The organism is Streptomyces sp. NPDC053541 (assembly GCF_044544705.1).
Lineage (GTDB): Bacteria > Actinomycetota > Actinomycetes > Streptomycetales > Streptomycetaceae > Streptomyces.
Genome location: NZ_JBITXM010000006.1, coordinates 7,470 through 61,997 on the forward strand (window position 1 = coordinate 7,470; position 54,528 = coordinate 61,997).

General features: G+C 73.5%; 54 protein-coding genes, 1 pseudogene and 1 riboswitch (1 of these 56 cut by a window edge). Of the genes and pseudogenes, 24 read left to right on the forward strand and 31 right to left on the reverse strand.

Annotation, left to right across the window (positions count from 1 at the left end; all coding sequences use genetic code 11):
- Positions 1 to 302 precede the first annotated feature (302 nt).
- The 3 genes from ACIGW2_RS16470 to ACIGW2_RS16480 form a co-directional block, all read right to left on the reverse strand.
- On the reverse strand, positions 303 to 542 hold the full coding sequence (locus tag ACIGW2_RS16470) for a chaplin (RefSeq protein ID WP_391655338.1): 240 nt from the start codon (positions 540 to 542) through the stop codon (positions 303 to 305).
- 130 nt (positions 543 to 672) lie between these two features.
- Positions 673 to 1,326 carry a response regulator gene (locus tag ACIGW2_RS16475; RefSeq protein WP_391655337.1) on the reverse strand — a complete coding sequence of 218 codons (654 nt, stop codon included), beginning with the start codon at positions 1,324 to 1,326 and terminating at the stop codon, positions 673 to 675.
- A complete protein-coding gene (locus ACIGW2_RS16480; protein WP_391655336.1) occupies positions 1,319 to 2,467 on the reverse strand; it encodes a GAF domain-containing sensor histidine kinase in 1,149 nt (382 codons plus the stop codon). The genes ACIGW2_RS16475 and ACIGW2_RS16480 overlap by 8 nt, the downstream gene beginning before the upstream one ends.
- Positions 2,468 to 2,873: 406 nt before the next feature.
- Here ACIGW2_RS16480 and ACIGW2_RS16485 point away from each other — a divergent pair, with 406 nt between their 5' ends.
- Complete coding sequence (locus tag ACIGW2_RS16485) at positions 2,874 to 3,638, forward strand: transglycosylase SLT domain-containing protein (protein WP_391655335.1); 765 nt, start codon at positions 2,874 to 2,876, stop codon at positions 3,636 to 3,638.
- A gap of 78 nt (positions 3,639 to 3,716) precedes the next feature.
- Here the strand turns inward: ACIGW2_RS16485 and ACIGW2_RS16490 are convergent, their stop codons facing one another.
- Positions 3,717 to 6,275, reverse strand: a complete 2,559-nt coding sequence (locus ACIGW2_RS16490; protein ID WP_399844164.1) for an FHA domain-containing protein — start codon at positions 6,273 to 6,275, stop codon at positions 3,717 to 3,719.
- A gap of 222 nt (positions 6,276 to 6,497) precedes the next feature.
- On the opposite strand from ACIGW2_RS16490, the gene serB reads away from it, so the two are divergent.
- Positions 6,498 to 7,730, forward strand: a complete 1,233-nt coding sequence (gene serB, locus ACIGW2_RS16495) for a phosphoserine phosphatase SerB (protein WP_361590219.1) — start codon at positions 6,498 to 6,500, stop codon at positions 7,728 to 7,730.
- 123 nt (positions 7,731 to 7,853) lie between these two features.
- Here serB and ACIGW2_RS16500 read toward each other — a convergent pair whose 3' ends face one another.
- The 4 genes from ACIGW2_RS16500 to ACIGW2_RS16515 all read right to left on the reverse strand — a co-directional run bounded on the left by ACIGW2_RS16500 (position 7,854) and on the right by ACIGW2_RS16515 (position 10,254).
- Entirely contained in the window at positions 7,854 to 8,375 is a 522-nt protein-coding gene (locus ACIGW2_RS16500) for a histidine phosphatase family protein (protein ID WP_356062850.1), read from the reverse strand.
- A gap of 35 nt (positions 8,376 to 8,410) precedes the next feature.
- A complete protein-coding gene (locus tag ACIGW2_RS16505; protein WP_391655333.1) occupies positions 8,411 to 8,614 on the reverse strand; it encodes a hypothetical protein in 204 nt (67 codons plus the stop codon).
- 204 nt (positions 8,615 to 8,818) lie between these two features.
- Entirely contained in the window at positions 8,819 to 8,935 is a 117-nt protein-coding gene (locus ACIGW2_RS16510; RefSeq protein WP_356062845.1) for an SGM_5486 family transporter-associated protein, read from the reverse strand.
- 17 nt (positions 8,936 to 8,952) lie between these two features.
- On the reverse strand, positions 8,953 to 10,254 hold the full coding sequence (locus ACIGW2_RS16515) for a CynX/NimT family MFS transporter (RefSeq protein WP_399844167.1): 1,302 nt from the start codon (positions 10,252 to 10,254) through the stop codon (positions 8,953 to 8,955).
- A 101-nt stretch (positions 10,255 to 10,355) separates the two neighbouring features.
- On the opposite strand from ACIGW2_RS16515, the gene ACIGW2_RS16520 reads away from it, so the two are divergent.
- The gene (locus tag ACIGW2_RS16520; RefSeq protein ID WP_361590210.1) at positions 10,356 to 11,045 is read left to right on the forward strand and encodes a FadR/GntR family transcriptional regulator; all 690 of its coding nucleotides are present in this window, start codon (positions 10,356 to 10,358) and stop codon (positions 11,043 to 11,045) included.
- Here ACIGW2_RS16520 and ACIGW2_RS16525 read toward each other — a convergent pair.
- From ACIGW2_RS16525 to fabG, 3 genes are all read right to left on the reverse strand, one after another.
- Positions 11,014 to 11,412 carry a hypothetical protein gene (locus ACIGW2_RS16525; protein ID WP_399844169.1) on the reverse strand — a complete coding sequence of 133 codons (399 nt, stop codon included), beginning with the start codon at positions 11,410 to 11,412 and terminating at the stop codon, positions 11,014 to 11,016. The two genes, ACIGW2_RS16520 and ACIGW2_RS16525, sit on opposite strands and share 32 nt — an antisense overlap.
- A 193-nt stretch (positions 11,413 to 11,605) precedes the next feature.
- Entirely contained in the window at positions 11,606 to 12,379 is a 774-nt protein-coding gene (fabI, locus tag ACIGW2_RS16530) for an enoyl-ACP reductase FabI (RefSeq protein WP_356062833.1), read from the reverse strand.
- A 5-nt stretch (positions 12,380 to 12,384) separates the two neighbouring features.
- Positions 12,385 to 13,101: a 3-oxoacyl-[acyl-carrier-protein] reductase gene (gene fabG, locus ACIGW2_RS16535; RefSeq protein ID WP_356062830.1), complete on the reverse strand. Its 717-nt coding sequence runs from the start codon at positions 13,099 to 13,101 to the stop codon at positions 12,385 to 12,387.
- A gap of 186 nt (positions 13,102 to 13,287) precedes the next feature.
- Here fabG and ACIGW2_RS16540 point away from each other — a divergent pair, with 186 nt between their 5' ends.
- The 3 genes from ACIGW2_RS16540 (at position 13,288) to tyrS (ending at position 17,623) form a co-directional block, all read left to right on the forward strand.
- Entirely contained in the window at positions 13,288 to 14,820 is a 1,533-nt protein-coding gene (locus tag ACIGW2_RS16540) for a TldD/PmbA family protein (protein WP_399844172.1), read from the forward strand.
- An 82-nt stretch (positions 14,821 to 14,902) separates the two neighbouring features.
- Positions 14,903 to 16,294 carry a metallopeptidase TldD-related protein gene (locus tag ACIGW2_RS16545; protein WP_391655330.1) on the forward strand — a complete coding sequence of 464 codons (1,392 nt, stop codon included), beginning with the start codon at positions 14,903 to 14,905 and terminating at the stop codon, positions 16,292 to 16,294.
- Between the two features lie 63 nt (positions 16,295 to 16,357).
- Positions 16,358 to 17,623: a tyrosine--tRNA ligase gene (gene tyrS / locus ACIGW2_RS16550; protein WP_356062822.1), complete on the forward strand. Its 1,266-nt coding sequence runs from the start codon at positions 16,358 to 16,360 to the stop codon at positions 17,621 to 17,623.
- 142 nt (positions 17,624 to 17,765) lie between these two features.
- Here tyrS and ACIGW2_RS16555 read toward each other — a convergent pair whose 3' ends face one another.
- On the reverse strand, positions 17,766 to 18,041 hold the full coding sequence (locus ACIGW2_RS16555; RefSeq protein ID WP_265865999.1) for a GlsB/YeaQ/YmgE family stress response membrane protein: 276 nt from the start codon (positions 18,039 to 18,041) through the stop codon (positions 17,766 to 17,768).
- A 170-nt stretch (positions 18,042 to 18,211) separates the two neighbouring features.
- Here ACIGW2_RS16555 and ACIGW2_RS16560 point away from each other — a divergent pair, with 170 nt between their 5' ends.
- Both ACIGW2_RS16560 and ACIGW2_RS16565 read left to right on the forward strand, forming a co-directional pair.
- Complete coding sequence (locus ACIGW2_RS16560) at positions 18,212 to 18,601, forward strand: DUF3099 domain-containing protein (RefSeq protein WP_391655329.1); 390 nt, start codon at positions 18,212 to 18,214, stop codon at positions 18,599 to 18,601.
- Positions 18,602 to 18,762: 161 nt separating this feature from the next.
- Positions 18,763 to 19,035, forward strand: a complete 273-nt coding sequence (locus tag ACIGW2_RS16565; protein ID WP_391655328.1) for a hypothetical protein — start codon at positions 18,763 to 18,765, stop codon at positions 19,033 to 19,035.
- On the opposite strand, the gene moaA is transcribed toward ACIGW2_RS16565, so the two are convergent.
- From moaA to ACIGW2_RS16580, 3 genes are all read right to left on the reverse strand, one after another.
- On the reverse strand, positions 19,018 to 20,007 hold the full coding sequence (gene moaA, locus ACIGW2_RS16570) for a GTP 3',8-cyclase MoaA (protein ID WP_399844175.1): 990 nt from the start codon (positions 20,005 to 20,007) through the stop codon (positions 19,018 to 19,020). The genes ACIGW2_RS16565 and moaA overlap by 18 nt on opposite strands.
- A 151-nt stretch (positions 20,008 to 20,158) precedes the next feature.
- Entirely contained in the window at positions 20,159 to 21,796 is a 1,638-nt protein-coding gene (locus ACIGW2_RS16575; protein WP_391655327.1) for a cation acetate symporter, read from the reverse strand.
- Positions 21,793 to 22,188 carry a DUF485 domain-containing protein gene (locus ACIGW2_RS16580; protein ID WP_356062807.1) on the reverse strand — a complete coding sequence of 132 codons (396 nt, stop codon included), beginning with the start codon at positions 22,186 to 22,188 and terminating at the stop codon, positions 21,793 to 21,795. Before ACIGW2_RS16580 ends, ACIGW2_RS16575 begins: the two co-directional genes overlap by 4 nt.
- Before the next feature lie 270 nt (positions 22,189 to 22,458).
- Here ACIGW2_RS16580 and ACIGW2_RS16585 point away from each other — a divergent pair, with 270 nt between their 5' ends.
- Entirely contained in the window at positions 22,459 to 23,997 is a 1,539-nt protein-coding gene (locus ACIGW2_RS16585) for a S8 family peptidase (protein WP_399844178.1), read from the forward strand.
- A 68-nt stretch (positions 23,998 to 24,065) separates the two neighbouring features.
- Positions 24,066 to 25,367, forward strand: a complete 1,302-nt coding sequence (locus ACIGW2_RS16590; RefSeq protein WP_391655325.1) for a CoA transferase — start codon at positions 24,066 to 24,068, stop codon at positions 25,365 to 25,367.
- Here the strand turns inward: ACIGW2_RS16590 and ACIGW2_RS16595 are convergent.
- From ACIGW2_RS16595 to ACIGW2_RS16620, 6 genes and pseudogenes are all read right to left on the reverse strand, one after another.
- A complete protein-coding gene (locus tag ACIGW2_RS16595) occupies positions 25,357 to 26,400 on the reverse strand; it encodes a zinc-dependent alcohol dehydrogenase family protein (RefSeq protein WP_361590175.1) in 1,044 nt (347 codons plus the stop codon). The two genes, ACIGW2_RS16590 and ACIGW2_RS16595, sit on opposite strands and share 11 nt — an antisense overlap.
- An 87-nt stretch (positions 26,401 to 26,487) precedes the next feature.
- Positions 26,488 to 27,219, reverse strand: a complete 732-nt coding sequence (locus tag ACIGW2_RS16600; RefSeq protein WP_361590172.1) for a VIT family protein — start codon at positions 27,217 to 27,219, stop codon at positions 26,488 to 26,490.
- 24 nt (positions 27,220 to 27,243) lie between these two features.
- On the reverse strand, positions 27,244 to 28,467 hold the full coding sequence (locus ACIGW2_RS16605) for an amidohydrolase family protein (protein WP_399844181.1): 1,224 nt from the start codon (positions 28,465 to 28,467) through the stop codon (positions 27,244 to 27,246).
- Positions 28,467 to 29,746: pseudogene (locus ACIGW2_RS16610) on the reverse strand (amidohydrolase family protein). Before ACIGW2_RS16610 ends, ACIGW2_RS16605 begins: the two are co-directional and overlap by 1 nt.
- Positions 29,747 to 29,763: 17 nt before the next feature.
- Entirely contained in the window at positions 29,764 to 30,648 is an 885-nt protein-coding gene (locus ACIGW2_RS16615; RefSeq protein ID WP_399844183.1) for an SDR family NAD(P)-dependent oxidoreductase, read from the reverse strand.
- Entirely contained in the window at positions 30,648 to 31,448 is an 801-nt protein-coding gene (locus ACIGW2_RS16620; protein WP_391655320.1) for an acetoacetate decarboxylase family protein, read from the reverse strand. Before ACIGW2_RS16620 ends, ACIGW2_RS16615 begins: the two co-directional genes overlap by 1 nt.
- Before the next feature lie 112 nt (positions 31,449 to 31,560).
- Here ACIGW2_RS16620 and ACIGW2_RS16625 point away from each other — a divergent pair, with 112 nt between their 5' ends.
- The 6 genes from ACIGW2_RS16625 to ACIGW2_RS16650 all read left to right on the forward strand — a co-directional run bounded on the left by ACIGW2_RS16625 (position 31,561) and on the right by ACIGW2_RS16650 (position 37,247).
- Positions 31,561 to 32,199, forward strand: a complete 639-nt coding sequence (locus ACIGW2_RS16625) for a TetR/AcrR family transcriptional regulator (RefSeq protein ID WP_391655319.1) — start codon at positions 31,561 to 31,563, stop codon at positions 32,197 to 32,199.
- 155 nt (positions 32,200 to 32,354) lie between these two features.
- Positions 32,355 to 33,329 (forward strand): DEDDh family exonuclease, encoded by a 975-nt coding sequence (locus ACIGW2_RS16630; protein ID WP_391655318.1) that lies wholly within the window; start codon positions 32,355 to 32,357, stop codon positions 33,327 to 33,329.
- Between the two features lie 109 nt (positions 33,330 to 33,438).
- Positions 33,439 to 33,672 carry a hypothetical protein gene (locus ACIGW2_RS16635; protein ID WP_078489738.1) on the forward strand — a complete coding sequence of 78 codons (234 nt, stop codon included), beginning with the start codon at positions 33,439 to 33,441 and terminating at the stop codon, positions 33,670 to 33,672.
- Between the two features lie 129 nt (positions 33,673 to 33,801).
- Positions 33,802 to 34,635 (forward strand): SURF1 family protein, encoded by an 834-nt coding sequence (locus ACIGW2_RS16640; protein WP_391655317.1) that lies wholly within the window; start codon positions 33,802 to 33,804, stop codon positions 34,633 to 34,635.
- Positions 34,636 to 34,696: 61 nt separating this feature from the next.
- Positions 34,697 to 36,487 carry a glycoside hydrolase family 15 protein gene (locus ACIGW2_RS16645; RefSeq protein ID WP_399844187.1) on the forward strand — a complete coding sequence of 597 codons (1,791 nt, stop codon included), beginning with the start codon at positions 34,697 to 34,699 and terminating at the stop codon, positions 36,485 to 36,487.
- A gap of 4 nt (positions 36,488 to 36,491) precedes the next feature.
- Complete coding sequence (locus ACIGW2_RS16650) at positions 36,492 to 37,247, forward strand: SDR family oxidoreductase (RefSeq protein ID WP_361590148.1); 756 nt, start codon at positions 36,492 to 36,494, stop codon at positions 37,245 to 37,247.
- Between the two features lie 31 nt (positions 37,248 to 37,278).
- On the opposite strand, the gene amaP is transcribed toward ACIGW2_RS16650, so the two are convergent.
- The 5 genes from amaP to ACIGW2_RS16675 all read right to left on the reverse strand — a co-directional run bounded on the left by amaP (position 37,279) and on the right by ACIGW2_RS16675 (position 39,620).
- Positions 37,279 to 37,866 (reverse strand): alkaline shock response membrane anchor protein AmaP, encoded by a 588-nt coding sequence (gene amaP, locus ACIGW2_RS16655; RefSeq protein WP_361590146.1) that lies wholly within the window; start codon positions 37,864 to 37,866, stop codon positions 37,279 to 37,281.
- A gap of 4 nt (positions 37,867 to 37,870) precedes the next feature.
- Positions 37,871 to 38,518 (reverse strand): DUF6286 domain-containing protein, encoded by a 648-nt coding sequence (locus ACIGW2_RS16660; RefSeq protein WP_391655315.1) that lies wholly within the window; start codon positions 38,516 to 38,518, stop codon positions 37,871 to 37,873.
- Positions 38,515 to 38,820, reverse strand: a complete 306-nt coding sequence (locus tag ACIGW2_RS16665; RefSeq protein WP_361590253.1) for a hypothetical protein — start codon at positions 38,818 to 38,820, stop codon at positions 38,515 to 38,517. The genes ACIGW2_RS16660 and ACIGW2_RS16665 overlap by 4 nt, the downstream gene beginning before the upstream one ends.
- 122 nt (positions 38,821 to 38,942) lie before the next feature.
- Positions 38,943 to 39,134 carry a hypothetical protein gene (locus tag ACIGW2_RS16670; RefSeq protein ID WP_356062756.1) on the reverse strand — a complete coding sequence of 64 codons (192 nt, stop codon included), beginning with the start codon at positions 39,132 to 39,134 and terminating at the stop codon, positions 38,943 to 38,945.
- A 30-nt stretch (positions 39,135 to 39,164) separates the two neighbouring features.
- Positions 39,165 to 39,620: an Asp23/Gls24 family envelope stress response protein gene (locus ACIGW2_RS16675; protein ID WP_361590140.1), complete on the reverse strand. Its 456-nt coding sequence runs from the start codon at positions 39,618 to 39,620 to the stop codon at positions 39,165 to 39,167.
- Positions 39,621 to 39,712: 92 nt separating this feature from the next.
- On the opposite strand from ACIGW2_RS16675, the gene ACIGW2_RS16680 reads away from it, so the two are divergent.
- Positions 39,713 to 40,345, forward strand: a complete 633-nt coding sequence (locus ACIGW2_RS16680; protein ID WP_399844191.1) for a hypothetical protein — start codon at positions 39,713 to 39,715, stop codon at positions 40,343 to 40,345.
- A 9-nt stretch (positions 40,346 to 40,354) separates the two neighbouring features.
- Here the strand turns inward: ACIGW2_RS16680 and ACIGW2_RS16685 are convergent, their stop codons facing one another.
- The 3 genes from ACIGW2_RS16685 to ACIGW2_RS16695 all read right to left on the reverse strand — a co-directional run bounded on the left by ACIGW2_RS16685 (position 40,355) and on the right by ACIGW2_RS16695 (position 43,456).
- The gene (locus ACIGW2_RS16685; RefSeq protein WP_391655313.1) at positions 40,355 to 41,164 is read right to left on the reverse strand and encodes an enoyl-CoA hydratase/isomerase family protein; all 810 of its coding nucleotides are present in this window, start codon (positions 41,162 to 41,164) and stop codon (positions 40,355 to 40,357) included.
- A 130-nt stretch (positions 41,165 to 41,294) separates the two neighbouring features.
- The gene (locus ACIGW2_RS16690) at positions 41,295 to 41,516 is read right to left on the reverse strand and encodes a helix-turn-helix domain-containing protein (RefSeq protein ID WP_006123601.1); all 222 of its coding nucleotides are present in this window, start codon (positions 41,514 to 41,516) and stop codon (positions 41,295 to 41,297) included.
- 341 nt (positions 41,517 to 41,857) lie between these two features.
- Positions 41,858 to 43,456 carry an ABC-F family ATP-binding cassette domain-containing protein gene (locus ACIGW2_RS16695; RefSeq protein ID WP_391655312.1) on the reverse strand — a complete coding sequence of 533 codons (1,599 nt, stop codon included), beginning with the start codon at positions 43,454 to 43,456 and terminating at the stop codon, positions 41,858 to 41,860.
- 232 nt (positions 43,457 to 43,688) lie between these two features.
- On the opposite strand from ACIGW2_RS16695, the gene ACIGW2_RS16700 reads away from it, so the two are divergent.
- Both ACIGW2_RS16700 and ACIGW2_RS16705 read left to right on the forward strand, forming a co-directional pair.
- The gene (locus ACIGW2_RS16700; RefSeq protein ID WP_399844194.1) at positions 43,689 to 44,579 is read left to right on the forward strand and encodes a neutral zinc metallopeptidase; all 891 of its coding nucleotides are present in this window, start codon (positions 43,689 to 43,691) and stop codon (positions 44,577 to 44,579) included.
- A 115-nt stretch (positions 44,580 to 44,694) separates the two neighbouring features.
- Positions 44,695 to 45,099 carry a VOC family protein gene (locus ACIGW2_RS16705; protein WP_391655310.1) on the forward strand — a complete coding sequence of 135 codons (405 nt, stop codon included), beginning with the start codon at positions 44,695 to 44,697 and terminating at the stop codon, positions 45,097 to 45,099.
- A gap of 32 nt (positions 45,100 to 45,131) precedes the next feature.
- Here ACIGW2_RS16705 and ACIGW2_RS16710 read toward each other — a convergent pair whose 3' ends face one another.
- Together ACIGW2_RS16710 and ACIGW2_RS16715 are read right to left on the reverse strand one after the other, a co-directional pair.
- Complete coding sequence (locus ACIGW2_RS16710; protein ID WP_399844196.1) at positions 45,132 to 46,523, reverse strand: hypothetical protein; 1,392 nt, start codon at positions 46,521 to 46,523, stop codon at positions 45,132 to 45,134.
- 99 nt (positions 46,524 to 46,622) lie between these two features.
- Complete coding sequence (locus tag ACIGW2_RS16715) at positions 46,623 to 47,750, reverse strand: alpha/beta hydrolase (protein WP_391655308.1); 1,128 nt, start codon at positions 47,748 to 47,750, stop codon at positions 46,623 to 46,625.
- Between the two features lie 372 nt (positions 47,751 to 48,122).
- On the opposite strand from ACIGW2_RS16715, the gene ACIGW2_RS16720 reads away from it, so the two are divergent.
- The 5 genes from ACIGW2_RS16720 to ACIGW2_RS16740 form a co-directional block, all read left to right on the forward strand.
- The gene (locus tag ACIGW2_RS16720) at positions 48,123 to 49,400 is read left to right on the forward strand and encodes an inorganic phosphate transporter (RefSeq protein WP_361588526.1); all 1,278 of its coding nucleotides are present in this window, start codon (positions 48,123 to 48,125) and stop codon (positions 49,398 to 49,400) included.
- A 28-nt stretch (positions 49,401 to 49,428) separates the two neighbouring features.
- Positions 49,429 to 49,650, forward strand: a complete 222-nt coding sequence (locus tag ACIGW2_RS16725) for a hypothetical protein (RefSeq protein WP_356062731.1) — start codon at positions 49,429 to 49,431, stop codon at positions 49,648 to 49,650.
- Positions 49,651 to 49,808: 158 nt separating this feature from the next.
- Positions 49,809 to 49,882: riboswitch (cobalamin riboswitch) on the forward strand.
- A gap of 54 nt (positions 49,883 to 49,936) precedes the next feature.
- Positions 49,937 to 50,914 (forward strand): cobalamin biosynthesis protein, encoded by a 978-nt coding sequence (locus ACIGW2_RS16730; protein ID WP_399844199.1) that lies wholly within the window; start codon positions 49,937 to 49,939, stop codon positions 50,912 to 50,914.
- Positions 50,911 to 52,458: a cobyric acid synthase gene (locus ACIGW2_RS16735; RefSeq protein WP_399844201.1), complete on the forward strand. Its 1,548-nt coding sequence runs from the start codon at positions 50,911 to 50,913 to the stop codon at positions 52,456 to 52,458. The genes ACIGW2_RS16730 and ACIGW2_RS16735 overlap by 4 nt, the downstream gene beginning before the upstream one ends.
- Before the next feature lie 50 nt (positions 52,459 to 52,508).
- Positions 52,509 to 54,528, forward strand: the 5' portion of a protein-coding gene (locus ACIGW2_RS16740; RefSeq protein WP_399844203.1) for a putative cobaltochelatase. 32 nt of this gene lie beyond the right edge of the window; the window shows 2,020 of its 2,052 coding nt (coding positions 1-2,020); it begins with the start codon at positions 52,509 to 52,511; its stop codon lies beyond the right edge, outside the window.

Below are 54,528 nucleotides of genomic sequence, written 5' to 3' on the forward strand. Positions count from 1 at the left end.
GGTGGCGCGGCGGGCACAGGTCGCCGCGTACAACGCGTACGTCGAAGAACGGGAACGGAACCGCGGCTTCTAGCCCCCCGGCGGCCCCGGGCGGACGGGCCGCACGCGCCCGGGCCACGACCCGGCGGCCCCGGGCGGACGGGCCGCACGCGCCCGGGCCACGACCCGGCGGCGGAGTCCGCCGCAGCGAACCGACGCCCGCGAGGCGCCCCGGCGCCGAGCGGTGCGAGGGGACGCGGGAAGAGGGGTGGAACGGGGCCGGCCCCCGGGGGATCGTCCGGGGGCCGGGGCTGGGGCGCGCGTCAGAGGTTGGCGGCGCTGTTGCCGAAGGCCGGGTTGAGCAGGCCGATCACGTTGATCGTGTTGCCCGAGACGTTCACGGGGACGTGGACCGGGACCTGCACCACGTTGCCGGAGGCGACGCCCGGGGAGTGGACGGCCTTGCCCTGGGCGCCCGCGTCCGCGGAGGCGACACCGGCACCGGCGGCGACGAGGCCACCGGCGACCATGGTGAGGGCAGCGGCCTTCTTGAGCTTGTTCACGAGAGGTTCCTCCTGGTCATCGCCGCGACCGGTCCGCCGCGGCACGCCATGAAGAACGCCCGCACCCCCGCCGGGTTGCGCCATGTGGGGGACATGCACCCGACTGTATGAAGAGGGGAACGGGCGTGCCCTAGGCAGTCAGCCCGTGGCGGACGGCCCAGAGGGCGGCCTGGGTGCGGTCGGCGAGGTCCAGTTTCATGAGGATGTTGGAGACGTGCGTCTTGACCGTCTTCTCGGAGAGGACGAGCGCACGGGCGATCTCCCGGTTGGAGCGTCCGTCGGCGATGAGGCCGAGCACCTCCCGCTCCCGTTCGGTCAGGGTGGAGCCGCGGCCCGTGCCTGCGGCCTGGCCGGACTGCTCGTCCTGGCTGAGGAGCGCGTCGGCGACCTCGGGCTGGAGGAGGACGTGCCCGGCGTGGACGGAGCGGATGGCGCAGGCCAGCGCGTCGGGGTCGATGTCCTTGTAGACGTATCCGCTCGCGCCGGCGCGCAGCGCGGGCACCACCGTGCGCTGCTCGGTGAAGCTGGTGACGATCAGGACCCTGGCGGGGTTCGCCAGCTCGCGCAGCTTGCGCAGGGCCTCGATGCCGTCGGTGCCGGGCATCTTCACGTCCATGAGGACGACGTCGGGGCGCAGCTCCTCGGCGCGGGCGACGCCCTCGGCGCCGTCCGCGGCCTCGCCGACGACCTCTATGTCCTCCTGGACCTCCAGGAAGGTGCGCAGGCCGCGGCGGACGACCTGGTGGTCGTCGACCAGGAGCACGCGGATGACCTTCTCAGCCACCGGGGACCTCCATCTCGATCGTGGTGCCCCGCCCGGGCGCCGATGTCACGGTGAGGGTGCCGCCGACGCCCGCGGCCCGGTCGCGCATGGAGACCAGGCCGAGGTGGCGGCCGGCGCTGCGGACGGTCGAGGGCTCGAAGCCCTTGCCGTCGTCGGTGACGGCGAGCCGGACGCCGCCGGCGCCGCTGCGGGTGAGGGCGACGGTGACGAGGCCGGCTCCGGAGTGCCGCAGCGCGTTGTGCAGGGCTTCCTGGGCGACCCGGAGCAGGGCCTCCTCCTGTGCGGCGGGCAGGGCCCGGACGCCGGCGGCGTCGAAGGTGACGCGGGCGGTGTGGGCGCGGTCGAGGACCTGGATCTGGGTGCGCAGGGTGTGGACGAGGCCGTCCTCGTCGAGGGCTGCGGGGCGCAGCTCGACGACGGCTGCGCGCAGCTCGTCGGCGGCCTCGGCGGCGAGCGCGGCGACCTGCTGGAGCTCGCCCTTGGCGCGGGCGGGGTCGCGGTCGACGAGCGCGGCGGCGGCCTGGGCGGTGAGCCGCAGGGAGAAGAGCTTCTGGCTGACGGCGTCGTGCAGCTCGTGGGCGAGCCGGGAGCGCTCCTCGGCGATGGTGAGCTCGCGGCTGCGCTCGTACAGGCGGGCGTTGGTGAGGGCGATGGCGGCGTGCTGGGCGAGGAGGGTGAGGAGCTCCTCGTCCTCGGCGGTGAAGCCGCAGGAGCCGTCGGGCTTGGGGCAGCGCTTGTTGGCGAGGAAGAGGGCGGCGAGGGTCTCGTCGCCGTCGCGGACGGGGAGGCCGATGAAGTCGGACATCTCGGGGTGGGCCTCGGGCCAGCCCTCGAAGCGGGGGTCCTTGCGGACGTCGGCGAGGCGCTCGGTCTCGGCGGTGTGGAGCATCGAGGCGAGGATGCCGTGCTGGCGGGGCAGCGGGCCGATGGCGCGCCACTGGGCGTCGCTGACGCCGTCGACGACGAACTGGGCGAATCCGCCGTGGTCGTCCGGGACGCCGAGGGCGGCGTACTCGGCGTCGAGGAGCTCGCGCGCGGAGACGACGATCGTCTTGAGGACGTCGCGCACCTCCATCTGGCGGTTCATGGCCAGGAGGGCGCTGCTCACGGCGGCGAGGCCGGAGCCGGGACGGTGACTCATGCGCCCCACCGTACCGGTGGGGCGTGACGGTGCGTATCCGTCCGGGGACGGCGCAGGTCCGGGACCCGAGGCCTAGGACCGGGGTCGGGAGGGGGCTCACGGTGTGCATTGCTGGCGCAACGCTTGGTGAGTTCGTTACGTGGTCGATGTGAGCCCGCGCATAGGACCCAGGTCACTTACGAATGTCCCTAGTGGACGGATAAAGGCGAGATGAGCGCGGGCGGAACTGGTCGCAAACCGGACCTGAGGGCATCTGGTGAGGGGCCTGATCCACTACCCGGGGTCGTAGGTCACACCTTTGCCAGCGGATTTTGCGCCCGCTAAGAATTGCGTCCGTCGCCGCCGAGCATGGCGCAGCGCCGCCCCGGCCTGAGCGACCCCCAGCGATTCGAAGAGGTAGTCCTGCATGTCTGCGAACACCCCTGGCCACAGTCGTGGTCTGAAGAAGACCCACAAGGCCGCGATCGCCGGCGTCGCCACCCTCAGCGCCGCGGCGCTCGGCCTCTCCCTCGTCCAGGGCCACGGCGGCTCGACCGAGACCGAGCCCCAGGCCCTCGCGCACACCCAGCAGGTCGCGTGGTCCTACGACGCCAACAGCCCGCAGGCCAAGGCGCTGGCCGCCAGCCTGGACGAGCAGACCTCCGCGTTCACCCTCAAGGCGAAGCAGGAGGCCGACCTCAAGGCCAAGGCCGCCGCCCAGGCCGCCGCCGCCAAGGCGAAGGCCCAGGCCGCCGCGAAGGCCAAGGCCAAGGCCGCTGCCGCCGCCAAGGCGAAGGCGGAGGCCGCCGCGAAGAAGCGCGCCGCCGCCAAGGCCGCCGCGAGCCGTGCCGCCGCCCGCAAGCCCGTCTTCGCGAACAACCTCGACGGCTGGATCCGCGAGGCGCTGTTCATCATGGACAAGCACAACATCCCGGGCACGTACCACGGCATCTACAAGAACGTGATGCGCGAGTCCAGCGGCAACCCGTACGCGATCAACAACTGGGACATCAACGCCATCAACGGCGTGCCGTCCAAGGGCCTGCTCCAGGTCATCTACCCGACCTTCAAGGCCTACCACGTGCCCGGCACCAAGTTCGACCAGTACGACCCGGTCGCCAACATCGTCGCCGCCTGCAACTACGCGGCCGACCGCTACGGCACCATCGACAACGTCAACAGCGCCTACTGATCATGAGCGCCTCCTGATCATGCCGAAGGGCGGCACCCCCACGGGTGCCGCCCTCGGGCGCGCTGCGGACCGGGTGCGCTACTTGCGCATGACCTCCGGCTCGTGGCGGCGCAGCAGCCGTGCGACCAGGACGCCGAGCACCGAGGTCATGAAGAGCAGCACGGCGACGTTGAAGAACCACTGGCCGGCGCTGTGGTCCCACAGCGGGTCCAGGTCGGTCGGGTTCTTCGGGTCCCACGGCGCCATCAGGTGCGCGAGGTCCAGGGTGGTGCCGGCGCCGGCGATGGCCCAGCGGGACGGCATGAGCCAGGCGAACTGCTCCAGGCCGGGCGAGCCGTAGACCTTGAACAGGATGCCGGTGAAGACCACCTGCACGATGGCGAACATGACGAGCAGCGGCATGGTCTTCTCGGCGGTCTTCACCAGTGCGGAGATGACCAGGCCCACCATCATCGAGGTGAGGCCGAGCGCGATGACCACCAGGCAGAGCTCGACGGCCGGCGGCATGATCAGGCCCTCGGCGGGCAGGTCGCGGATCGCGAAGCCGATGGCGCAGAGGATGACGCCCTGGAAGGCGGTGATGACGCCGAGGACGATCACCTTGGACATCAGGTACGCCGAGCGGGACAGGCCGGTGGCGCGCTCCCGTTCGTAGATGACCCGTTCCTTGATCAGCTCGCGGACCGAGTTCGCGGCGCCGGAGAAGCACATGCCGACCGCGAGGATCAGCATGATGATGCCGGCGTCGCCGTTGAAGCGGGACGGCGGCTTCGGCGGTGCGAGGCCGAAGTCGGCGGGGATGACGACGGAGACCGAGCCGATGACGGCCGGGAGGATCACCATGAGGGCCAGGAAGCCCTTGTCGGAGACGATCACCGAGACGTAGCGGCGGATCAGGGTCCACAGCTGGGAGCCCCAGCCCTGCGGCTTGGGCGGCTTCGTCATCGCCTGCTGGGCCTGCTGCGGCATCTGCACCGGCTGGGCGGCGACGGCGTCGATCTCCGCCGCGTACAGCTGGTAGTGCTGCGAGCCCTTCCAGCGGCCCGCCCAGTCGTAGTCGCGGTAGTTCTCGAAGGCGGAGAAGACGTCGGCCCAGGTGGAGTAGCCGAAGAAGTTCAGGGCCTCGTCCGGCGGGCCGAAGTAGGCCACCGAGCCGCCGGGCGCCATCACGAGCAGCTTGTCGCACAGGGCCAGCTCGGCGACCGAGTGGGTGACGACGAGGACCGTGCGCCCGTCGTCGGCGAGGCCGCGCAGCAGCTGCATGACGTCGCGGTCCATGCCCGGGTCGAGGCCGGAGGTCGGCTCGTCCAGGAAGATCAGCGAGGGCTTGGTCAGCAGCTCCAGGGCGACGGAGACGCGCTTGCGCTGGCCGCCGGAGAGCGAGGTGACCTTCTTCTCGCGGTGGATGTCGAGCTTGAGCTCGCGCAGCACCTCGTCGATCCGGGCCTCGCGCTCGGCCTCGGCGGTGTCGCCGGGGAAGCGCAGCTTGGCGGCGTACTTGAGCGCCTTCTGGACGGTCAGCTCCTTGTGCAGGATGTCGTCCTGCGGGACCAGACCGATGCGCTGGCGCAGCTCGGCGAACTGCTTGTAGAGGCTGCGGTTGTCGTAGAGGACGTCGCCCTGGTCGGCGGGCCGGTAGCCGGTGAGCGCCTTGAGGAGGGTCGACTTGCCGGAGCCGGAGGGGCCGATGACGCCGATCAGCGACTTCTCGGGGACGCCGAAGGTGACGTCCTTGAGGATCTGCTTGCCGCCGTCGACGGTGACCGTGAGGTGGCGGGCCGAGAAGGAGACGTCGCCGGTGTCGACGAACTCCTCGAGCTGGTTGCCGACGATCCGGAACGTCGAGTGGCCGACGCCGACGACGTCGTTGGGGCCGATGAGGACGGAGCCGCCCTTGGCGATCGGCTGGCCGTTGACGTAGGTGCCGTTGTGCGAGCCGAGGTCGCGGATCTCGAAGCGCCCGTCGGGCGTCGCGTGGAAGGTGGCGTGCTGCCGGGAGACCTGGAGGTCGGAGACGACCAGGTCGTTCTCCAGCGCACGGCCGATGCTCATCACGCGGCCGAGGTTGAGCTGGTGGAACGTGGTGGGGCTGCGGTCGCCGTGGACCGGCGCGGCACCCTGCTGGTAGCCGGCCTGCGGGTGCTGCGGCTGCTGGTGCGGGACCTGCGGCGCGGCCGGGCCCGGCTGCTGCTGCGGCCAGCCCTGCTGCGGCGGCTGGTGCTGCTGGTGCTGCTGCGGCGGGGCCTGGTGCGTGACCTCCTGGTGCACGCCCTGGTGGGCCGGCTGCTGCACCTGTGGCGCCTGCTGGTGCGGCAGCTGCTGGGCCGGCGCGCCGGTGGCCGCCAGGTTCAGCCGCGGGCCGTCGGTGGCGTTGCCGAGGTGGACGGCCGAGCCGGGGCCGATCTCCACCTGGTGGATCCGCTGGCCCTGCACGAAGGTGCCGTTGGTCGAGCCGTGGTCCTCGATGACCCAACTCCGGCCGCCCCAGCTGATGGTGGCGTGCCGCCACGAGACCCTGGCGTCGTCGATCACCAGGTCGCCCTGGGGATCGCGGCCCAGGGTGTACGACCTGGACGGATCGAGGGTCCAGGTCCTTCCGTTCAATTCCAGTACGAGTTCTGGCACTCCATGCCCCACTACTTGTCCCCCGATGCACCCCCGTCTTCGGGAGCCCAGGGATGGTGAACATCCGGGGGAACTATTTCAGGCCCCGGCCCGTATCCGAAAGTCGGGCCGCGTGAAGAGCTTGCGCAGCCCCGCACGCGGAGGGTCCGCGCGGCAAGTCCGGGGCCACCCGGGTGTCCGGCAGGCGGGACGGGGGGTCTGGTGGCACCGGGTGCCCGATACGGTGGAAGCACCATGAGCGCATCGCAGACCTCAGACGTTCCCGCCTCGGACGTTCCCACTCTTCTCGTCAAGATCTTCGGGAAGGACCGTCCGGGGATCACCGCCGGACTCTTCGACACCCTCGCCGCCTATGCGGTCGACGTCGTGGACATCGAGCAGGTCGTCTCCCGCGGCCGCCTCGTCCTGTGCGCGCTGGTCACCGAGCCGACCGTCGCCACGGCGGGCGAGCTGCGGGCGACCGTGCACAGCTGGGCCGAGTCCCTCAAGCTCCAGGCCGAGATCATCTCGGGCACCGGTGACAACCGCCCGCGCGGCGAGGGCCGCTCGCACGTCACCGTCCTCGGACACCCGCTGACCGCCGAGCAGACCGCGGCCATAGCGGCCAGGATCGCGGAGACCGGCGGCAACATCGACCGGATCTTCCGGCTGGCGAAGTATCCGGTGACGGCGGTCGAGTTCGCCGTCTCGGGTTGTGAGACGGAGCCGCTGCGGACGGCCCTGGCGACCGAGGCGCACTCGGTCGGCGTGGACGTGGCCGTGGTCTCGGCCGGGCTGCACCGGCGGGCGCAGCGGCTCGTGGTGATGGACGTCGACTCGACGCTCATCCAGGACGAGGTCATCGAGCTGTTCGCGGCGCACGCGGGCTGCGAGGAGCAGGTCGCCGAGGTGACGGCGGCCGCGATGCGCGGTGAGCTGGACTTCGAGCAGTCGCTGCACGCCCGGGTGGCGCTGCTGGCCGGTCTGGACGCGTCGGTGGTGGACAAGGTGCGCGCCGAGGTGCGGCTGACACCGGGTGCCCGGACCCTGATCCGGACGCTGAAGCGGCTCGGCTACCAGGTGGGCGTGGTGTCGGGCGGCTTCACGCAGGTCACGGACGATCTGAAGGAGCGGCTCGGTCTGGACTTCGCCCAGGCGAACACGCTGGAGATCGTGGACGGGAAGCTGACCGGCCGGGTCACCGGGGAGATCGTCGACCGGGCGGGCAAGGCGCGGCTGCTGCGCCGCTTCGCCACGGAGGCCGGGGTGCCGCTGGCGCAGACGGTGGCGATCGGCGACGGGGCGAACGACCTGGACATGCTGAACGCGGCCGGGCTCGGCGTGGCGTTCAACGCGAAGCCGGTGGTGCGCCGGGCCGCGGACACCGCGGTGAACGTGCCGTTCCTGGACACGGTGCTCTATCTGCTGGGCATCACGCGCGAGGAGGTCGAGGCGGCGGACGGCGGCGTGGAGGACCTGCCGCACTGATCCCCCCCTCCCCCGTGTGCGGGCGCGCTCCGTGCGCGCCGTGGCGGGCTCTTGGTACGGAGAGGGGCCCGGGCGTCTCAGGACGGCCGGGCCCCTTCGCGTATCCGCGCGGGCGGGCGGGGCTCAGTCGTGCGGGGACCAGAACTCGACGAGGGTGCCGGCCATGCCGTGCTCGACGGACTTCCAGGTGCCCTGGAAGCTGACGACGGCGAAGGCGGCGGTCGGGAAGCCGCTGCGGTTCATCCGGGTCAGCGCGTCGCCCTCGGACGCCCCGGAGAGGGCGTCGGCGAGGGCGTGCATTCCGGGGTTGTGGCCGATGAGCAGCAGGTTGTCGACGGTTTCGGGGGTCTCGTTGACCACGGCGAGGAGCTCGCCGAGGGAGGCCTCGTACAACCGCTCCTCGTAGACCGTCTTCGGGCGCTCGGGGAGCTCGTGGACGGCGAGCTTCCAGGTCTCCCGGGTGCGCACGGCGGTCGAGCAGAGGGCGAGGTCGAAGCGGATGCCGGTGTCGGCGAGCCGGCGTCCCGCGACGGGGGCGTCGGTGCGGCCGCGTTCGGCGAGCGGGCGCTCGTGGTCGGAGGTCTGGGGCCAGTCCGCCTTGGCGTGTCGGAGCAGGACGATCCTGCGGGGTGTGTCGACGCTCATGCTGGACAGCTTCGCACGAAACGGGCCGGGTTGACTCAGAGAGGGAGCGTTTGCCGGAGCTGGTCGAGGACGTGTCCGAAGCCCGCGGCGCCGCCGGCCTCCGGGGCCGGGCCGGGGCCCGCTATGAGCAGCAGGAGGGCGACGAACGCGGCCACCGGCAGGGCGAGTGCCCACCAGGGCAGCCGGGTGTCGACGCCGGTCCGCCGGGTCGGGACGCCGGTGTGCGTGCGCGCCGTCATGGCCGCCTCCGTGGGGTGGGGTGCTCGCTGTCTTTCGCGTTGACACCACCGTACGGAGCGGGCGGGGCCGGGCCCATCAGGTGATCCACCCACTTGACCCTGACACCTGCCCCCTAGGGGACGGGGGGTTGTCCCCACCCCGGGTCCGGAGAACGGGCCCCGGAGAGGCCGGGCACCGGAGAGGCCGGGGCCCGGCGGCCCGGGTCAGGGCGAGGCGAAGGTGGCGATGACGGCGATGACCGCCGTGATGCCGAGCATGGCGCCGAGGATGACGAGGAGCGCCTTCTGGCCGTTGGGGGGATTCGGTTCGAGTACGGGCATGTCCTCAGTCTCGCATCTCAGCATTCGTCCTCGACCGTGCGGTCCCGTCCGGCGAGGACGCCCACGATCATCTGCGGGATCATCAGGCCGCCCATGAGGGCGACGGGCAGCCCCCAGCCGCCGCTGTGCTGGTAGAGGACGCCGACGAGGAGCGGGCCGGGGATGGAGATGAGGTAGCCGACGCTCTGGGCGAAGGCGGAGAGCTTCACGACGCCGGCGCCGGTCCGCGAGCGCATGCCGATCATGGTGAGGGCGAGCGGGAAGGAGCAGTTGGAGATGCCGAGGAGGACCGCCCAGACCCAGGCGCCGCCGGCCGGCGCCAGGTAGAGGCCGGTGTAGCCGCTGAGGCCGCACAGGCCGAGGGCGACGACGATGGGGCCCTGGTGGCGCAGCCGGGAGGCGAGCCCGGGGATGACGAAGGCGAGCGGTACGCCCATGACCATGGTGACGGCGAGGAGCACGCCCGCGGTGGAGGCGGGGACGCCGGCGTCGCGGAAGATCTGCGGCATCCAGCCCATGGTGATGTAGGCGCCGGTGGCCTGGAGGCCGAAGAAGCAGGCGAGGGCCCAGGCGGTGCGGCTGCGGGCGACGCGCGGCGCGGCCGGGGCGGGGGCGGCCGGCTGCCCCGTACCGCCGGAGCCGGCGGCGCCCGGGTCGGCGGAGCGGTCGCGGATGAGCGGGATCCAGGGCAGGACGGCGAGGGCGGCGAGGACGGCCCAGATGCCGAGGCCGAGGCGCCAGCTGCCGCCGAGGGCGTCGGTGAGCGGCACGGTCGCGGCGGCGGCCACGGAGGTGCCGAGGGCGAGGGCCATCGAGTAGAGGCCGGTCATGCTGCCGATGCGGTCCGGGAAGTACCGCTTGACCAGGACCGGCATGAGGATGTTGCTGAGCGCGATGCCCATGAGGGCGAGGGCGCTGGCGGCGAGGAAGGCGGGCGTGGAGCCCGCGAGGGAGCGCAGCACGAGGCCGGCGGCGATCGCGGCCATGCCGGCGCAGACCACGGCGGCGGGGCCGAAGCGGCGGGCGAGCCGGGGGGCGGCGATGCCGAAGACGGCGAAGCACAGCGGGGGCACGGAGGTGAGGACGCCGGCCACGCTGCCGCTCATGTGGAGGCCGGCGCTGACCTCTTCGAGGAGGGCGCCGAGGCTGGTGATGGCCGGGCGCAGGTTGAGCGCGGAGAGGACGAGCCCGACGGCGACGAGCGCACCGATCCACCGGGCGGAGCCGGGGGATGCGGGAGAATCGGGGGCGCCGGCGCTGCTGCGCGCCGGCGGCTGCTTCCTGGTGGCGGGGTCGAGGGTCTGCGGCTCGTCTGACATGAAGCCCATCATAGAATCATGGGATGATTCATTGTCCAGTTTTGGACAATGAAGCGCCGAACCCCGCGGACCGCGGGACGAACCGGACGGAAGGTGTGGCCATGGCCCTCGGGCATCCGCGGCGCAGCGGGCTCTCCGACCAGGTGATCACCCAGCTCAGGAACCAGATCACCTCGGGCGAGTGGCCGGTCGGCACCCGCATCCCGACCGAGCCCGAGCTGGTCGAGCAGCTCGGGGTGGCCCGCAACACCGTCCGCGAGGCGGTCCGCGCGCTCGCCCACAACGGGCTGCTCGACATCCGGCAGGGCTCCGGCACCTACGTGGTCGCGACCAGCGAGCTGGCCGGGGTGATGCACCGCAGGTTCGCCGGCTCCGACCCGCGGGACGTGGCCGAGCTGCGCGCCACCCTGGAGTCCTCGGCCGCCCGGCTGGCCGCGCAGCGCCGCACCGACCGGGACCTGGGGCAGCTGGACGCGCTGCTCGCGCGCCGTGAGGCGGCCTGGGCGACGGGCGACGCGGAGGAGTTCGTGACCGCCGACGCGGCCTTCCACCACGCGGTCGTGGTGGCCTCGCACAACGAGGTGCTGACCGGGCTCTACTCGGACCTCGGGCACGTGCTGCGTTCCTGGCTGCGCGAGGACGTGGGCCCGGAGCTGCGCCCGGAGAACCACATGGACCACGCGCGCCTGGTGGCGGCGATCCGCGACGGCGACGCCGAGCGGGCGGCCACCGAGGCGGCCGGCTACCCCTTCATGTGCCTCAGGAGCCCCGAGCCGCCGGCTCGTGGGTGACCCAGGCCGCCCGGACCTCCTTCCAGCAGCGCCCGGTGACCCTGACGTAGTCGGCGGGGCCGACGTCGACGGGCGCGGTGTCGGTGTCGACGTCCCACCAGCGCGCGCACTCCACGTGGAGGCGGACCCGGTCGGTGCGGGGATAGGGGTTCTGGCAGTGGACGGTGACGGCCGAGCCCTCGACGAGGGTGCGGCAGGAGGCCCCGAAGTCCTCCGGGTCCGCGGCGGCCGGGGCGGTGCGGGCGATGCCGTCCTCTGCGGGGGCGGGAGCGGCGCGGACCTCGGCGGCGACGGCGAGGCCGGCCAGGCCCGCGAGGAGTGCGGCGGCCGGAACGAGCGCGGGCGCCCGCAGGAGCGGCGTGCGCATGTCCGTACCTCCTCCCCATCAGTAGCCGGAATGTCACGCTCCGACCAGTCTGGGGGGATTCTCCGGACTTTTCGACTCGGGGCGGAGGCCCCCCCCCGGAAACGGCGGGGGCCGGGGGTCCGCCGCTCGGGCGGGCCCCCGGCCCCTGCGCATCGACCGAGGTCAGGCGCCCACGGATCGGGCGCCGACGGGGTCAGGCGCCGATCGCGTGCAGACCGCCGTCCACGTGGACGATCTCGCCGGTGGTCTTCGGGAACCAGTCGGAGAGCAGCGCGACGATGCCGCGGCCGGCCGGCTCCGGGTCGCTGAGGTCCCAGGCCAGCGGGGAGCGGGTGTCCCAGACGCTCGCCAGCTCGGAGAAGCCCGGGATGGACTTGGCGGCCATCGAACCGAGCGGGCCGGCCGAGACCAGGTTGCAGCGGATGTTCTGCTTGCCCAGGTCACGGGCCATGTAGCGGCTGGTGGCCTCCAGGGCGGCCTTGGCCGGGCCCATCCAGTCGTACTGCGGCCAGGCGAACTGCGCGTCGAAGGTGAGGCCGACGACCGAGCCGCCCTCGCTCATCAGCGGCAGCAGCGCCATCGTCAGGGACTTCAGCGAGAAGGCCGAGACGTGCATGGCGGTCGCGACCGACTCGAACGGCGTGTTCAGGAAGTTGCCGCCGAGCGCGTCCTGGGGCGCGAAGCCGATGGAGTGCACGACGCCGTCCAGGCGGTCGCCCAGCTGCTCGCGGACCTGGCCCTCCAGGCGCGCGAGGTGCTCGTCGTTGGAGACGTCGAGCTCCAGGACCTTGACGTCCGGGTTGGGCAGCTTCTTGGCGATGCGCTCGGTCAGCGTCGGCCGCGGCCAGGCGGTGAGGATGATCTCCGCGCCCTGCTCCTGGGCCAGCTTCGCGGCGTGGAAGGCGATGGAGGACTCCATCAGCACACCGGTGATGAGGATCTTCTTGCCCTCGAGGATTCCAGCCATGGTGTTCAGTGACCCATTCCCAGTCCGCCGTCAACCGGGATGACGGCTCCAGTGATGTACGAGGCGTCGTCCGAGGCGAGGAACTTCACCGTGGCGGCGATCTCCTCGGGCTGGGCGTAACGGCCCAGCGGGACCTGGGAGACGATGCCGGCGCGCTGCTCGTCGGTGAGCACCGCGGTCATGTCGGTGTCGACGAAACCGGGCGCGACGACGTTGAAGGTGATGTTGCGCGAGCCGAGCTCCCGGGCCAGGGACCGCGCGAAACCGACCAGTCCGGCCTTGGAGGCGGCGTAGTTCGCCTGCCCCGCCGAGCCCAGCAGGCCGACGACGGAGGAGATCAGCACGACGCGGCCCTTCTTGGCGCGCAGCATGCCGCGGTTGGCGCGCTTCACGACCCGGAAGGTGCCGGTGAGGTTGGTGTCGAGGACGGACGTGAAGTCCTCCTCGGACATGCGCATGAGGAGCTGGTCCTTGGTCACGCCGGCGTTGGCCACGAGGACCTCGACCGGACCGTGCTTCTCCTCGATCTCCTTGTAGGCCTGCTCCACCTGCTCGGCGTCGGTGATGTCGCACTTGACGGCGAGGAAGCCCTGCTTCTCCAGCTCCGCGGGATCTCCCGAGCGGAACGTGATCGCGACCTTGTCGCCGGCCTCGGCGAACGCGCGGGCGATGGCGAGGCCGATGCCCCGGTTGCCTCCGGTGACGAGAACCGAGCGGCTCAACGGATCACCCTTTCGATAGCGGTCTGGTATGCCGAAAACCTATCGGTCCCTTCCGCGATACGGAGAATCGGGCCCTGACAGTGGCGTCCTGGCGTCACTGTCGGGTCCCTACAGAAAGCCCTGGGCATCACGGCCGAAAGCACGACATGATCGGGGGCGACCGGTCTCACACGACAGGAGACAGCTGTGCAATCTGGGACCCATTCCCTCGACGAAGCCTTCACCCAGCTTCCGTTGCGGGCGCTGGCCGACGCGGCGCTCGCGCGGGCCAGGGCGCTCGGCGCCGAGCACGCAGACTTCCGCCTGGAGCGGGTGCGCAGCGCCGCGTGGCGGCTGCGGGACGCCAAGCCCTCGGGCTCGTCGGACACCACGGACCTCGGCTACGCGGTGCGGGTGGTGCACGGCGGGGCGTGGGGGTTCGCGTCCGGGGTGGACCTGACCATGGACGGGGCCGCGCGGGTCGCCTCGCAGGCGGTGGCGATGGCCAAGCTGTCCGCGAAGGTGATCGCGGCGGCCGGGTCGGACGAGCGCGTGGAGCTGGCGGACGAGCCGGTGCACGCGGACAAGGTGTGGATCTCCTCGTACGAGATCGACCCCTTCACCATCTCCGCCGAGGAGAAGAGCGGGCTGCTCGCCGAGTGGAGCGGGCGGCTGCTGCGCGCGGACGGCGTGGCGCACGTGGACGCCTCGCTGCTCACCGTCTTCGAGAACAAGTTCTACGCGGACACGGCGGGCACCGTCACCACCCAGCAGCGGGTCCGGCTGCACCCGCAGCTGACGGCGGTCGCCGTGGACGCGTCGACCGGCGAGTTCGACTCGATGCGGACCCTCGCGCCGCCGGTCGGCCGGGGCTGGGAGTACCTGACGGGCACCGGCTGGGACTGGGACAAGGAGCTCGACGAGATCCCGGAGCTGCTCGCCGAGAAGATGCGCGCGCCGAGCGTCGAGGCCGGGCGCTACGACCTGGTCGTCGACCCGTCCAACCTGTGGCTCACCATCCACGAGTCGATCGGCCACGCCACCGAGCTGGACCGGGCGCTCGGCTACGAGGCGGCCTACGCGGGCACCTCCTTCGCCACCTTCGACCAGCTCGGCAAGCTGGCGTACGGCTCCTCGGTCATGAACGTGACGGGTGACCGCACCGCCGAGCACGGCCTGGCGACCGTCGGCTACGACGACGAGGGCGTCGAGGCGCAGAGCTGGGACCTGGTGAAGGACGGCACGCTCGTCGGCTACCAGCTGGACCGCCGGATCGCGAAGCTGACCGGTCTCGGGCGCTCCAACGGCTGCGCCTTCGCCGACTCCCCCGCGCACGTGCCGGTGCAGCGGATGGCGAACGTGTCGCTGCAGCCGGACCCGGGCGGGCTGTCCACGGAGGACCTGATCGGCGGGGTGGAGCGCGGCATCTACGTGGTCGGCGACCGCTCCTGGTCGATCGACATGCAGCGCTACAACTTCCAGTTCACCGGGCAGCGCTTCTTCCGCATCGAGAACGGGCGGCTCGCGGGCCAGCTGCGGGACGTCGCCTACCAGGCGACGACGACCGACTTCTGGGGCTCCATGGAGCAGGTCGGCGGCCCGCAGACGTACGTCCTCGGCGGCGCGTTCAACTGCGGCAAGGCCCAGCCGGGCCAGGTCGCCGCGGTCTCGCACGGCTGCCCGTCCGCCCTGTTCCGGGGCGTCAACATTCTGAACACGACGCAGGAGGCCGGTCGATGATCGCGCGCCACGACCTTTGCCGGGGGTCCGGGGGTCGTACCCCGGGTCAGCACAGTCTGAACACGACGCAGGAGGCCGGTCGATGAGCCGCGTCAGCAAGCCGTACGAGATCGTCGAGAAGGCGCTTGAGCTGTCCCGTGCCGACGGGTGCGTGGTGATCGCCGACGAGGAGTCCTCGGCCAATCTGCGCTGGGCCGGCAACGCGCTCACCACCAACGGCGTCACCCGGGGCCGCACCCTCACCGTGATCGCGACCGTGGACGGCGCCCAGGGCACCGCCTCCGGCGTGGTGTCCCGCTCGGCGGTGACCGCGGACGAGCTGGAGCCGCTGGTGCGGGCCGCCGAGGAGGCGGCGCGGACGGCGGGGCCCGCCGAGGACGCCCAGCCGCTGGTCGAGGGCGTGCCCGCGTCGCCGGACTTCACCGACGCCCCGGCGGAGACCTCCTCCGCGGTCTTCGACGCCTTCGCGCCGGCGCTCGGCGAGGCCTTCGCACGCGCGCGTGCGGGCGGCCGGGAGCTGTACGGCTTCGCCCACCACCAGCTGACCTCCAGTTACCTGGGCACCTCGACCGGGCTGCGGCTGCGCCACGACCAGCCGAACGGCACCCTGGAGCTCAACGCCAAGTCCCCGGACCGGAGCCGGTCGGCCTGGGCCGGACGCTCGACCCGGGACTTCAAGGACGTCGACCCGGCCGCGCTCGACGCCGACCTCGCGGTCCGGCTGGGCTGGGCCGAGCGCCGGATCGACCTGCCGGCCGGGCGGTACGAGACGCTGCTGCCGCCGACCGCGGTGGCCGACCTGATGATCTACCAGCTCTGGTCGTCGGCGGCCCGGGACGCGGCGGAGGGCCGCACGGTCTTCTCCCGGCCCGGCGGCGGCACCCGGATCGGCGAGACCCTGTCGCCGCTGCCGCTGACCCTGCGCAGCGACCCGGCCGCCCCGGGCCTGGAGTGCGCGCCGTTCCTGATCGCGCACAGCTCCGGCGACGACTCCTCGGTCTTCGACAACGGCCTGCCGGTCGGGCCGGTCGACTGGGTACGGGACGGGAAGCTGGCCCACCTGGTCACCACCCGGCACACGGCGGGGCTGACCGGGCTGCCGATGGCCCCGGCCGCCGGGAACCTGATCCTCGACGGCGGCGGCGAGAAGACGCTCGACGAGATGGTCGCGGAGACCGAACGCGGGCTGCTGCTGACCTGCCTCTGGTACATCCGCGAGGTCGACCCGGCGACGCTGCTGCTCACCGGCCTCACCCGGGACGGCGTCTACCTCGTGGAGAACGGCGAGGTGGTCGGCGAGGTGAACAACTTCCGGTTCAACGAGTCGCCGGTCGACCTGCTGTCCCGGGCCACCGAGGCGGGCCGCACCGAGCAGACGCTGCCGCGCGAGTGGAGCGACTGGTTCACCCGGGCCGCGATGCCCGCCCTGCGGGTGCCGGACTTCAACATGAGCTCGGTCAGCAAGGGCGTCTGACCAGTCCGGTCACGCCCTAGACTGGCCGGAAGCACTCATCCACCATCCGAGGAGACGGACGACGTGACGGACATCGTCGACGAGCTGAAGTGGCGCGGGCTCTTCGCCCAGTCCACCGACGAGGAGGCCCTGCGCAAGGCCCTCGCGGACGGTCCCGTCACGTTCTATTGCGGTTTCGACCCGACCGCCGCCAGCCTCCACGTCGGCCACCTGGTCCAGGTCCTCACCGTCCGCCGGCTCCAGCAGGCCGGACACCGGCCGCTGGCGCTGGTCGGCGGGGCCACCGGGCAGATCGGCGACCCGCGGCCGACCGCCGAGCGCACCCTGAACGACCCGGAGACGGTCGCGAACTGGGTGAACCGGCTGCGTTCGCAGATCGAGCCGTTCCTGTCCTTCGAGGGCGAGAACGCCGCGGTCATGGTGAACAACCTGGACTGGACCGCCGGGATGTCGGCGATCGAGTTCCTGCGGGACATCGGCAAGCACTTCCGGGTCAACAAGATGCTGACCAAGGACTCCGTGGCCCGGCGCCTGGAGTCCGAGCAGGGCATCAGCTACACCGAGTTCAGCTACCAGCTGCTCCAGGGCATGGACTTCCTGGAGCTGTACCGGCGCTACGGCTGCACGCTGCAGCAGGGCGGCTCCGACCAGTGGGGCAACCTGGTGGCCGGGCTGGACCTGATCCACAAGCTGGAGCCGGAGGCGCAGGTCCACGCGCTGGCGACGCCGCTGATGGTGAAGGCCGACGGCACCAAGTTCGGCAAGACCGAGAGCGGTGCGGTGTGGCTGGACCCGGAGATGACCACGCCGTACGCGTTCTACCAGTTCTGGCTGAACGTCGACGACCGTGACATCTCCACGTACATGCGGATCCTCTCCTTCCGGTCCCGCGAGGAGCTGGAGGAGATGGAGAAGCAGACGGCGGAGCGTCCGCAGGCGCGGGCCGCGCAGCGGGCGCTGGCCGAGGAGCTCACCACCCTCGTGCACGGCGCCGACCAGTGCCGGGCCGTGATCGAGGCGTCGAAGGCGCTCTTCGGCCAGGGCGAGCTCGGCGAGCTGGACGAGGCCACGCTCGCCGCGGCCCTGTCCGAGCTGCCGCACGCGCGCGTGACGGAGCTCGGGCCGGTCGTCGACCTGTTCGCCGAGGTCGGTCTGGTGGCCAGCAAGTCGGCCGCGCGTCGCACGGTGAAGGAGGGCGGCGCCTACGTGAACAACGTGAAGGTGACCGCCGAGGACGCCGTGGTGGCGCCGGAGGAGCTGCTGCACGGCCGCTGGCTGGTGCTGCGCCGGGGCAAGAAGAACCTGGCGGCGATCGAGTTCGGCGCCTAGGCCCTGCCCTGCGGGCAGACGACGCCACTTTCCGGACAGGGCCTAGCCCCTCGTAGGCAGGTCGCTCGTACGAGAACGACCGGAGGCCCGGTACGGCGCGCTGTGCGCCGTACCGGGCCTCCGTCGTGTCCTGCGGCGGTGCTCAGGCCCGCTGTCTGCCGCCCTTGATCGAGGCCCACAGCATGTCGCCCACGCCGACCACGGCGACGGCGCCGATCAGCTGGAGGAGGTGACGGGTCCAGTCGATGCCCCGGGTGTCGTTGACCCCGATCCAGGTCGCCACCGCGTTGCCGAGCACACTGCCCAGAATGCCGAACACGGTCGTCAGCCAGAGCGGGATCTGCTGCTTGCCCGGCAGGATCGCCTTGGCGATCAGTCCCAGGACGAAGCCCACAATGATCGCCCACAACCAACTCATCGTCGCCTCCTCGTACAGCGGGTGTGCCCAGTCTTCGCCCCTCGGCCATACGGCGCATGTCGGGCACGGCCATCCGTGCCCCGGTCTCCTCGGCGCGGGAGGCCGGGCGTACGGTGGAAGGAGGACCGGACCGGGGAGGGTCCGGCACGGTGTGCGGGTGGTGGAACGTGATGCGGAAGCATGGCGGTGGCGAGGTCTTCCGGATCACCGGGGCCCGTCAGGGCCTCGCGGAGGACGTCCGCGGACGGCAGCGCAGATACGTGATCTCGATGTCGGTCCGCACGCTCTCGGTGATCGCCGCGGCCTCGCTGTGGAACGTGGAGCGGTACGTGGCGGTGGTGGCGCTGGTGCTCGGCGCCGTGCTCCCGTACATCGCGGTGGTGATCGCCAACGCCGGCCGGGAGAGCACTCCGTCCCTCCCGTCCACCTTCGTCCCGCCACCGGTGCGTCCGGCGCTCACCGCGCGGCCCGCGGCCGAGGACGGCGGGGACGCCGAAACGGAAGCGGGGACGGAAGCGCGGGGGTGGCGGACCCACCGCCCGAGCGATCACACAGCGTGAGCCGGAAGCTCAGGAAAAGCTCAGATCAATCGTGAAGTTCCGGTGCACCGCACCCCATGGCCCGTGACATACTGCCTACGCGCTCCGCATCCCCCGTCGGAGCGACGGACCGATGCCGGGCAGCTCCCCCCGTGGCTGCTCGGCATCGCCCTTGCTGGACAATGACGTTCGTGATCAATGGTCCAGTGAGCGAAGACAAGCCGATCTGTTCCGCCAAGGGCTGCCGGGCCGATGCCGTCTGGGTGCTCGCCTGGAACAACCCCAAGCTGCACACGCCGGAGCGGCGCAAGACCTGGCTCGCCTGCGAGGAGCACCGCGAGCACCTGTCGCAGTTCCTCGGCGTACGGGGCTTCCTCAAGGACGTGGTACCGCTCGCCGAGTGGGAACCGCCGTCGGGGGAGCCGCCGTCCGGGGGATCAGCCGCCGATCGCTGACATCGGGCGCTCGGGCTGCAGGAAGCTCGGGTCGTCCAGGCCCGAGCCGGCCTTCTTGCCCCACATGGCCTTCTTCCAGATCGCGGCGATCTCCGCGTCGGGCGCGTCCGAGCGGAGCGCCGCCCGCAGGTCGGTCTCCTCGGTGGCGAACAGACAGGTGCGGACCTGCCCGTCGGCGGTGAGGCGGGTGCGGTCGCAGGCCCGGCAGAAGGGGCGGGTGACGGAGGCGATGACGCCGACGGTGTGCGGGCCGCCGTCGACCACCCAGCGCTCGGCGGGGGCGGAGCCGCGCTCGGCGGCGCCCTCGGGGGTGAGGGTGAAGCGGGTGCGCAGCGACTCCAGGATGTCGCCGGCGGTGATCATGCCCTCGCGCTTCCAGCCGTGCTGGGCGTCGAGCGGCATCTGCTCGATGAAGCGGAGCTCGTAGCCCTGCTCGACGGCCCAGGCGAGCAGCTCGGGGGCCTCGTCGTCGTTGAGCCCGGGCATCAGGACCGCGTTGATCTTGACCGGGGTGAGGCCGGCGTCGCGGGCGGCGGCCATGCCGTCGAGGACGTCGTGGTGGCGGTCGCGGCGGGTGAGGGCCTTGAAGACCTCGGGGCGCAGGGTGTCGAGGGAGACGTTGACCCGGTCCAGGCCGGCGGCCTTCAGGGCGGCGGCGGTGCGCTTGAGTCCGATGCCGTTGGTGGTCAGGGACATCTTGGGGCGGGGTTCGAGGGCGGCGCAGCGCTCGACGATCCCGACGAGGCCGGGGCGGAGCAGCGGCTCGCCGCCGGTGAAGCGCACCTCGGTGACGCCGAGGTCGGTGACGGCGATCCGGATCAGGCGGACGATCTCGTCGTCGGTGAGCAGGTCGGGCTTGGCCAGCCACTGCAGGCCCTCTTCGGGCATGCAGTAGGTGCAGCGCAGATTGCACCGGTCGGTGAGGGAGACCCGCAGGTCGGTGGCCACGCGGCCGTAGGTGTCGATGAGCACTGGGCCCCCTCCCTCGCAGACGGTTCGCTTCGTGTTCGAGCCTACGCGACGCCTCGGACACGGGGCACGGGCCGATTGGAACGAGGACGGCACCGGCCGCGTCGTAGAACTCTACGACGCGGCCGGCGGGTCGTCGCGGAACGTGTGCGGATCAGTGCGCTCCGACGCCGGTGAGGGACTTGACCTCCAGTTCGGCGTACTTGCCCGCGTCCGGCTTCTCCTTGGAGAGGACCGAGCCGAGCCAGCCGAGCAGGAAGCCGAGCGGGATGGAGACCAGGCCGGGGTTCTCCAGCGGGAACCAGTAGAAGTCGACGCCCTTGAACATGGAGGTCGGCTTGCCGGAGACGACCGGCGAGAAGAGCACCAGGACGACCGCGGAGACCAGTCCGCCGTAGATCGACCAGAGCGCTCCGGTGGTGGTGAAGCGCTTCCAGAAGAGGCTGTAGAGGATGGTCGGCAGGTTGGCGGAGGCGGCGACCGCGAAGGCGAGGGCGACCAGGCCGGCGACGTTGAGGTCGCGGGCGAGGGCGCCGAGCGCGATCGACACGATGCCGATGAGGACGGTGGCCCAGCGGGCGGCCCGCACCTCCTCGCGCTCGGTGGCCTGGCCGCGCCGGATCACGTTCGCGTAGATGTCGTGCGCGAAGGACGAGGACGAGGCGAGGGTGAGGCCGGCGACCACGGCGAGGATGGTCGCGAAGGCGACGGCGGAGATGACGGCGAGCAGGACCGCGCCGCCGGTCGAGTCGGCGCCGCCGCCGATCTCCAGGGCGGCGAGCGGGGCCGCGGTGTTGCCGGCCTTGTTGGAGGCGACGATGTCGCTGTTCTTCAGCAGGGCGGCGGCGCCGAAGCCGAGCACGATGGTCATCAGGTAGAAGGCGCCGATGATGCCGATGGCCCAGTTGACCGACTTCCGGGCGGCCTTGGCGGTGGGCACCGTGTAGAAGCGGATGAGGATGTGCGGCAGGCCGGCGGTGCCGAGGACCAGCGCGATGCCGAGCGAGAGGAAGTCCAGCTTCGAGGTGGCGGTGACGCCGTACTTGAGGCCGGGCTGGAGGAAGGCGTCGCCCTTGCCGCTGTTGGTGGCGGCGGCGCCGAGCAGCTCGGAGACGTTGAAGTGGAACTTCCACAGGATGAGGAAGGTGATCAGGAGCGTGCCGGCGATGAGCAGCACGGCCTTGACCATCTGCACCCAGGTGGTGCCCTTCATGCCGCCGATGGTGACGTAGACGATCATCAGCACGCCGACCAGGGCGACGATGGCGATCTTGCCGCCGTCGCTGGTGATGCCGAGCAGCAGCGAGACGAGGACGCCGGCGCCGGCCATCTGGGCGAGCAGGTAGAAGATCGAGACGACGATCGTGGACGTGCCGGCGGCGGTGCGGACGGGCCGCTGGCGCATCCGGTAGGCGAGGACGTCGCCCATGGTGAAGCGGCCGGAGTTGCGCAGCGGTTCGGCGACCAGGAGCAGGGCGACCAGCCAGGCGACGAGGAAGCCGATGGAGTAGAGGAAGCCGTCGTAGCCGAAGAGGGCGATGGCGCCGGCGATGCCGAGGAAGGACGCTGCGGACATGTAGTCGCCGGAGATCGCCAGGCCGTTCTGGAAGCCGGTGAACTGGCGTCCGCCGGCGTAGAAGTCGGCGGCGGAGCGGGTCTGCCGGCCGGCCCAGACGGTGATGACGAGGGTGGCGACGACGAAGGCCGCGAAGAGGGAGATGATCAGCGGCCGGTGCTCGCTGGTCGCGTTGCCCGCGGCGAGCAGGGCGGGGCTGGCCAGGGGGGTGGTCATGCGTCGGCCTCCGTACGGTTCGGGCTGCCGGACTCCATGCGTTCCTTGATGGCCTCGGCCTGCGGGTCGAGGCGGCCCGCCGCGTGCCGCGAGTAGAGCCAGGCGATGAGGAAGGTGGTGGCGAACTGGCCGAGTCCGAGGACCAGGGCCACGTTGACGTTGCCGAAGAGCTTGGTGCCCATGAAGCCGCCCGCGTAGTTGGAGAGCAGCACGTACAGCAGGTACCAGGCGATGAAGGCGATCGTCAGGGGGAAGGCGAAGGAGCGGTAGGTGCGGCGCAGTTCGCCGAACTCGGCGCTCTGCTGCACCTCGACGAACTCCTCCGTCGTGGGGGCCGCGGGGGCGGCCGGGTCCGTGCCGCTCCTCTGCGGCGGCGGTGCGTCGGTAGCCACGGAATCTCCTCGTGACGCGGGTGCGGTGGGCAGGGACAAGGGGGCCTCGCTGGGGTGGGGGGACGGGGCTCCGGCCGGAGCTCCTCCCCTGCTCAACGGCACGGAGCGCGCGCCGACGCGGTTCACGGGAGTGGATTTCTCTTCCACGATCTTCATCAAGTCCTCTCAACTCATTGATGAGCGGGGAAGATCGGCGATAGCTTCACTCGTCATGCACCTGCCCGTGCGCAATCGGCGCCCGGCAGTACATACGGATGATGTGGAGAACCCATGGCTCATCTGGGATCGCGGCGCGGCCGAGTACTCGCTCTGCCGGCCGGTCTCGCGCTCACGGCCTCGCTCGGCTTCCTGCCCTCCGGCGCCGCCTCGGCCGCGGAGCTCACCGACGCCCCGGCGGCGGCCGTGGCCACGGACGGGCCGAAGCTGTCGTACGTCGTCAACATCGGCGAGGGCCGCTGGACGGCCGCGTCGGTGAAGAAGGCGATAGCCGCCGCGGGCGGCGAGGTGGTCGTGTCGTACGACCGGATAGGCGTGATCGTCGTCCACTCCGCGAACCCGGAGTTCGCCCGCACGATCCGCGAGGTGCCCGGTGTGGTCTCGGCGGGCGCGACCCGTACGGCCCCGCTGAAGGCCGCGACGGACGACTCGGTGGGCGAGGGCGCTCAGGAGCTGACCCCGGCCGAGATCAAGGCCGCGGCGGCCGCCGCCACGGGCGACCAGGACCCGATGGAGCCGCTGCAGTGGGACCTGCCGGCCATCAAGGCCGACAAGGCGCACGCGAAGACCCTCGGCAGCCGGGACGTCACCGTCGGCATCATCGACACCGGTGTGGACGACACCCACCCGGACCTGGCGCCCAACTTCGACGCGGCCGCCTCGGCGAACTGCGTGACCGGCAAGGCCGACACGACGCCCGGCTCGTGGCGTCCGGCCAAGGGCGAGAGCGACCACGGCACGCACGTGGCCGGCACCATCGGCGCCGCGAAGAACGGCATCGGCGTGACCGGTGTCGCGCCCGGCGTGAAGCTGGCCGGCATCAAGGTGTCCACCCCGGACGGCTACTTCTACACGGAGGCCGTGGTCTGCGGCTTCATGTGGGCGGCCGAGCACGGCATCGACATCACGAACAACAGCTACTACACCGACCCGTGGATGTTCGCCTGCAAGAACGACGAGGACCAGAAGGCCCTCATCGAGGCGGTCACCCGGGCGACCCGCTACGCGGAGAAGAAGGGCACCGTCAACGTGGCGGCGGCCGGCAACTCCAAGTTCGACCTGGCGGCCGACTCGATCCTGGACACCTCCAGCCCGAACGACAGCACCGCGGGCAACCGGACGATCGACCCGAAGGAGTGCTTCGACTACCCGGCCATGCTGCCGGGCGTGGTGACGGTCTCCGCGACCGGCGCCAAGGACCTGAAGGCCTCCTACTCCAACTACGGCCTGGGCGTCATCGACGTCGCGGCGCCGGGCGGCGACAAGACCGAGTGGCAGACCCCGGACGCCCCGGCGGTCAACGGACGCATCCTGTCCACCACGGTCGACGGCGGCTACAACTACAAGGCGGGCACGTCCATGGCCTCGCCGCACGTGGCCGGCGTCCTCGCGCTGCTGAAGTCCACGCACCCGAAGGCGAGCCCGGCCGCCCTGAAGGCGCTGCTGGCCGCGCAGGCCGACGAGCGCGCCTGCACGAACCCGTACGACATCGACGGCAACGGCACCGTCGACGCGGTGTGCGAGGGCGACACGGAGAAGAACGGCTTCTACGGGGCCGGCCTGGTGGACGCGCTGGACGCGGTCCGCAAGTAACCTCTCCCGGGAACTCCCGTGGAACCGCCCGTGGCACTCAGTGCCACGGGCGGTTCTAGTGTGTCCCCATGGACACCACGGTGCGTACGGGTACGGAGTTGTTGTGGGCCGAGCTGGGCGGCGATCCCGCGCTGCTCGACCGGGTCGCGTACGGCGGGCCCTCCGGGCTGCTGCCGGCCCGCCTGCCGGTGATGGACCTGGCCCGGGCCACGGTCGCCGTCGCCGGGCTCGCGGCGGTGGAGCGGGCCGGGCTGCCGGGCCCGGTGCGGGTGGACGACGGGGCGGTGGCGACCGCCTTCGTGAGCGAGCGGCACCTGCGCGTGGACGGGCGGGCGCCGGTCTCCTTCGCGCCGCTGTCCCGGTTCTGGCGGGCGGCCGACGGCTGGGTCCGCACCCACGCCAACTACCCGCACCACAAGGCCGCGTTGCTCGGCGCGCTGGGCGCGGCCGACTCCGTGGAGGCGGTGGCCGAGGCGATCGGCGGGCGCAGGGCCGTGGACGTGGAGTCGGCGGTGTACGCGGCCGGGGGCCTGGCCGTCGCGCTGCGCACGCCCGGGGAATGGGCCGCCCACGAGCAGGGCCGGGCGGTCGCCGCCCGGCCGCTGCTGACCCGGGAGCGGCTCGACGAGGCCCCGCCGCGCCGCCGCGGCGACCGGCGGCTGCGGGTCCTGGACCTGACCCGGGTGATCGCCGGGCCGGTGGCCACCCGGACCCTGGCGCTGCTCGGCGCGGACGTGCTGCGGATCGACCCGCCGGGCAACCCGGAGCTGCCCGACCAGCACGCCGACACGAACGTGGGGAAGCGGACGGCGGCCCTGGACCTGGACGGCCCGGCGGACCGGCGGGCCCTCGGCGAGCTCCTCGACGCGGCCGACGTGCTGGTGACCGGCTACCGTCCCGGCGCCCTGGACCGCTTCGCGCTCGACCGGCCCGGCCTGGTGGTGGCCCGGCTCTCGGCCTGGGGCGACTACGGCCCCTGGGGCGGCCGGCGCGGCTTCGACAGCCTGGTGCAGGTGGCCACCGGCATCGCGGCCGTGGAGGGTTCGCCGGAGCAGCCCGGGGCGCTGCCGGCGCAGGCCCTGGACCACGGCACCGGCTACCTCCTCGCGGCGGCCGTGCTGCGGGCGCTGACCGAGCAGGACCGGGACGGCGGGACCCGGCTGGTGCGGGTGGCCCTCGCGCAGACCGGCCACTGGCTGAGCCACGCGCTCCCCCGCTACGAGCCGGAACGCTGGCTCACGGAGTCGGCCGGGCCGCTGGGGCGGCTGCGGCACGCGCTGTCGCCGGTGGCGTACGAGGGCGGCCCGGCGGGCTGGTCGCGGCCGCCGGGCCTGCCGGGCGGGGACGAGCCCCGCTGGCTCACGGCTTGACGAGGACCTTCAGGGCGGTGCGCTCGTCCATGGCCCGGTAGCCGTCGGGCACGCCCGCGAGGTCCACGGTCAGGTCGAAGACCGGGGACGGGTCGATCGTGCCGTCGAGGACGTCGGGGAGCAGCTCGGGGATGTAGGCGCGGACCGGGGCGACGCCGCCGCGCAGGGCGATGTTCCGGTCGAACATGACGGACAGGTCGAGGCCGGTGCCGGAGCCGTGCGGGACGCCGACGTAGCCGATGGAGCCGCCGTCGCGGGTGATGTTCACGGCGGTGCGCATGGACTGCTCGGTGCCGACGGCCTCGATGACGGCGTGGGCGCCCTGGCCGCCGGTGAGTTCGCGGACGGCGGCCTCGGCGGCCTCGCCGCGCTCGGCGACGACGTCGGTGGCGCCGAAGGAGCGGGCGATGTCGGTGCGGGCGGTGTGCCGGCCGAGGGCGATGATCCGCTCGGCGCCGAGCCGCCGGGCGGCGAGGACGCCGCACAGGCCGACGGCTCCGTCGCCGACCACGGCGACGGTGGAGCCGGGCTTCACGCCGGCGCCGAGGGCGGCGTGGTGGCCGGTGCCGAGGACGTCGGAGAGCGCGAGGAGCGCGGTGAGCAGGTGGTCGTCGGCGGCGGCCGCGGCGGGCAGCTTGACGAGGGTGCCGTCGGCGTACGGCACGCGGACGGCCTCGCCCTGGCCGCCGTCGGAGCCGACGGAGCCCCAGAAGCCGCCGTTGGGACAGGAGGTGTGGAGGCCCTCGGCGCAGTACTCGCAGGTGCCGTCGGACCAGACGAAGGGGGCGACGACGAGGTCGCCGCGGGCGAAGCCGCGGACCTCGGGGCCGGTCTCCTCGACCAGGCCGAGGAACTCGTGGCCGATGCGCTGGCCGGGCTGCCGGGCGGCCTCGCCGCGGTAGGCCCACAGGTCGCTGCCGCAGATGCAGGCGCGGAGCACCCGCACGACGACGTCGCCGGGCTCCTTGACCACGGGGTCGGGCACGTCCTCCACGCGCATGTCGAAGGGGGCGTGAATGGTGGTGGCGCGCATGGTTCCTCGTCCGGGTCAGCTGGTCGTACGACGTTCACCGTACCTCGCGCGCGGGCTTCCGGCGGTCCGGGCGGTCCGCGCGCCGGCTCAGACCCCGGCCGCGCCGAGGAGCGAGCCCGCGCCGTAGGTGACCGCCATGGCCAGGGCGCCGCCGGCGACGTTGCGGAGCACGGCGCGGGGCACCGGGGCCGCGCCGAGGCGGGCCGAGGCCCAGCCGGTGAGGGCGAGGGCGGCGAGCACCGAGACCACGGTGATCCAGAGCCGGTGCGCGGACGGCGGCAGCACGATCGCGAGGAGCGGCAGCAGGGCGCCGGCCGTGAAGGCGAGGAAGCTGGCGCCGGCCGCGTGCCAGGGGTTGGTGAGCTCGTCGGGGTCGATGCCCAGCTCCACGCGCGCGTGGGCGCGCAGCGCGTCGCGCTCGGTGAGCTGGACGGCGGCCTCCCGGGCCACCTCGGGGCTCAGGCCGCGGCGGGCCAGCAGCCCGGTGAGCTCGGCGAGTTCGGCCTCGGGCTGCTCGCGCAGCTCGCGGCGCTCCTGGGCGAGGGCGGCCTTCTCGGAGTCGCGCTGGGTGGAGACGGAGACGTACTCCCCCGCGGCCATCGACATGGAGCCGGCGAGCAGTCCGGCGAGGCCCGCGGTGAGCAGGGTGGCCCGCTCGTCGGTGGCGCCGGCGACGCCGACGACGAGGCCGGCGGTGGAGACGACTCCGTCGTTGGCCCCGAGCACGGCGGCCCGGAGCCAGTTGAGCCGGGAGCCGAGGCCGCCGCCGTGGGCCTCGTCGTGGGCGGGGGTGGGGGTGGGCGCGGGTGCGTCGGTCACCCCTGGAGGGTCGCACCCGGCGCGTCACCAGACGCGGACCGACCCGCCTTTCGCGAAGGCGGGGCTGGTCGCGCCCTCGGGGACCTTCTCCAGGGGTTCGGCGATCTCCGCGACGGTCGGTCCGTGCACCGCCGCGAGCCGGTCGAGCAAGGCCAGGTCGAAGCCGTAGACACGGGCGGCGTTGCCGCCGACCATGGCGGCGACCTCGTCCCGGGGCAGCCCCGCGTAGGCGATCCGCAGGCCCTCCCGGGAGTAGGGGGTGGTGCCCTCGTCGTGCGGGTAGTCGGCGCCCCACATGATCTTGGCGAGGCCGATCCGCTCGCGCAGCGGCACCTCGTGGGGGCGCATGAAGCTGGCGCCGACGAAGCAGTTGTCCCGCCACACCTCGCGCGGTCCCTTGCCCATGGCGGCGGCGAGCCCGGCGCCGAACCGGGACTCGGCGGTGAGGGCCTCGGCCGAGGCCGCGACCAGGCGCCGGTGGTAGTAGTCCAGCATGTCGAGCACGCCCGGGATCCAGCCGGAGCCCTGCTCGGTGAGGACCAGTTTGAGGCCGGGGTGGCGCCGGAAGGCGCCGCCGAAGACCAGGTGCCACAGGGCCCGGTGGGAGAACCAGGTGGTCTCCACCATGAACACGGCCCGCGCGGCCGGTTCGTCGCCGAGCGGCGGCGAGGCCGAGCCGCCGTGGTGGTTGACCGGGACGTCGAGCTCCGCGCAGACCGCCCAGATCGGGTCGTACGCCTCGGAGTACAGCTCCGGGACGGGCGAGCCGGGCGGCACGCCGGGCAGCAGGATGCCGCCGGTGAGCCCGGCCGCGCGGGCCCTGCGGATCTCGGCGACGGCCGCGTCCACGTCGTTGAGCAGGATCTGCGCCACTCCGGCCCGCCGCCCGGGGGCTTCGGCGCAGAAGTCGGCGAGCCAGCGGTTGTGCGCCCGGAGGCCGGCCCAGCGGTGCTCGTACTCGGCGCGGGTGGGCGGCTGGGCCATCAGCGAGGCCTGGGGGAAGAACGGCGGGATGGTGTTGGGGAAGACGACCTCGGCGACGATGCCGTCGGCCTCCAGTTCGGTCAGCCTGCGCCGCGAGTTCCAGTTGCGGTCGGCGGTGTCGGCGAGCAGGTCCTCGTACGGGTTGACGTACGAGGCCGCCCAGGCGTCGAAGTCCTCGTGGTACCGCTTCTCCAGGTACGGCTTGTAGTCGAGCAGGTCGGCGCCGGCGTGGCAGTCGGCGGAGATGACGGTGTACCTGTCCATCAGCGCGCTCCGATGACCGGGAAGTCGTGCTCGGTGAGCCAGTGCCGGCCGACCTCGCGGGAGCGGGCCCAGGAGGCCTCGACGGCGGACTGGTCGGGGTCCTGGCCGAGTTCGGCCGGGGTGGGGCCGATCCGGCGGGCGACCGGGGCCAGCTTCCCGATGTCGAAGCCGAAGACCTCGGCGGCGGCCAGGCCGAGCATCCGGCGGGTCTCGGCGACCGGGATGTCGTGGAAGGTGTCGCGCAGCCAGCCGCGGGTGCGCGGCCAGGTGCCCTCCGGGTGCGGGAAGTCGGAGCCCCACAGGATGTTGTCGACGCCGATCTCGTAGCGCTGGGCCAGTTCGCGGCGCTTGGTGTTGGTGGCGCAGACGAACACCTGCCGGTCCAGGTACGCGCTCGGCGGGCGCCGCAGCTCCGCGAACGGGGAGAGCTTCTTGCCGCCGTGCGCGCCCAGGTAGAGCCGGTCCATGAACCACAGCAGGTTGGGCAGCCACCAGCAGCCGGACTCGGCGACGCCGAAGCGAAGGCCGGGGTGGCGCTCGAAGACCCCGGACCAGAGCAGGAACCACAGCGGCCGGGCCGGCCACCAGGTGACCTCGGAGACGTAGATGCCGAGGTGGTCGCCGTACTCGTGGCGGGGCGCGGCGCCGGAGTGGGTGACCACCGGCATCCCGGTCTCGGCGGCGGCCGCCCACACCGGGTCGTAGCGCCGGTCGTGGTAGGGCGCCCGGTCCACCCACATGGAGGGGATCATCAGCGCGCCGAGCCCGGACTCCTTCGCCCGGTGGATCTCGGCGACGACCTCGGCCGGGTCGGCGGTGACGGGCAGCAGCGCCACCCCGCAGTGCCGTTCGGGGTGGTGGGCGACGAACTCGCGAGCCAGCGGTTGTGCGCCTTGGCGCCCGCCATGCCGAGCTCGGGGTCCTGGTCGCCGGAGAGTCCGAGGCCGACGCCGAACGGGGCGGCGGTGCCGCTGTCGACGGCGTCCGCGTCGGGGAAGACGACCTCGGCGGCCACCCCGTCGCCGTCGAGTTCCTTGACGCGCCGGGCGGGGTCCCAGCCGCCCCGCAGGCCCTCCTCGTGGTCGCTGAACCACTGGTGCGCGAAGGCCTCGTTGCGCACCCCGAGCCGGGTCATGGCCTCGCGGCGGGCGTCCCGGCCGGCCAGGAACTCGTCGAAGGCGCGGTGGAAGCGGGACTCCAGATAGGGCCGGTACTCCTCGGTGGGCAGCCCGGCGTGACAGTCGGAGGAGATGACGAGATAGGGGTCGTCGAAACTCATGTCGGCTCCTTGGCCGGTCAGTCGAGGACGAAGCTCTCCAGGTACGAGGGGTTGGCGCGGTCGAGCATCGACTGCGAGCGCGCCCTGATCTGACGGTCGCTGTGCTCGCTCGCCGGGAGCATCCAGAACCGGTCGGCCCTGATGCCGTCGACGACGTGCCCGGCGACCTCCTCGACCGGCGTGAAGGCGACCTCGTGCCCGGCCTCCTTCATCGCCGCCTCCCACTGGTCGAGGCTGCGGTACGGGGTCCGGCGCGGGCGCTCCTTGGCGAAGCGCGCGGGCCGGTTGCGGTGCGACTCCCACAGGCCGGTGCGCAGCATGTGCGGGCCGGGGAAGAGGACGGAGGCACCCACGCGCGCGTGCTCCGCCCTCAGGTGGGCGTAGAGCGACTCGGTCATGGTGACGACGGCGGACTTGGTGACGGCGTAGACGGAGGCGGTGGGCAGCGGGGCGATGCCGCCGTCGCCGGAGGAGGTGTTGACGACGTGGCCGGGTTCGCCGCCGGCCAGCATCCGGGGCACGAAGGCCTGGATGCCGTGGAAGATGCCCCACACGTTGACCGCGAAGGCCCACTTCCAGTCGTTGGGTTCGTGCTCCCACATGCGGCCCTCGGCTCCGGAGCCGACGCCCGCGTTGTTGCACAGCACGTGCACGGCGCCGAAGGTCTCGTACGCGGCGTCGGCGAAGGCCCGTACGGAGTCGGCCTCGCTGACGTCGACGGTGCGGGCGAGGATCTGCGCCCCGCCGTCCATCAGTTCCTCGGCGGCCCGGGCGAGCGGCGCCTCCTCGACGTCCCCGAGGACCACGGCGAGTCCCTCGGCGGCGAACCGGCGGGCCATGGCGAGACCGATGCCACTGGCGGCGCCCGTGACGACGGCGACCTGTCCCTCGCGCAGCTCCATCAGACCGCGCTCCCTTCCGGCGGGGCGTCCAGGGCCTGCCGCGGATCGTCGTAGCGCTGGTGCAGGAAGGGCAGCAGGGCGGCGGGGTCGACCCGCTCGGCCACCCGGCCGCGCTGGTCGGTGGTCTTCTCGCCGAGGGTGATCTCCACCAGGCGGCGCACCGGCAGGTCGGCCACCGGGTCGAACATGGACTCGCGCAGCACCACGTCGCCGGTGACCCGCTCCAGCCTGCGCACCTTCTCCCGGCGCAGGCAGTGGACCAGGACGGGGTCGGACTCGAAGCCCGAACCGTCCACCGCGGGCAGGAACTTGAAGTAGAAGTCGGTCCGCTCGGTGGGCCCGGGCAGCGGCAGCGCGCCGGACACGGCGCCCCGCACCTCCACGAAGGCGATGCCGTGCCGGGCCAGCGAGGCGCGGACGGTCAGGCCGTCGCGCTCGACCAGCACGTCGCCGAGCTTCTTCGGCTCGCCGAAGACCTCGCGGCCGCCGGTGAGGGCACGCTCGTGGGTCATCGGCATGACCAGCGGATACCAGCCCTCGCGGTCGCCGTGGGCGGCGGCGACGGCCACCGAGCCGGCGCCCAGGGGGTGGCCGGGGAGGTCGACCCTGCTGACGGTGACCCGGACCAGCGGGCGTCCGGTCGGTTCGAGCGGGGGCGGCAGGACGGCCGCCACGACGTCCGGGTCGGTCTCCCAGACGGCGACGACCCCGGTGGACCAGATGTCGGGAAGCGCGGCGCTCTTCGCGCGGGTCGCGGCGATCTCCGCCTCGGTGCGCGCCCCGTACCGTACTCGTGCCATGACGTACCACCCTTCGGGAAGGCATCGGCCTGTACGCCTGTAACACAGTTACACCGGCCACCCGGAAGGGTAAAGACCCGTGCGCGCCACGGGAGTTGGGGGAGCTGATCGAATGGCAGGCAGGACGGCACGCAACGCGCTGACCCGCGACGGGGTCCTGGACACGGCCGCCGCCCTGGTCAGGGAGCACGGCCCGGACGCGCTCACCATGCGCCGGCTCGCCGCCGAGCTCGGCACCGCCGTCACCTCGATCTACTGGCACGTGGGCAACCGCGAGTCGCTGCTCGACGCCCTCGTCGAGCGCACCGTCGCCGACCTCGGCACCCTGCGCCCGCACGGCGCCGACCCGGCCGAGCGGATCGTCTCGGTGGCCGTGCTGCTCCGCCGCGCCCTGCGCGAGCGCCCCCACCTGGTCGCCATGGTCCACGAGCGCGGACTGACGGAACGCATGTTCCTGCCCGCCCAGCGCGCCCTCATCCACGAGGCCCACGCGGCCGGGCTGCGCGGCGCGCGCGCCGCCGCCCTGGTCCGCGCGGTGCAGTTCCAGGTCGTCGGCCACGTCCTCGTCGAACGCAACCGCGAGCGCTCCCCCGCCCAGTCGCCCGCCGAGACGGACCTGTGGGCTCCGGAGACCGCCGCGGACGCCGCCGCGGCGGACCCGGAACTCGCCGCCGCGCTCGCCGCCCCCATCGACACGGAGGCGGTCTTCACGACGGCGGTACGGGCCCTGGTGGCCGGACTGCTCTCCTGACCGCCCGCCCGCCCCTGGCGGCCGGCCCCGTCAACCCGCGTACCGGCGGGCGCCGATGGGCTGCCGGCCGCCCCCGCGCCGCCGCCCGGGCGCACGGATCCGGCCACCGAAGGCGACACCGCGCGCAGCGCTGTCAGTCGCGGCCCGTATTCTCAGTGACCATGCTCGACGACCGTACGACCGCAGCGACGTGGCCGACCGCGTACCCCCAGGGGTACGCGGTCGTCGACGTGGAGACCACCGGCCTCGCCCGCGACGACCGGATAGTGTCGGCTGCCGTCTACCGGCTGGACGCCCGGGGCAACGTCGAGGACCACTGGTACACCCTCGTCAACCCCGAGCGGGATCCCGGACCGGTGTGGATCCACGGACTCACCAGCGAGGTCCTGGAGGGCGCGCCGCTCTTCCCGGAGATCGCCGAGGAGTTCTCGGCGCGCCTGGACGGGCGGGTGCTCGTCGCGCACAACGCCATGTTCGACTGGCAGATGATCGCCCGCGAGTACGCGCGCGCCGAGGCCACCGCGCCGGTGCGGCAGCGGCTGTGCACCATCGCGCTGTCGAAGGAGCTGGCGCTGCCGCTGCCCAACCACAAGCTGGAGTCGCTGGCCGCGCACTTCGGCGTGGTCCAGCAGCGCGCGCACAACGCCCTGGACGACGCCCGGGTGCTGGCCGAGGCCTTCCGCCCCAGCCTGCACGCCGCCGCCGCGCGGAACGTCCGGCTGCCGCTCCTGGAGTGCCGCCCGCTGACCGAGTGGGCGCCGGGCCCCGAGCGCCCCCGGATCGGCCACCAGGCCTCGTACCGGACGAACACCTGGCGCCCCTCGAAGAAGCGCCCGGCCTGCCCGTACCCCAACCCCGGGCGCTACGAGTCGGACAAACCGCTCAAGCAGGGCATGCGGGTGGCGTTCTCCGGCGACACCTCCATCGACCGCGAACTCCTGGAGGACCGCACGGTCGAGGCCGGGCTGCACGTGGCGAGCAGTGTGTCGCGGCTCACCAGCCTGCTCGTCACCAACGACCCGGACTCCGCCACCGGCAAGACCCTCAAGGCGAGGTCCTACGGCACGCCGATCGTCGACGAGGCCGCCTACACCCAGCTGCTGCGGGACGTCGCCCCCGCCGACGAGTGACCGCGCCGGACGGGTGACCCCGCACGGGTGACGGCAGACGAGTGACGGCCCGGCGCGGGCCGGGCGCGCCGCCCGGCCTTCGCCCGCCCGTGGCCCCACCCTGTGGCGCATGGCACGTTGTGAGGTCTGCGGAAACGATTACGGCATGTCCTTCGAGGTGCACGCGCAGGGCGCGGTGCACGTCTTCGACTGCTTCGCCTGCGCCATCCACCGCATGGCGCCCATCTGCGAGCACTGCCGGGTCCAGATCATCGGCCAGGGCGTCGAGGTCGAGGGCAGCTGGTACTGCGGGGGCCACTGCGCCCGGGCAGAGGGGAAGGTGGGCATCGTCGACAAGGTGTGAGGGCGGGGCGTGACGCCGGCGGTGCGACGAAACGATCCGCCCGCCGCGCCCGCCCCTCCCCCGCGGGCCGCCCCCGGTGGCCCGAACCCCCCGTGCGGTGCACCCCCGGCCGGGTTGTACGGTCTTGGGGTGTACCGCTTCCTGTTGTCCCGGCAGTGGGTGATCCTCACCCTCGTGGCCCTCGTCCTCATCCCCGTGATGATCGAGCTGGGCTTCTGGCAGTTCCACCGGCACGAGCGCCGGGTCGCCCAGAACGCCCTGATCGCGGACAACCTCGCGGCGAAGCCGGTCCCCGTCGAGGAGCTCACCTCCCCCGGACACACGGTGCCCCGCGCGGACTACTGGCGGCACGCGACCGCCACCGGCACCTTCGACACCGCGCACGAGGTCGTGGTGCGCCGGCGCACCTCCTCGGACGACCGGGTCGGCGTGCACGTGCTGACCCCGCTGGTGCTGAAGGACGGCAAGGTCGTCATGGTGAACCGGGGCTGGATCCCGGCCGCCGGCGACCAGCGGTCCTACCCGGACGTGCCGCCCGCGCCGAAGGGCCTCGTGACGGTCACCGGCCGGCTGATGGCCGACGAGACCACGGGCGCCAGCGGCATCAAGGACCTCAAGGGGCTGCCGGACCGTCAGGTCATGCTGATCAACAGCGCCCAGCAGTCCGCCCTCCAGGGCGGCCGCGCGGTGCTCGGCGGCTATCTGGAGCTGACCGCGCCGGAGCCCGCGGGGGACACCCCGGAGCCGATCCCGGACCCCGACCACGACTCGATCGGCGCGCACATGGCGTACGCGATCCAGTGGTGGCTGTTCTCGGCCGGTGTGCCGGTCGGCTGGTGCGTGCTCGCGCGGCGCGAGAAGCGCGACCGGGAGGCGGCCGCCGCCGGGGACGCCGCCGGCGGGTCCGGCGACGGTGCGGGCGGGACGGGCGGGACGCCGGAGCCCGCGGGGGCGACGGCCTGAGCCGGACGGGCCCCCACCGCCTCCTGATTGACCGTCCCCGCTTCCGGGAACAGCCCAAAGCGTGACGCAACGTATCGACGACTACGCCCTGATCGGCGATCTCCAGACCGCCGCGCTCGTCGGCCGCGACGGGTCGGTCGACTGGCTGTGTCTGCCCCGCTTCGACTCCGCCGCCTGCTTCGCCGCCCTGCTCGGCGACGAGGACAACGGGCACTGGCGGATCGCCCCCAAGGGCGCCACGACCTGCACGAGTCGCCGTTACGCCGAGGACAGTCTGGTCCTGGAGACGCTCTGGGAGACCCGTACGGGCACGGTCAGGGTCGTCGACTTCATGCCGCAGCGCGACAAGGCGCCCGACCTGGTCCGGATCGTGGAGGGCGTCAGCGGGAGCGTCGAGATGAGCGCGGTGCTGCGGCTGCGCTTCGACTACGGCTCGGTCGTGCCGTGGGTGCGCCGCGCCGACGGGCACCGCGTCGCCGTCGCCGGCCCCGACTCGGTGTGGCTGCGCAGCGAACCGCCGGTGAAGACCTGGGGCCAGCAGTTCGCCACCTGCTCCGCCTTCACCGTGGACGCCGGCGAGAAGGTGGCCTTCGTGCTCACCTGGCACCCCTCCCACGAGCCGCGCCCGGCCCTGGTCGACCCGTTCGAGGCGCTGGAGCAGTCGCTCGCCGACTGGCGCGCGTGGGCCGCGCGGTGCACCTACGAGGGGCCCTACCGGGACGCGGTGGTGCGTTCCCTGATCACCCTGAAGGCGCTCACCTACGCCCCCACCGGCGGCATCGTCGCCGCCCCCACCACCTCGCTGCCCGAGGACATCGGCGGGGTGCGCAACTGGGACTACCGGGCCTGCTGGCTGCGCGACTCCTCGCTCACCCTGGGCGCGCTGCTCTCCGCCGGGTACGTGGACGAGGCGGCGGCCTGGCGCGACTGGCTGCTGCGCGCGGTGGCCGGCGACCCGGCCGACCTGCAGATCATGTACGGCCCGGCGGGCGAGCGGCGGCTGCCCGAGACGACCCTGCCCTGGCTGCGCGGCTACGCCGACTCGACACCGGTGCGCACCGGGAACGCGGCCGTGGAGCAGCTCCAGATCGACGTCTACGGCGAGGTCCTGGACTCGCTGTGCCGGGCCCGGGAGGCGGGCATCCCGGCCGAGCGGCACGCCTGGAACCTCCAGCTGAGCCTGCTCGGCTTCCTTGAGTCGACCTGGCGGGAGCCGGACGAGGGCCTGTGGGAGGTGCGCGGCGGGCGCCGGCACTTCGTGCACTCCAAGGTGATGGCCTGGGTGGCGGCGGACCGGGCGGTGCGCACCCTGGAGGAGGATCCGTCGCTGCCGGGGGACCCGGCGCGCTGGCGGGCGATGCGGGACGAGATCCACGCGGAGGTGTGCGCGAAGGGCTTCGACCCGGAGCGGAACACCTTCACGCAGTTCTACGGCTCGCGCGAGCTGGACGCGGCGACGCTGCTGATCCCCCGGGTGGGCTTCCTGCCGCCGGACGACCCGCGGGTGGTGGGCACGGTCGACGCGGTGCGGGCGGAGCTGACGCACGACGGCTTCGTGCGCCGCTACTCGACGGCGGGGCCCTCGGTGGACGGACTGCCGGGCGAGGAGGGCACGTTCCTGGTGTGCTCGTTCTGGCTGGCGGACGCGCTGCGGATGACCGGCCGGGTGAAGGAGGCGCGGGAGCTGTTCGACCGGCTGGTCGGGCTGTGCAGCGACGTGGGGCTGCTGGCCGAGGAGTACGACCCGGCGTCGGGCCGTCAGCTGGGGAACTTCCCGCAGGCCTTCAGCCACATCGGCCTGGTGGGCAGCGCGCTGGCGCTGGCCGCCGAGGAGGGCGACGCGGCAGGATAGGTCCATGGATCTTGGACTGAAGGACCGTGTGTACGTGGTGACCGGCGCGACCCGCGGCCTGGGCCGGGCCTCGGCGGAGGCGCTGCTCGCGGAGGGCGCGAAGGTGCTGCTCACCGGGCGCGAGGAGAAGAGCGTCGCCGACGCGGTGGCCGCGCTCGGGCCGGACGCGGCGGGCGTGGCGGCGGACAACGCCGACCCGGGCACGCCGGAGCGGCTGATCGCGGAGGCCCGGGCCCGGTTCGGCGGCTTCGACGGCGTCCTGATCAGCGTGGGCGGCCCGGCGCCGGGCTTCGCCGCGGACAACACGGACGAGCAGTGGGCGGCCGCCTTCGAGACGGTGTTCCTGGGCGCGGTGCGGCTGGCCCGGGCGGCGGCGGAGACGCTGCCGGAGGGCGGGGTCATCGGCTTCGTGCTGTCCGGTTCGGTGCACGAGCCGATCCCGGGTCTGACCATCTCCAACGGGCTGCGCCCGGGGCTCGCGGGCTTCGCGAAGTCGCTCGCCAACGACCTGGGGCCGCGCGGCATCCGGGTGGTCGGGCTGCTGCCGAGCCGGATCGACACCGACCGGGTGCGGCAGCTGGACGCGCTGTCCGGGGACGCGGACGCGGCGCGGACGGCGAACGAGGCGACGATCCCGCTGCGCCGCTACGGCACCCCGGAGGAGTTCGGCCGCACGGCCGCGTTCCTGCTCTCCCCCGCCGCCTCGTATCTGACGGGCGTGATGCTGCCGGTGGACGGCGGGGCACGCAGCGGCTTCTGAGCCCGTGCGCCGGACGGGATCCGGCGGACCGTCAGGCCACCCGGCGCGCGCGGTGCCTGACCGCGCGCAGCCGGGCCTCGGTGGGCAGCGCGGGCAGGCCGGTGGAGCCGCGCGCGTGGGCGAGGGCCTCGTCGGACAGCGCGGTGAGGGTCTCGGCCGGGGAGGCGTGCGGCTCCAGGAGCAGGGCCATCCGGGTGCGCGGGGCGGTGCGGCGGCCGGTGAGCGCGACCTTGGCGCGGGCGACGCCCTCCTGGGCGGTGGCGTCGGCCTCCAGGACGGTCTCCAGGGCCCGGCCGCGCAGCACGGCCTCCTCGCCGTCGCCGCTGTCGACGAGCACCTCGCGGAGCCGGGCCCGGCGGAACTGGGCGATCAGCCACCACAGGCCGAGCAGCACGAGGACGCCGAGCACCGCGATGACCACCGGCCACCACCAGCCCTCGGCGCGCCAGTGCTGCCGCTGGGAGCGGGTGAGCAGCACGTCGTCGGGGCCCGACCAGGGCCACCAGGAGGGCACGGACAGGTCGAGGGCGGCGGCGAGCACGGCCCCGCCGCCGACCACGAGGAGCAGTCCGGCGAGGGCGAGCACGATCCGGTTGACGCGCCGGAGCACCACGGTCACCGGGTCACCCCTTCCTGGGCGGGCGGGCCACCCGTACCGAGGGGACCGGCGGGTGCGCGAGCCCCAGTTCGTCGATGGCGCCGGCCAGGACGGTCTCCAGGTCGGCGCGGACCTCGTCGAGTTCGCGGAAGTGGGAGACGGCCCGCAGCCGCACCTTGCGGCGGCCCATCCCGACCCGTACGGACTGCACGCCGGAGACCTCCATGGCGCGGTCGCGCAGGGCGAGGGCGGCGGCCTCCCGGTCGAGTCCGGCGCGGACGTCGGCGTGTTCGCGGCGCATGGGGAGCACCGCGCGCAGGCCGGGGGTGAGCGCGAGGACGAGGAGCCAGAGGCCGAGGGCGACGGCGACGGCGGCGCCGACGAGCACCAGGGTGTCGTCGAGCGGGCGGGTCGCAAGGTCCTCGGCGAGGGAGCGCCGCCAGGCCATGGCGGTGTGCTCGGCGCGCACGGCTGCGACGTCGTAGAGGAGCAGTCCGGTGGCGCCGAGCAGGACGGCCGCGAGGATCGCGGCGGGGATCCGCCGGACGGCCCAGAAGCGGCGGACGCGCGTGCCGCGGTCCGCGGGGTCCGGGTCCTTCTCCAGGACGGGCGTGGCGCCGGCCGGGGCGCCGGGTGCGCCGGGGTCCGGTCGCCGCTGCGCTCCGGTGGTCATGCCAGTCGCCCCCGTTTCCGGTCGCGGGCCGTGTGCGCCGAGTGGAGCCGTTCGACGTGCACGGCGACCTCGTGGACCTCGATGCCGGTGAGGTGTTCGACCCGGCCGCGGACCCGGCCGCGGACGGCGCCGCACTGGCGGCCGAGGTCGGTGGGATAGTCGAGTTCGAGGCTGACCGAGACCCGGGCGACGTCCCGGTGGACGACGACCGAGGCCTGGGGCGGCCGGCCTTCCGCCGGTACGGCGGTCAGCGCCTCGCGGGCCGCCTGCGCGGCGATCTTGGCCACCACCCGGTCGGCGATGGTGGTGGCGCCGCGGGCCGCCGCGCCGACCCGGTCCGTCCGGTCGGCCCGGTCCGTCCGGTCGGCTCGGTCGGACCGTTCGGCCCGGTCGGACCGCGGCTCGGGCGGGCCCGGCACCCGGGTCACCGCCGCGGGCCGCCGCGCTCGCGGCCCCGGAAGAGGTCGCCGGCCTCCAGGTCCCCGTCGAGGAACCGTCCGGCGACGAAGCCGATCGCGCCGAGTGCGGCGACCAGCAGGAACGCGCCGAAGCCGCCGAAGTACCCGGCGAAGCCGAGCGCCATGCCGGCCAACAGGCCGACCACCGCCATGCTCATGTTGAGCCCTTTCCGCCGTGCCTCCGGTGCCTACTGGATCCGGGACTCCGGCTCCTCTTCCTCTTCGTCCGGCAGCTTCACGTCGCTGACCGCGATGTTGACCTCGACGACCTCCAGGCCGGTCATGCGCTCGACGGCCGCGATGACGTTCTCGCGCACCGCGCCGGCCACGTCGGAGATGGAGACGCCGTAGTCGACGACGATCTCCAGGTCGAGCGCGGTCTGCACCTCGCCGACCTCGGCCTTGACGCCGCGGGTCACGCCGCCGGACTTGCCGCCCCCGCCGGGGACGCGGTCGCGCACGGCGCCGAGGGTGCGGGAGAGCCCGCTGCCCATGGCGTGGACGCCGACGACGTCGCGGGCGGCGAGCCCGGCGATCTTCTCGACGACACCGTCCGCGATGGTGGTGCGGCCCCGGCCCGCGGGGTCGCCGCCGCCGCGCTTGGTCACGGGGTTCTGCTGGTCGGAGTGTGCGTTGTCAGCCATCGCCACCCGTCCTTCCCTGAGGCTTTTGCCTTGTTCGCTCACATTAAGGCGGCTTGCCCGGAATCGCGCCGGGGATGCGGCAGGCTGGAGCAATGACGACGGACCGGTTGTTGCCGCTCGGTGAGGCGGCTGACGGCGCGTGGATCGCGGAGCGGGCGGTACGGGCGGCGCTTCTGGCGGCCGCTCGCGGGGTACGGGGCGTGGTTCCGGAGCCCCCGCGGTTCCGGCTCGCGGAGGACCCGGGCGAGGCCCCCCTGCCCGTACCGCCGGGCGGGTTGCCGCCCGGGCCGCTGCGGGTGGGCCTGGACTTCGCGGCGGTGGCGGGGCGCCCGCTGCCGGCGCTCGCGGAGCGGCTGCGGACGGCGCTGTTCGAGGTGCTGGAGGGCCCGTTGGGCCTGGTGGTGACGGACGTGGACCTGCGGGTGACGGAGCTGCTCGACGCGCCGGTGGATCAGCCCGGCCCCGTTGCTCCACCCGGGGGAACCTCGCCGCCCGCACCCGGGCATCCGGCCGCGCTCGCGGCCCTCGCGGCCCCGGGGGTGGCGGCCCTGACGGACGCCTTCGGGCCGCCGCTCCTCCAGCGCCCGGACGGCGCGCTGCGGGTGGAGTGCGCGGTGACGGCGGGCCGGCGCGCCCTCGACACGGCCCGCGCGATGCGCACGGCGGTGACCGCCGCGGCCCCGGGGGCGACGGCGGTCACGGTGGTGGTGTCGGAGCTGCGCTGAGGAGGGACCTCAGTCGCCGAGGCCCGCCAGGTCGCGCAGCCGGCGGGCCTGGGCGGCGCGCTCGGCGACGCGCTGCTCCTCGTACGAGCGGCCCGAGGCGCCCTGGAGGAGCGCCTTGGTCTCGATGACGGCGGAGCGCGGTGCGGCGAGCAGGGCGGCGCTCAGGTCCCGTACGGCCGCGTCGAGTTCGGCGGCGGGCACGGCGATGTTGGCCAGGCCGATGCGCTCGGCCTCCCCGGCGTGCACGAACCGGCCGGTGGCGCAGATCTCCAGCGCGCGGGCGTAGCCCACGAGGGAGACCAGGGGGTGCGTGCCGGTGAGGTCCGGGACCAGACCGAGGCTGGTCTCGCGCATGGCGAACTGCACGTCGTCGGCGACGATCCGCAGGTCGCACGCGAGCGCGAGCTGGAAACCGGCGCCGATGGCGTGGCCCTGGACGGCCGCGATCGACACGATGTCACTGCGGCGCCACCAGGTGAACGCCTCCTGGTACTCGGCGATGAGCGCGTCGAGGTCCGCGTCGGACCCGCGCGCCATCTCCAGGAAGGACGGCTCTCCGTCGAAGCCCTCGGGCGTGAACGCCTGGCGGTCGAGTCCGGCGGAGAAGGACTTGCCCTCACCGCGCAGGACGACGATCCGCACGCTGCCCGGCAGTGACCGGCCGGCCTCCGTCAACGCCCGCCACAGAGCGGGAGACTGGGCGTTGCGCTTCGCCGGGTTGGTCAGGGTCACCGTGGCAACGGCGTCCTCGACGGTGAGCCGTACACCGTCCTTGTCGAAAACGAGCTCTGCGCGCTCGGAGTCGTCGAACGTAGTCATGGGGCGTCTCCCGGTTACGGTGCAGCACTGCATCCGATGCTAAGTGACTGCACAGTAACCACCCGGTCGACCGCACGGCCGACCGGGTGGCCACCGGGAGACCCGGTGGACCGGTCGAGCCGCCCCGATGTCAGGCCGAGGCCGCCTTCTTGCCCCGGGTCGCTCCGCCGCGTCCGCGCAGCGTGACTCCGGACTCGCTGAGCATCCGGTGGACGAATCCGTAGGAGCGGCCGGTTTCCTCGGCCAGCGCCCGGATGCTCGCACCGGAGTCGTACTTCTTCTTCAGGTCTGCCGCGAGCTTGTCGCGCGCGGCGCCGGTCACCCGGCTGCCCTTCTTCAGAGTCTCGGCCACCCGTGCCTCCTCATGGGAAGTGCGCTCTGGACTTCTCATGATCACCCCTCCCGGACGTCCTGGCCACCCATTCGACAAGGTCCGTGCCACGAGCTTGCGCCGAGCGGCGTCCGCGGCCACGAGCGGAATTGATCGTTCCGAACGCTCCGTGACCGGGCCCGCGCCGCGCTCCGGCGGGAAGTGCCAGGTCAGCGCCCCGCCGCCGGAACGGGTCCGGCGCGGGCCCGGCGGAAGGATTCCGCAGGACCCGCGCCGGAGGGTACGAGATGCTCTCACTCAGATGATGGATCACCCATGAGCCGAATGATCCAGCCCGGCACGATCAGCCCGGGCGTCCCTGGTCAGGCCAGGGCGACCAGGTCCGCGTAGTCCGCGCCCCACAGGTCCTCCACGCCGTCCGGCAGCAGGATGATCCGCTCCGGGTCGAGCGCCTCCACGGCGCCCTCGTCGTGGGTGACCAGCACGACCGCGCCCTTGTACGTGCGCAGCGCGCCGAGGATCTCCTCGCGGCTGGCCGGGTCCAGGTTGTTGGTCGGCTCGTCGAGGAGCAGCACGTTCGCCGAGGACACGACCAGGGTCGCCAGCGCGAGCCGGGTCTTCTCGCCGCCGGAGAGCACCCCGGCCGGCTTGTCGACGTCGTCGCCGGAGAACAGGAAGGAGCCGAGCACCTTGCGCACCTCGACCAGGTCGAGGTCGGGGGCGGCGGAGCGCATGTTCTCCAGGACGGTGCGCTCGGGGTCGAGGGTCTCGTGCTCCTGGGCGTAGTAGCCCAGCTTGAGGCCGTGGCCCGGGGTGACCGCGCCGGTGTCGGGCTGCTCGACGCCGCCGAGGAGGCGGAGCAGGGTGGTCTTGCCGGCGCCGTTGAGGCCGAGGATGACGACCCGGGAGCCCTTGTCGATCGCCAGGTTCACATCGGTGAAGATTTCGAGGGAACCGTACGACTTGGACAGGCCCTCGGCGGTGAGCGGGGTCTTGCCGCAGGGCGCGGGCTCCGGGAAGCGCAGCTTCGCGACCTTGTCGGAGGCCCGCACGTCCTCCAGACCGGACAGCAGGCGCTCGGCGCGCTTGGCCATGTTCTGGGCGGCGACCGTCTTGGTGGCCTTGGCGCGCATCTTGTCCGCCTGCGCGTTGAGCGCGGCGGCCTTCTTCTCGGCGTTCTGGCGCTCGCGCCTGCGGCGCTTCTCGTCGGCCTCGCGCTGCTGCTGGTAGAGCTTCCAGCCCATGTTGTAGACGTCGATCACCGAGCGGTTGGCGTCCAGGTAGAAGACCTTGTTCACCACGGTCTCGACCAGGTCGACGTCGTGGGAGATGACGATGAAGCCGCCGCGGTAGGTCTTCAGGTAGTCGCGCAGCCAGACGATCGAGTCGGCGTCGAGGTGGTTCGTGGGCTCGTCGAGGAGCAGGGTGTCCGCGTCCGAGAAGAGGATGCGGGCGAGCTCGATGCGGCGGCGCTGACCGCCGGAGAGGGTGTGCAGCGGCTGGCCGAGGACCCGGTCCGGCAGCCCGAGGGCGGCGGCGATGGTCGCGGCCTCGGCCTCGGCGGCGTACCCGCCCTTGGTCAGGAACTCGGTCTCCTGGCGCTCGTACTGCCGGAGGGCCTTCTCGCGGGTGGCGCCGGAGCCGGTGGCGATGCGCTCCTCGTTCTGGCGCATCTTGCGCAGCAGCACGTCCAGACCGCGCGCGGAGAGCACCCGGTCCCGGGCGAGCACGTCGAGGTCGCCGGTGCGCGGGTCCTGCGGGAGGTAGCCGACCTCGCCGGAGCGGGTGATGGTGCCGGCGGCGGGCTGGCCCTCGCCGGCCAGGCACTTGGTGAGCGTGGTCTTGCCCGCTCCGTTGCGGCCGACCAGGCCGATGCGGTCGCCCTTGGCGACGCGGAAGGAGGCGTTCTCGATGAGGACGCGGGCGCCGGCGCGCAGCTCGATGCCGGAAGCGGTGATCACGGTCAGACTCCAGGGCGGTGGGGAAGACGGCGGAAGGACGGCTGGGGAGGGCTTCGACGCCGCTAATGCACGGGGAGAATGGCCATGAGGCCAGTCTAACGGGCACCTGCAACTGGTTTTAGGCCACAGATCACAGGTGACCGAAGACACATGAACCCCCTGCATGCCCCACAAAAGGGGTGAAGCGCGACTCACTGCCCAATACTCGGCAGAAACGCGGAGGGCGGTGGCCATGCAGTTCGACGACGACGCCAACCTGGACACATCCGAGGTCAAGGACGTCCGGGGCAGCCGCGTTCCCGGCGGGCGGGCCACGATCGGCGGCGGGATCATCGGCGTCATCGCCCTGATCCTGGGCCTGCTCTTCGGCGTAGGACCCGACCAGCTGGGCCTGTCCTCGGGCGGCGACGAGCCGGCCGCCACCGCCTCCTCCGTCGCCCAGGTGCAGCAGAGCTGCCGGACCGGAGCGGACGCCAACACCCGCGAGGACTGCCGGATCGTGGCCGTGGTCAACAGCGTGCAGGACTACTGGCGCTCCGAGTACACCCGGCGCGGCGGCCGGTACGGCACCGCGCCGACCGTGATGTTCAGCGGGCGGGTGGGCACGGCCTGCGGCCAGGCCGGCTCGGCCGTCGGCCCCTTCTACTGCCCCGGCGACCGGCAGGTCTATCTGGACCTGGGCTTCTTCGAGGAGCTGCGCACCACGTTCGGCTCGACCGGCGGCCCCTTCGCGCAGGCCTACGTGGTCGCGCACGAGTACGGCCACCACGTGCAGAACCTGATGGGCACCCTGGCCCGTGCCCAGGACGGCCGGACCGGCGCGGACTCCAACGCGGTCCGGGTCGAGCTGCAGGCCGACTGCTACGCGGGCGTGTGGGCCCGGCACGCCACCACCACCCCGGACGAGAAGACCGGCCGCCCGCTGCTCACCCGGCTCACCGAGGAGGACATCCGGGACGGCCTGGACGCGGCGGCGGCGGTCGGCGACGACCGGATCCAGGAGCGCTTCCAGGGCCGGGTCACCCCGGAGAGCTGGACCCACGGCTCGGCCGCCCAGCGGCAGCAGTGGTTCCGGCAGGGCTACCGGACCGGCGACATGGCGCAGTGCAACACCTTCCGGTGAGCCGGCGGACACGGGGACCACGACCCACGGGGACACGGCCCACGGGTCCACGACCCGCGGGGAGCACGACCCACCAGGACCACGACCCATCGGGACGACGAAGGAGACGAGCGGCATGACCGAGGCACCCGACATCTGTCCGGCCCTGCGCTACGAGGACGCCCACGCGGCGATCAAGCAGCTCACCGAGGCCTTCGGCTTCACCGCGCACGCCGTGTACGAGGCCGAGGACGGCCGGATCGCGCACGCCGAGCTGCGCTTCGGCAACGGCATGGTGATGCTCGGCAGCACGGGCACCGGCAGCACCTTCGACCGGCTCATGGCCTCCGCCGGCCCGGTGGGCGTCTACGTGCACGTGCCGGACGTGGACGAGCACCACGCCCGGGCCGTCGCCCACGGCGTGGAGATCGTCATGCCGCCCACCGACCAGGACTACGGCTCGCGGGACTACATGGCCCGCGACGCCGGCGGCAACGTCTGGAGCTTCGGGACCTACGCCCCGGGCGCCGCGGCGGGCTGATCCCGCCCGGCGCCCGCACGGGACGACGGGGCCTACGCGCCGCCCGTGTGGACCTGGAAGGCGGCCCGGCGGACGGCCTTCGCGAGGGACGGGTCGGGGTGGGCGGCGGCGAGGGCGACCAGGACCTGGACGGTGCGGGGGTGGCCGACCGCGCGGACCTCCTCGAGCAGCGCGGGGACGGTGCCCTGTACGGCCGACTCCAGGTGCCGGACGAGCAGCGTGCCCTCGCCGTGGTCGGCGACGGCGGCCGCGGTGTCCACCCACAGCCAGGTGGCCTCCTCGCGGGTCAGCACCTCGGGCGCCTCCTCCGGGTCCGCGCCCTCGTACTCGGCGAGCCAGAGCAGGGCGTACGGGCGGAGCGAGGGGTCCGCGAGGGCGGCCCGGACCTCGGGCTCGGCCGGGGCGCCGACGACCCGCAGGGCCTCGAAGGCCAGGCCGCGCAGCAGGGCGTCCTCGCCGCGGGCGACGGCGAGGAGTTCCGCGACGGCGCTGGAGAGGGTGCGGGCGGCGAGCCAGGCGCGGTACTCGTCGCGGGCCGGTCCGGGGGTGAGCCGGGCGCAGCCGCGCAGCATGTCCTCGGCGGACTGCTCGATGTTGCCGGCCGGGCTCTGGGCGGCGACGCAGATCTGCTCCAGCTTGACCCAGACCGCCCAGTTGCCGAGCGGGGTCAGGGTGGCGTGGCGCCCGTCGGGGCCGGCGCCGAGGGTGAGCGCGCCGACGGCGGCGAGGCCCTCCAGGGCCCAGTCGAGGAGCGCGGGCAGTCCGGCGGCCGGGAGCGGCGCGGGCTCGGGCTCGGCGGGGTCGCCGGCGCCGGGCACCTCGCAGCGCTCCTCGCGGAGCTCGTCCACGCGCTGCCGCAGCAGGTCGAGCAGTCCGCTGACGGCGACCGGTCCGGCCGAGAGCTGGAGCAGCGAGAGCAGCTGGGGGACGGCCTCGACGACCTCGGCGACGGCGCCGGCGGCGACGCCCTCGGGCGCGGGGTGGACCAGCGACCAGGCGTCGAAGAGCGCGACCCAGCCGCGCAGCACGGCGGAGTCGTCCCGGTCCCAGGCCTGCAGCCGCCAGCCGGGGCGGGCGGTGTCGCCGTGCAGTTCGACGAGCCCGGCGAGCCGGGCGCGGTCCCAGCCGGCCCGGACCTGGGCGGGGGTCAGATCGAGTGCGGCGGCGGCCCGTTCCCCGTCCGGGGGTGCCGTCTCGGGCCGCCGGCCGACGGCGGCCCAGCGGGCGATCCGTACCGCGTCGGCGAGCACCGCGCGCGCCTGGAGGGCGAGTTCCGCGCGGGGCGGGGTCCCCTCGGGCGGCCGCGGCGCCGGCCGGGTCCGCCGGGCCGTCACGGCCTTTCGTGCGGTGGCGAGGGCCCCCGGACGGACGAGTCGGAGTCTGGAGTTGCGCGCGAAGGATTCATCGGGCTTTCGAGACGTCACGGAGGGCAGTCTTCCCGTTGACGGCCCGAAAGCCCAATCGGAATCGGCAGTGCCGCCGCGAGGGCACCGCCGGGCCCCCGCCCCGGCCCGGATCCGGTGTCAGACCAGCGGGGTGACGAAGCGTCGGACCGCTTCCTCGTAGCGCACCGGGTCGGCGTTCCACATGGCCGCGTGCGGGGCGCCGCGGACCACGGCGAGGTGGACCAGGTCGGGGCGGAGGTCGGCGAGGCGGCGGGAGTCGTCCCAGGGGGCGAGGGTGTCGTCGGGGCCGTGGAAGAGCAGCACCGGGACGCGCAGCGCTGCCGGGTCGGCGACCTCCCGGAGGCGGTCGCCGTGCGGTCCGGTGCGGCCCTGGGCGGCGCGGACGGCGAGCGGGAGCAGGAAGCCGGGGACGCGGCGGGCGGCGGCGAGGTGGCGCAGGGTGGTCTCCCAGTCGAGGACCGGGGAGTCGAGGACGAGGCCGCGGATCCGGTCGCGCACCCCGGAGCCGGCGGCGGCGTGCAGGGCCATCGCGGCGCCGGTGCCCCAGCCGTGCAGGATGACGTGGGTGGCGCCGTTGCGGACGGCGTACCGGACGGCGGCGTCGACGTCGCGCCACTCGGAGTCGCCGAGGTGGGCGAGTCCGTCGGGGGCGGGCGGGGCGCCGGCGTCGCCGCGGTAGGCGGGGATCAGGACGGGCAGCTGCCGCCGGTGCAGGAAGGGCAGCAGGTTGAGCGGCAGCTCGCGGGTGGTGCCGAGGCCGTGCAGGGCGATCACCCAGGTGCGGCGGGCGCCGGGCACGAACCAGGCGGGCAGGGTGCCGAGCTCGCCGGGGATCTCGACGTCCTCGTACCGCAGGCCGAGCGCGGTCTCGGGGGTGCCGCAGTGCAGCTGCGGGGTGAACCGGACCCGGGCGCCGGGGCCGAGGGTGCCGAGCTCGACCCGTTCGAGGCGGCGGACGACGGTGTCGGCGGTGTGCGGGACCCGTTCGAGGACGGGGCCGACCACCGCGTGCAGCCCCTCCGCCTCGATCCCGTAGGTGCCGCGGCGCAGGGAGGCCAGGCTGCGGGTGAGGGTGATCCGGCCGGGGCCCGTGGCGTGCACGGTGAGCCGGGGGTCGCCCGGGAAGGGGCGGCCCGAGGGCACCCCCAGGGCGGCGTCGCTGGCATACCTGCCGGCGGCCACCGCGGCCGCGCCGAGGACGGTCAGTGTGGTGACGGCCGCTGCCGTCGCTGTAGCGGGGCGCACGCTCCCAGTGTCGGCAGCCGGCCGGCGCCCTGCCACCGGGCGGCCCCTCCTTCGGGTGACGGACGTGATGTGGGTCTCGTCCGCGGGGGTCCTCCGTCCGGGGGAACCGGGCGCGCGGTGGTCCACGGGGCGATACGGGGCGGCGGCGCGGGACGCTACGCGCGTTGCGCGGGCCCTGCGCCGCAGGGCTTACCGGCAGTCGCACCCCGACCGCATCGTGGACACCAGGGGGCACGCGCGTACGAACATAAGCGGAAGCGGAACCTCCGGACACCGGATCGGGACACCATGCCGCCCGGCCCAGTTCACCTTCCGTTCACTCAGGTTGCTTACGTTCGACGCACCACTGACGCCAAACGATTGCCTGGGTAAATGGAACACATCACGCTGCTGCTCGCGATTGTGGTCGTGACAGCTCTCGTGTTCGATTTCACGAACGGTTTCCACGACACCGCCAACGCGATGGCGACGACCATCTCGACCGGCGCTCTCAAGCCCAAGACGGCGGTGGCCATGTCCGCCGTGCTGAACCTCGTCGGCGCGTTCCTGTCGGTGGAGGTCGCCAACACGATCTCCAAGGGGCTGGTCAACGAAGAGGGCATCCAGCCCGAAGTGATCCTGGCCGCGCTCGTCGGCGCGATCCTGTGGAACCTGGTGACCTGGCTGGTCGGACTGCCGTCCAGCTCCTCCCACGCCCTCATGGGCGGCCTCATCGGCGCGACCGTCGCCTCGATCGGCATCAGCGGCGTCAACGGCGAGAGCGTCGTGACCAAGGTGCTCATCCCGGCCGTCGCCGCGCCGATCGTCGCCGGCCTCGCCTCGATGCTGGCCACCCGCCTGACGTACCGCCTCGACCGCAAGACGGACGCCAAGGCGACGGAGAAGGGCTACCGCGCCGGCCAGATCGCCTCCGCCGGCCTCGTCTCCCTGGCCCACGGCACCAACGACGCCCAGAAGACCATGGGCATCATCACCCTCGCCCTGGTCGCCGGCGGCGTCCTCGCCCCCGGCTCCAACCCGCCGGTCTGGGTCATCGTCTCCGCCGGCCTGGCGATCGCGCTCGGCACCTACCTCGGCGGCTGGCGCATCATCCGCACCATGGGCAAGGGCCTCACGGACCTCCAGCCGCAGCAGGGCTTCGCCGCCCAGACCAGCGCGGCCACCACCATCCTGGCCTCCTCCCACCTCGGCTTCTCCCTCTCCACCACCCACGTGGTCTCCGGTGGCGTGATGGGCGCGGGCCTGGGCCGCAAGGGCGGGGTCGTCCGCTGGTCGACCGCCACCCGGATGTTCGTCGCCTGGGGCCTGACCCTCCCGGCCGCCGGCCTGGTCGGCGCGGGCGCCGAGTTCGTCGCCCGCCAGGGCCAGTGGGGCGTCTACCTCGTCGCGGCCTTCCTGGTCGCCTCCTGCCTCGGCATCTGGCTGGTCTCCCGCCGCCAGGTGGTCGACCACACCAACGTCAACGACGTCGAGACCGGCGCCGACGCCGCGGCCGAGCCCGCGGGCGTCGTCACCACCGCCATCGCCGCCGTCACCCCGCCGCCGGCCGGCTCGGTCGCGGCCGTCGCGGACGCGGACCTGAAGACCACCATCCCGTCCCCCAACCCCGCGGACCCCGCCGCTCCCGCGGCCCCCGCCGCCGCGGTCTGACCGCACCCACGGAACTGGAACCCCAAGCATGAAGATCGACTGGGCAGCCCTCGGCTCCGTCTTCGGAGTCAGCCTCGTGGCCACCGTCGCCCTCGTGGGCCTCTTCACCCTCGGCATCGTCGGCCTCGGCAAGCAGGAGCAGGCCGCCGCCCGCGGAGGCTCCGCCACCCTGGCCCGCACCGGCGCCTACGCCTGCTTCGCGCTCTGCGCGGCGGCCGTGGCCTACGGCATCTACCTGATCGTCGTCTGACGCTCAGGCGCTCCCCGGCCGGGCGGCCCGCACCCCGTGTGCGGACCGCCCGGCCGTCGTGTTTGTGGTGCTTCGCACAGTGACCCGGCGCAGGTCAAGGGTGAGTTGACGGCTGTTCGCGGGGCGTGGTGGACTGCCGGGGCCAATACGGCGGCAGTAGAGGAAGTCCGGTGCGATTCCGGCGCGGTCCCGCCACTGTGACCGGCCCCCAGGGGCCGGGAGTCAGGAACTCTCGCCGCCGGTCACGTCGATCCAGGGCGCGGACCCTGAGTGAGGACACAGCGCCATGCCCGGCCGCACCAGCGCCACCGGTAGTTTCGCGTACGGAGCGGCCGCAGGCCTCGCCGTCGACCTGCTCCTCGGCGACCCCCGCCGGGGCCATCCCGTCGCCGCCTTCGGCCGGGCCGCGAGCGCCGTCGAGCGGCGCCTGTACCGCGACGACCGCGGCCGCGGCGCCCTGCACACCGCCGTCTGCGCGGGCGGCGCCGTCGTGCTCGGCGCCTTCGCCGCCCGTACGGTACGCGGCAGCCGCACCGCCACCGCCGCCCTGACCGCCGCCGCCGTGTGGGCCGTCGTCGGCGGCACGACCCTGGGCCGGGAGGCCCGCGCGATCGGCGGGGCGCTCGCCGCCGGCGACCTGGAGGTCGCCCGGGAGCGCATGCCGCACCTGGTCGGCCGCGACCCGCAGGCGCTCGACGGGCCCGCGATGGCCCGCGCGGTCGTCGAGTCGGTCGCCGAGAACACCTCCGACGCCGTCGTCGGCGCCCTCTTCTGGGGCGCGGTCGCCGGCGTGCCCGGACTGCTCGGCTTCCGCGCCGTGAACACCCTCGACGCCATGGTCGGCCACAAGTCGCCGCGCTACCGGCGCTACGGCTGGGCCTCCGCCCGCCTCGACGACCTGGCCGGCGCGCCCGGCGCCCGGCTCACCGCCGCCCTCGCCACCCTCGCCGGCGGCAACCCGCGCGGGGCGCTGCGCGCCTGGCGGCGCGACGCCGGCAAGCACCCGAGCCCCAACGCCGGCCCGGTGGAGGCCGCGTTCGCGGGGGCGCTCGGGGTACGGCTCGGGGGGACGCTCTCGTACGGCGGACGGGTCGAGCACCGGCCCGTCCTCAACGCGGAGGGGCGACCCGTGGAGGTCGCCGACATCGAGCGGGCCGTCCGGCTCTCCCGCCGGGTGACCTGGCTGACCCTGGCCGCCTGCGTGGGCGGCCGGATCCTGACGGACAGTGTTTTCAACGGCACGGTGAAGCGGAGGACGAAGTGAGGGGTGGGGGGCTGCTCGTCGCCGGGACGACCTCCGACGCGGGCAAGAGCGTCGTCACGGCCGGCATCTGCCGGTGGCTGGTCCGGCAGGGCGTCAAGGTGGCGCCGTTCAAGGGACAGAACATGTCCCTCAACTCCTTCGTCACGCGGGAAGGGGCGGAGATCGGGCGCGCCCAGGCCATGCAGGCGCAGGCCGCCCGGGTCGAGCCGACGGCGCTGATGAACCCGGTGCTGCTCAAGCCCGGCAGCGACCGCTCCAGCCAGGTCGTGCTGATGGGCAAGCCGGTCGGCGAGCTGAGCGCCCGCGGGTTCTTCGGGGGGCCCGGGGGGTCGTCCCCCGGGAAGATGCTGCACGGGGGCCGGCAGAAGGAGCTGTTCGAGCCGGTGCTGGCCTGCCTGGAGGAGCTGCGCGCCACCCATGACGCGGTGATCTGCGAGGGCGCGGGCAGCCCGGCCGAGATCAACCTGCGGCGCACGGACATCGTCAACATGGGCATCGCGCGGGCCGCGCGGCTCCCCGTCGTCGTGGTCGGCGACATCGACCGGGGCGGGGTGTTCGCCCAGTTCTTCGGCACGACGGCGCTGCTCGCGCCCGAGGACCAGGAGCTGGTGGCCGGCTACCTGGTGAACAAGTTCCGCGGCGACGTGACCCTGCTCGAACCCGGGCTCGACATGCTGCACGGCCTGACCGGGCGGCGGACCTTCGGCGTCCTGCCGTACGCGCACGGCCTCGGCATCGACGAGGAGGACGGCCTGCGGGTCTCGCTGCGCGGCGCGGTCCGCGAGTCGGTCGTGGCGCCGCCGGTCGGCGCGGACGTGCTGCGGGTCGCCGTCTGCGCCGTCCCGCTGATGTCCAACTTCACGGACGTGGACGCGCTGGCGGCCGAGCCGGGCGTGATCGTGCGGTTCGTGGACCGCCCGGAGGAGCTGGCCGACGCCGACCTGGTCGTGGTGCCCGGCACCCGCGGCACGGTCAAGGCGCTCGCCTGGCTGCGCGAGCGCGGCCTCGCCGACGCGCTCGCCCGCCGGGCCCCCGAGGGCCGCCCCGTGCTCGGCATCTGCGGCGGCTTCCAGGCCCTCGGCGAGCAGATCGACGACGAGGTCGAGTCGAGGGCGGGCACCGTCGACGGTCTCGGCCTGCTGCCCGTACGGGTCCGGTTCGCGCCCGAGAAGACGCTGGCCCGGCCGGTCGGCGAGGCGCTCGGCGAGCGGGTCGAGGGCTACGAGATCCACCACGGCGTGGCCGAGGTGCTGGGCGGCGAGGCCTTCCTGGACGGCTGCCGGGTCGGCGCCGTCTGGGGCACCCACTGGCACGGCTCCCTGGAGAGCGACGGCTTCCGCCGGGCCTTCCTGCGCGAGGTGGCGGCGGCGGCCGGCCGGGCCTTCGTGCCGGCCCCCGACACCTCGTTCGGCGCGCTGCGCGAGGAGCAGCTCGACCGCCTCGGCGACCTGATCGAGGAACACGCCGACACCGGCGCGCTGCTCCGCCTGATCGAGAAGGGCGCGCCCGCGGGGCTGCCGTTCGTGCCGCCGGGGGCGCCGTGAGCAGCCGCCCGGTCCCGGCATCCGTACCCACCGAAGGAGCGAACCCCCCGATGAGCACCCGCTATCCGTTCACCGCCGTCGTCGGCATGGACGACCTGCGGCTCGCGCTGCTGCTGAACGCCGTGTCTCCGGCGGTGGGCGGTGTGCTGGTCCGGGGCGAGAAGGGGACCGCGAAGTCGACCGCCGTGCGCGCGCTCGCCGAGCTGCTGCCCGAGGTGACGGTGGTCGCGGGCTGCCGGTTCAGCTGCGACCCGGCCTCGCCCGACCCGGGCTGCCCGGACGGGCCGCACGGGGCGGAGGCCCAGGGGGCACGACCCGCGCGGATGGTCGAGCTGCCCGTCGGCGCGTCCGAGGACCGGCTCGTCGGGGCGCTCGACATCGAGAAGGCGCTCGCCGAGGGCGTGAAGGCCTTCGAGCCGGGGCTGCTCGCGGCCGCGCACCGGGGGATCCTCTATGTCGACGAGGTCAATCTGCTCAGCGATCACCTGGTGGACCATCTCCTCGACGCCGCCGCCATGGGACAGTCGCACGTCGAGCGCGAGGGCGTCTCCGTACGGCACGCCGCCCGCTTCCTGCTGGTGGGCACCATGAACCCCGAGGAGGGCGAGCTGCGGCCGCAGCTGCTCGACCGGTTCGGGCTGACCGTGGAGGTCGCGGCCTCGCGGGAGCCCGAGCAGCGGGTGGAGGTCGTCCGACGGCGGCTGGCGTTCGAGGACGACCCGGCCGCGTTCGCCGCGCGCTGGGCCGACGAGGAGGCCGCGCTGCGCGCGCGGATCGTCGCCGCCCAGGAGCTGCTGCCGAAGGTGGTGCTCGGGGACGCGGCGCTGCTCCAGATCGCCGCGACCTGCGCCGCGTTCGAGGTGGACGGCATGCGCGCCGACATCGTGATGGCCCGGACGGCGACCGCACTTGCCGCGTGGGCGGGACGGACGGAGGTCACCTCCGAGGACGTGCGGCAGGCGGCCCTGCTCGCGCTCCCCCACCGACGCCGGCGCAACCCCTTCGACGCGCCCGGCCTTGACCAGGACAAGCTCGACGAGACCCTGGAGCAGTTCAAGGGCGAGGAGCCGGACGAGGACCCGGACGGGCCGGGGGACGGCGGCCCCGGGGGCGGCGGGGGCGGCGGGGGCGGTATCCCGCCGCAGGGCGAGGGTCCCGACGGGCCCGCGCCCGAGTCCGCCGAGGCCCCGGAGAGCGCCCCCGAGAGCGCCCCCGCGCCGCAGGGCCCCGGCTCCGGCTCCGGCTCCGGTGAGCGCGCCGCCGTCAAGGCCGCCGAGCCCTTCCGCACGAAGATGTTCAGCGTGCCCGGACTCGGCGAGGGCGCGGCCGGGCGGCGGTCGCGGGCCCGGACCGAGCACGGCCGGACCACCGGCGCGACCCGCCCCCGGGGGGCGCTGACCAAACTGCACCTGTCCGCGACCGTGCGGGCCGCCGCCCCGCACCAGAAGGCGCGCGGGCGCGACGGCCGCGGTCTGGTGGTGCGCCGGGACGACCTGCGGCAGGCGACCCGCGAGGGCCGCGAGGGCAACCTGGTGCTCTTCGTGGTGGACGCCTCCGGGTCGATGGCGGCCCGGCAGCGGATGGGCGCGGTGAAGGGCGCCGTCCTCTCGCTGCTGCTCGACGCCTACCAGCGGCGCGACAAGGTCGGTCTGGTCACCTTCCGGGGCCGGGCGGCGGACCTGGCGCTGCCGCCGACCTCGTCGGTGGACGCGGCGGCGGCCCGTCTGGAGCAGCTGCCGACCGGTGGGCGCACCCCGCTGGCGGCCGGGCTGCTCAAGGCGCACGACGTGCTGCGCGTGGAGCGGCTGCGCGATCCGTCGCGGCGGCCGCTGCTGGTCGTGGTGACCGACGGGCGGGCCACCGGTGGCGGCGCGGACCCGGTGGCGCTGGCCGCGCGGGCGGCGCGGCTGCACGCCGCCGACGGCACGGCCGCGGTGGTCGTGGACTGCGAGACGGGACCGGTGCGGCTGGGCCTCGCCGGGAACCTCGCGCGTGAACTCGGCGGCACCGCCGTCACCCTGGACGAGCTGCGCGCCGACTCGATCGCCGGGCTGGTCAGGGACGTACAAG

Excerpts from the sequence above, each read along its gene's own strand:
- ACIGW2_RS16480 (WP_391655336.1), bottom strand. The coding sequence starts at position 2,467 with ATGAGTCACCGTCCCGGCTCCGGCCTCGCCGCCGTGAGCAGCGCCCTC.
- ACIGW2_RS16485 (WP_391655335.1), top strand. The coding sequence starts at position 2,874 with ATGTCTGCGAACACCCCTGGCCACAGTCGTGGTCTGAAGAAGACCCAC.
- serB (WP_361590219.1), top strand. The coding sequence starts at position 6,498 with ATGAGCGCATCGCAGACCTCAGACGTTCCCGCCTCGGACGTTCCCACT.
- ACIGW2_RS16500 (WP_356062850.1), bottom strand. The coding sequence starts at position 8,375 with ATGAGCGTCGACACACCCCGCAGGATCGTCCTGCTCCGACACGCCAAG.
- ACIGW2_RS16505 (WP_391655333.1), bottom strand. The coding sequence starts at position 8,614 with ATGACGGCGCGCACGCACACCGGCGTCCCGACCCGGCGGACCGGCGTC.
- ACIGW2_RS16510 (WP_356062845.1), bottom strand. The coding sequence starts at position 8,935 with ATGCCCGTACTCGAACCGAATCCCCCCAACGGCCAGAAGGCGCTCCTC.
- ACIGW2_RS16515 (WP_399844167.1), bottom strand. The coding sequence starts at position 10,254 with ATGTCAGACGAGCCGCAGACCCTCGACCCCGCCACCAGGAAGCAGCCG.
- ACIGW2_RS16520 (WP_361590210.1), top strand. The coding sequence starts at position 10,356 with ATGGCCCTCGGGCATCCGCGGCGCAGCGGGCTCTCCGACCAGGTGATC.
- ACIGW2_RS16525 (WP_399844169.1), bottom strand. The coding sequence starts at position 11,412 with ATGCGCACGCCGCTCCTGCGGGCGCCCGCGCTCGTTCCGGCCGCCGCA.
- fabI (WP_356062833.1), bottom strand. The coding sequence starts at position 12,379 with ATGGCTGGAATCCTCGAGGGCAAGAAGATCCTCATCACCGGTGTGCTG.
- ACIGW2_RS16545 (WP_391655330.1), top strand. The coding sequence starts at position 14,903 with ATGAGCCGCGTCAGCAAGCCGTACGAGATCGTCGAGAAGGCGCTTGAG.
- ACIGW2_RS16555 (WP_265865999.1), bottom strand. The coding sequence starts at position 18,041 with ATGAGTTGGTTGTGGGCGATCATTGTGGGCTTCGTCCTGGGACTGATC.
- ACIGW2_RS16560 (WP_391655329.1), top strand. The coding sequence starts at position 18,212 with ATGCGGAAGCATGGCGGTGGCGAGGTCTTCCGGATCACCGGGGCCCGT.
- ACIGW2_RS16565 (WP_391655328.1), top strand. The coding sequence starts at position 18,763 with ATGACGTTCGTGATCAATGGTCCAGTGAGCGAAGACAAGCCGATCTGT.
- ACIGW2_RS16575 (WP_391655327.1), bottom strand. The coding sequence starts at position 21,796 with ATGACCACCCCCCTGGCCAGCCCCGCCCTGCTCGCCGCGGGCAACGCG.
- ACIGW2_RS16585 (WP_399844178.1), top strand. The coding sequence starts at position 22,459 with ATGGCTCATCTGGGATCGCGGCGCGGCCGAGTACTCGCTCTGCCGGCC.
- ACIGW2_RS16590 (WP_391655325.1), top strand. The coding sequence starts at position 24,066 with ATGGACACCACGGTGCGTACGGGTACGGAGTTGTTGTGGGCCGAGCTG.
- ACIGW2_RS16595 (WP_361590175.1), bottom strand. The coding sequence starts at position 26,400 with ATGCGCGCCACCACCATTCACGCCCCCTTCGACATGCGCGTGGAGGAC.
- ACIGW2_RS16605 (WP_399844181.1), bottom strand. The coding sequence starts at position 28,467 with ATGGACAGGTACACCGTCATCTCCGCCGACTGCCACGCCGGCGCCGAC.
- ACIGW2_RS16615 (WP_399844183.1), bottom strand. The coding sequence starts at position 30,648 with ATGGAGCTGCGCGAGGGACAGGTCGCCGTCGTCACGGGCGCCGCCAGT.
- ACIGW2_RS16620 (WP_391655320.1), bottom strand. The coding sequence starts at position 31,448 with ATGGCACGAGTACGGTACGGGGCGCGCACCGAGGCGGAGATCGCCGCG.
- ACIGW2_RS16625 (WP_391655319.1), top strand. The coding sequence starts at position 31,561 with ATGGCAGGCAGGACGGCACGCAACGCGCTGACCCGCGACGGGGTCCTG.
- ACIGW2_RS16635 (WP_078489738.1), top strand. The coding sequence starts at position 33,439 with ATGGCACGTTGTGAGGTCTGCGGAAACGATTACGGCATGTCCTTCGAG.
- ACIGW2_RS16650 (WP_361590148.1), top strand. The coding sequence starts at position 36,492 with ATGGATCTTGGACTGAAGGACCGTGTGTACGTGGTGACCGGCGCGACC.
- ACIGW2_RS16660 (WP_391655315.1), bottom strand. The coding sequence starts at position 38,518 with ATGACCACCGGAGCGCAGCGGCGACCGGACCCCGGCGCACCCGGCGCC.
- ACIGW2_RS16670 (WP_356062756.1), bottom strand. The coding sequence starts at position 39,134 with ATGAGCATGGCGGTGGTCGGCCTGTTGGCCGGCATGGCGCTCGGCTTC.
- ACIGW2_RS16675 (WP_361590140.1), bottom strand. The coding sequence starts at position 39,620 with ATGGCTGACAACGCACACTCCGACCAGCAGAACCCCGTGACCAAGCGC.
- ACIGW2_RS16680 (WP_399844191.1), top strand. The coding sequence starts at position 39,713 with ATGACGACGGACCGGTTGTTGCCGCTCGGTGAGGCGGCTGACGGCGCG.
- ACIGW2_RS16685 (WP_391655313.1), bottom strand. The coding sequence starts at position 41,164 with ATGACTACGTTCGACGACTCCGAGCGCGCAGAGCTCGTTTTCGACAAG.
- ACIGW2_RS16700 (WP_399844194.1), top strand. The coding sequence starts at position 43,689 with ATGCAGTTCGACGACGACGCCAACCTGGACACATCCGAGGTCAAGGAC.
- ACIGW2_RS16705 (WP_391655310.1), top strand. The coding sequence starts at position 44,695 with ATGACCGAGGCACCCGACATCTGTCCGGCCCTGCGCTACGAGGACGCC.
- ACIGW2_RS16720 (WP_361588526.1), top strand. The coding sequence starts at position 48,123 with ATGGAACACATCACGCTGCTGCTCGCGATTGTGGTCGTGACAGCTCTC.
- ACIGW2_RS16725 (WP_356062731.1), top strand. The coding sequence starts at position 49,429 with ATGAAGATCGACTGGGCAGCCCTCGGCTCCGTCTTCGGAGTCAGCCTC.
- ACIGW2_RS16730 (WP_399844199.1), top strand. The coding sequence starts at position 49,937 with ATGCCCGGCCGCACCAGCGCCACCGGTAGTTTCGCGTACGGAGCGGCC.